The organism is Plantibacter sp. VKM Ac-2880 (assembly GCF_015351235.1).
Taxonomy (GTDB): domain Bacteria; phylum Actinomycetota; class Actinomycetes; order Actinomycetales; family Microbacteriaceae; genus Plantibacter.
Map to the genome: position 1 here is coordinate 510,561 of NZ_JADKSJ010000002.1, position 56,601 is coordinate 567,161.

General features: G+C 69.9%; 52 protein-coding genes (2 of these 52 running past the window's edge). 30 read left to right on the forward strand and 22 right to left on the reverse strand.

Annotated features, from left to right (window positions below; translation table 11 throughout):
* The 6 genes from ITJ57_RS14510 to ITJ57_RS14535 all read right to left on the reverse strand — a co-directional run.
* On the reverse strand, positions 1-283 hold the 5' portion of the coding sequence (locus ITJ57_RS14510; RefSeq protein WP_370582422.1) for a glycoside hydrolase family 36 protein. The gene continues 1,898 nt to the left of window position 1, outside the view; 283 of the gene's 2,181 nt are visible here — the first part of the coding sequence; its start codon is at positions 281-283; its stop codon lies beyond the left edge, outside the window.
* Complete coding sequence (locus ITJ57_RS14515) at positions 276-1,172, reverse strand: ABC transporter ATP-binding protein (RefSeq protein ID WP_194670788.1); 897 nt, start codon at positions 1,170-1,172, stop codon at positions 276-278. The genes ITJ57_RS14510 and ITJ57_RS14515 overlap by 8 nt, the downstream gene beginning before the upstream one ends.
* Complete coding sequence (locus tag ITJ57_RS14520) at positions 1,169-2,059, reverse strand: ABC transporter ATP-binding protein (RefSeq protein WP_194670789.1); 891 nt, start codon at positions 2,057-2,059, stop codon at positions 1,169-1,171. Before ITJ57_RS14520 ends, ITJ57_RS14515 begins: the two co-directional genes overlap by 4 nt.
* A complete protein-coding gene (locus ITJ57_RS14525; protein ID WP_194670790.1) occupies positions 2,056-3,048 on the reverse strand; it encodes an ABC transporter permease in 993 nt (330 codons plus the stop codon). The genes ITJ57_RS14520 and ITJ57_RS14525 overlap by 4 nt, the downstream gene beginning before the upstream one ends.
* Positions 3,049-3,112: 64 nt before the next feature.
* A complete protein-coding gene (locus ITJ57_RS14530) occupies positions 3,113-4,102 on the reverse strand; it encodes an ABC transporter permease (RefSeq protein ID WP_194670791.1) in 990 nt (329 codons plus the stop codon).
* Positions 4,103-4,154: 52 nt separating this feature from the next.
* Complete coding sequence (locus ITJ57_RS14535) at positions 4,155-5,861, reverse strand: ABC transporter substrate-binding protein (protein WP_194670792.1); 1,707 nt, start codon at positions 5,859-5,861, stop codon at positions 4,155-4,157.
* 165 nt (positions 5,862-6,026) lie between these two features.
* Between ITJ57_RS14535 and ITJ57_RS14540 the strand changes: the two genes are divergently transcribed.
* Complete coding sequence (locus ITJ57_RS14540; protein ID WP_194670793.1) at positions 6,027-8,261, forward strand: alpha-galactosidase; 2,235 nt, start codon at positions 6,027-6,029, stop codon at positions 8,259-8,261.
* Positions 8,262-8,324: 63 nt separating this feature from the next.
* Here the strand turns inward: ITJ57_RS14540 and ITJ57_RS14545 are convergent, their stop codons facing one another.
* Positions 8,325-10,838, reverse strand: a complete 2,514-nt coding sequence (locus ITJ57_RS14545; RefSeq protein WP_194670794.1) for a glycoside hydrolase family 2 protein — start codon at positions 10,836-10,838, stop codon at positions 8,325-8,327.
* 138 nt (positions 10,839-10,976) lie between these two features.
* Here ITJ57_RS14545 and ITJ57_RS14550 point away from each other — a divergent pair, with 138 nt between their 5' ends.
* Positions 10,977-12,134 carry an ROK family protein gene (locus ITJ57_RS14550; RefSeq protein WP_370582425.1) on the forward strand — a complete coding sequence of 386 codons (1,158 nt, stop codon included), beginning with the start codon at positions 10,977-10,979 and terminating at the stop codon, positions 12,132-12,134.
* On the opposite strand, the gene mmuM is transcribed toward ITJ57_RS14550, so the two are convergent.
* Positions 12,135-13,037, reverse strand: a complete 903-nt coding sequence (gene mmuM, locus ITJ57_RS14555; protein ID WP_194670795.1) for a homocysteine S-methyltransferase — start codon at positions 13,035-13,037, stop codon at positions 12,135-12,137. It lies immediately after the preceding gene.
* 236 nt (positions 13,038-13,273) lie between these two features.
* Between mmuM and ITJ57_RS14560 the strand changes: the two genes are divergently transcribed.
* Positions 13,274-14,857: an MFS transporter gene (locus tag ITJ57_RS14560; protein WP_194670796.1), complete on the forward strand. Its 1,584-nt coding sequence runs from the start codon at positions 13,274-13,276 to the stop codon at positions 14,855-14,857.
* Between the two features lie 92 nt (positions 14,858-14,949).
* Here the strand turns inward: ITJ57_RS14560 and ITJ57_RS14565 are convergent, their stop codons facing one another.
* The 3 genes from ITJ57_RS14565 to ITJ57_RS14575 all read right to left on the reverse strand — a co-directional run bounded on the left by ITJ57_RS14565 (position 14,950) and on the right by ITJ57_RS14575 (position 17,349).
* The gene (locus ITJ57_RS14565) at positions 14,950-15,909 is read right to left on the reverse strand and encodes an intradiol ring-cleavage dioxygenase (RefSeq protein ID WP_194670797.1); all 960 of its coding nucleotides are present in this window, start codon (positions 15,907-15,909) and stop codon (positions 14,950-14,952) included.
* A 78-nt stretch (positions 15,910-15,987) separates the two neighbouring features.
* Entirely contained in the window at positions 15,988-17,001 is a 1,014-nt protein-coding gene (locus tag ITJ57_RS14570; protein WP_194670798.1) for a squalene cyclase, read from the reverse strand.
* Positions 17,002-17,073: 72 nt separating this feature from the next.
* Positions 17,074-17,349, reverse strand: a complete 276-nt coding sequence (locus tag ITJ57_RS14575) for a hypothetical protein (RefSeq protein WP_056781457.1) — start codon at positions 17,347-17,349, stop codon at positions 17,074-17,076.
* 97 nt (positions 17,350-17,446) lie between these two features.
* Between ITJ57_RS14575 and ITJ57_RS14580 the strand changes: the two genes are divergently transcribed.
* From ITJ57_RS14580 to ITJ57_RS14620, 9 genes are all read left to right on the forward strand, one after another.
* Complete coding sequence (locus ITJ57_RS14580) at positions 17,447-18,142, forward strand: HAD family hydrolase (RefSeq protein ID WP_194670799.1); 696 nt, start codon at positions 17,447-17,449, stop codon at positions 18,140-18,142.
* 143 nt (positions 18,143-18,285) lie between these two features.
* Positions 18,286-19,779, forward strand: coding sequence for a glycoside hydrolase family 32 protein (locus tag ITJ57_RS14585; RefSeq protein WP_194670800.1), 1,494 nt, complete (start codon positions 18,286-18,288; stop codon positions 19,777-19,779).
* A gap of 127 nt (positions 19,780-19,906) precedes the next feature.
* Positions 19,907-21,241 carry an ABC transporter substrate-binding protein gene (locus tag ITJ57_RS14590; protein WP_194671471.1) on the forward strand — a complete coding sequence of 445 codons (1,335 nt, stop codon included), beginning with the start codon at positions 19,907-19,909 and terminating at the stop codon, positions 21,239-21,241.
* 70 nt (positions 21,242-21,311) lie between these two features.
* Positions 21,312-22,193 carry a carbohydrate ABC transporter permease gene (locus tag ITJ57_RS14595; RefSeq protein WP_194671472.1) on the forward strand — a complete coding sequence of 294 codons (882 nt, stop codon included), beginning with the start codon at positions 21,312-21,314 and terminating at the stop codon, positions 22,191-22,193.
* The gene (locus ITJ57_RS14600) at positions 22,190-23,104 is read left to right on the forward strand and encodes a carbohydrate ABC transporter permease (RefSeq protein ID WP_194670801.1); all 915 of its coding nucleotides are present in this window, start codon (positions 22,190-22,192) and stop codon (positions 23,102-23,104) included. The genes ITJ57_RS14595 and ITJ57_RS14600 overlap by 4 nt, the downstream gene beginning before the upstream one ends.
* Positions 23,101-24,141, forward strand: a complete 1,041-nt coding sequence (locus tag ITJ57_RS14605; RefSeq protein WP_194670802.1) for a LacI family DNA-binding transcriptional regulator — start codon at positions 23,101-23,103, stop codon at positions 24,139-24,141. Before ITJ57_RS14600 ends, ITJ57_RS14605 begins: the two co-directional genes overlap by 4 nt.
* Before the next feature lie 10 nt (positions 24,142-24,151).
* The gene (locus ITJ57_RS14610; RefSeq protein WP_194670803.1) at positions 24,152-25,612 is read left to right on the forward strand and encodes a glycoside hydrolase family 32 protein; all 1,461 of its coding nucleotides are present in this window, start codon (positions 24,152-24,154) and stop codon (positions 25,610-25,612) included.
* An 81-nt stretch (positions 25,613-25,693) separates the two neighbouring features.
* Positions 25,694-27,280 (forward strand): glycoside hydrolase family 32 protein, encoded by a 1,587-nt coding sequence (locus ITJ57_RS14615; RefSeq protein ID WP_194670804.1) that lies wholly within the window; start codon positions 25,694-25,696, stop codon positions 27,278-27,280.
* A 34-nt stretch (positions 27,281-27,314) separates the two neighbouring features.
* Entirely contained in the window at positions 27,315-27,902 is a 588-nt protein-coding gene (locus ITJ57_RS14620) for a DUF1349 domain-containing protein (RefSeq protein WP_194670805.1), read from the forward strand.
* 23 nt (positions 27,903-27,925) lie between these two features.
* On the opposite strand, the gene ITJ57_RS14625 is transcribed toward ITJ57_RS14620, so the two are convergent.
* Positions 27,926-28,906 carry a YafY family protein gene (locus tag ITJ57_RS14625; protein WP_194670806.1) on the reverse strand — a complete coding sequence of 327 codons (981 nt, stop codon included), beginning with the start codon at positions 28,904-28,906 and terminating at the stop codon, positions 27,926-27,928.
* A 98-nt stretch (positions 28,907-29,004) separates the two neighbouring features.
* Between ITJ57_RS14625 and ITJ57_RS14630 the strand changes: the two genes are divergently transcribed.
* Positions 29,005-29,463 (forward strand): VOC family protein, encoded by a 459-nt coding sequence (locus tag ITJ57_RS14630; RefSeq protein ID WP_194670807.1) that lies wholly within the window; start codon positions 29,005-29,007, stop codon positions 29,461-29,463.
* Positions 29,464-29,546: 83 nt separating this feature from the next.
* On the opposite strand, the gene ITJ57_RS14635 is transcribed toward ITJ57_RS14630, so the two are convergent.
* The gene (locus ITJ57_RS14635; RefSeq protein ID WP_194670808.1) at positions 29,547-30,149 is read right to left on the reverse strand and encodes a DUF805 domain-containing protein; all 603 of its coding nucleotides are present in this window, start codon (positions 30,147-30,149) and stop codon (positions 29,547-29,549) included.
* Positions 30,150-30,310: 161 nt separating this feature from the next.
* Between ITJ57_RS14635 and ITJ57_RS14640 the strand changes: the two genes are divergently transcribed.
* Both ITJ57_RS14640 and ITJ57_RS14645 read left to right on the forward strand, forming a co-directional pair.
* Entirely contained in the window at positions 30,311-31,582 is a 1,272-nt protein-coding gene (locus tag ITJ57_RS14640) for an HNH endonuclease signature motif containing protein (RefSeq protein ID WP_194670809.1), read from the forward strand.
* Positions 31,583-31,868: 286 nt separating this feature from the next.
* A complete protein-coding gene (locus tag ITJ57_RS14645; RefSeq protein WP_194670810.1) occupies positions 31,869-33,272 on the forward strand; it encodes a BNR-4 repeat-containing protein in 1,404 nt (467 codons plus the stop codon).
* Here the strand turns inward: ITJ57_RS14645 and ITJ57_RS14650 are convergent.
* Positions 33,244-33,555, reverse strand: coding sequence for a GNAT family N-acetyltransferase (locus ITJ57_RS14650; RefSeq protein ID WP_194670811.1), 312 nt, complete (start codon positions 33,553-33,555; stop codon positions 33,244-33,246). The two genes, ITJ57_RS14645 and ITJ57_RS14650, sit on opposite strands and share 29 nt — an antisense overlap.
* Before the next feature lie 180 nt (positions 33,556-33,735).
* Between ITJ57_RS14650 and ITJ57_RS14655 the strand changes: the two genes are divergently transcribed.
* Both ITJ57_RS14655 and ITJ57_RS14660 read left to right on the forward strand, forming a co-directional pair.
* The gene (locus tag ITJ57_RS14655; protein WP_194670812.1) at positions 33,736-35,004 is read left to right on the forward strand and encodes an ammonium transporter; all 1,269 of its coding nucleotides are present in this window, start codon (positions 33,736-33,738) and stop codon (positions 35,002-35,004) included.
* Positions 35,005-35,056: 52 nt separating this feature from the next.
* The gene (locus ITJ57_RS14660; protein WP_194670813.1) at positions 35,057-35,680 is read left to right on the forward strand and encodes a hypothetical protein; all 624 of its coding nucleotides are present in this window, start codon (positions 35,057-35,059) and stop codon (positions 35,678-35,680) included.
* On the opposite strand, the gene ITJ57_RS14665 is transcribed toward ITJ57_RS14660, so the two are convergent.
* Both ITJ57_RS14665 and ITJ57_RS14670 read right to left on the reverse strand, forming a co-directional pair.
* Positions 35,671-36,189, reverse strand: coding sequence for a DUF3592 domain-containing protein (locus tag ITJ57_RS14665; protein ID WP_194670814.1), 519 nt, complete (start codon positions 36,187-36,189; stop codon positions 35,671-35,673). The two genes, ITJ57_RS14660 and ITJ57_RS14665, sit on opposite strands and share 10 nt — an antisense overlap.
* Before the next feature lie 44 nt (positions 36,190-36,233).
* A complete protein-coding gene (locus ITJ57_RS14670; protein ID WP_194670815.1) occupies positions 36,234-36,743 on the reverse strand; it encodes a DUF4188 domain-containing protein in 510 nt (169 codons plus the stop codon).
* Positions 36,744-36,813: 70 nt separating this feature from the next.
* On the opposite strand from ITJ57_RS14670, the gene ITJ57_RS14675 reads away from it, so the two are divergent.
* Positions 36,814-37,452, forward strand: a complete 639-nt coding sequence (locus ITJ57_RS14675) for a MerR family transcriptional regulator (protein WP_194670816.1) — start codon at positions 36,814-36,816, stop codon at positions 37,450-37,452.
* 3 nt (positions 37,453-37,455) lie between these two features.
* Here the strand turns inward: ITJ57_RS14675 and ITJ57_RS19460 are convergent, their stop codons facing one another.
* Positions 37,456-39,480 carry a PfkB family carbohydrate kinase gene (locus ITJ57_RS19460; RefSeq protein WP_228507266.1) on the reverse strand — a complete coding sequence of 675 codons (2,025 nt, stop codon included), beginning with the start codon at positions 39,478-39,480 and terminating at the stop codon, positions 37,456-37,458.
* Between the two features lie 150 nt (positions 39,481-39,630).
* On the opposite strand from ITJ57_RS19460, the gene ITJ57_RS14690 reads away from it, so the two are divergent.
* The 5 genes from ITJ57_RS14690 (at position 39,631) to ITJ57_RS14710 (ending at position 44,898) form a co-directional block, all read left to right on the forward strand.
* Positions 39,631-41,013, forward strand: a complete 1,383-nt coding sequence (locus ITJ57_RS14690; RefSeq protein WP_194670817.1) for an extracellular solute-binding protein — start codon at positions 39,631-39,633, stop codon at positions 41,011-41,013.
* Complete coding sequence (locus tag ITJ57_RS14695; protein WP_194670818.1) at positions 41,013-41,963, forward strand: carbohydrate ABC transporter permease; 951 nt, start codon at positions 41,013-41,015, stop codon at positions 41,961-41,963. Before ITJ57_RS14690 ends, ITJ57_RS14695 begins: the two co-directional genes overlap by 1 nt.
* Before the next feature lie 8 nt (positions 41,964-41,971).
* On the forward strand, positions 41,972-42,805 hold the full coding sequence (locus tag ITJ57_RS14700; RefSeq protein ID WP_082456107.1) for a carbohydrate ABC transporter permease: 834 nt from the start codon (positions 41,972-41,974) through the stop codon (positions 42,803-42,805).
* A gap of 68 nt (positions 42,806-42,873) precedes the next feature.
* Entirely contained in the window at positions 42,874-44,196 is a 1,323-nt protein-coding gene (locus ITJ57_RS14705; protein WP_194670819.1) for a glycoside hydrolase family 32 protein, read from the forward strand.
* Positions 44,197-44,322: 126 nt separating this feature from the next.
* Positions 44,323-44,898 (forward strand): DUF2231 domain-containing protein, encoded by a 576-nt coding sequence (locus ITJ57_RS14710; RefSeq protein ID WP_194670820.1) that lies wholly within the window; start codon positions 44,323-44,325, stop codon positions 44,896-44,898.
* Here ITJ57_RS14710 and ITJ57_RS14715 read toward each other — a convergent pair.
* Positions 44,876-45,523 carry a hypothetical protein gene (locus ITJ57_RS14715; RefSeq protein WP_194670821.1) on the reverse strand — a complete coding sequence of 216 codons (648 nt, stop codon included), beginning with the start codon at positions 45,521-45,523 and terminating at the stop codon, positions 44,876-44,878. The two genes, ITJ57_RS14710 and ITJ57_RS14715, sit on opposite strands and share 23 nt — an antisense overlap.
* A 111-nt stretch (positions 45,524-45,634) precedes the next feature.
* Here ITJ57_RS14715 and ITJ57_RS14720 point away from each other — a divergent pair, with 111 nt between their 5' ends.
* On the forward strand, positions 45,635-46,312 hold the full coding sequence (locus ITJ57_RS14720; RefSeq protein ID WP_194670822.1) for a hypothetical protein: 678 nt from the start codon (positions 45,635-45,637) through the stop codon (positions 46,310-46,312).
* A 31-nt stretch (positions 46,313-46,343) separates the two neighbouring features.
* Here the strand turns inward: ITJ57_RS14720 and ITJ57_RS19845 are convergent, their stop codons facing one another.
* Positions 46,344-47,975 carry a LuxR C-terminal-related transcriptional regulator gene (locus ITJ57_RS19845; RefSeq protein ID WP_194670823.1) on the reverse strand — a complete coding sequence of 544 codons (1,632 nt, stop codon included), beginning with the start codon at positions 47,973-47,975 and terminating at the stop codon, positions 46,344-46,346.
* Positions 47,976-48,245: 270 nt separating this feature from the next.
* Here ITJ57_RS19845 and ITJ57_RS14730 point away from each other — a divergent pair, with 270 nt between their 5' ends.
* Positions 48,246-51,269 carry a DUF11 domain-containing protein gene (locus tag ITJ57_RS14730; RefSeq protein ID WP_194670824.1) on the forward strand — a complete coding sequence of 1,008 codons (3,024 nt, stop codon included), beginning with the start codon at positions 48,246-48,248 and terminating at the stop codon, positions 51,267-51,269.
* Positions 51,270-51,355: 86 nt separating this feature from the next.
* Here ITJ57_RS14730 and ITJ57_RS14735 read toward each other — a convergent pair whose 3' ends face one another.
* The 3 genes from ITJ57_RS14735 to ITJ57_RS14745 form a co-directional block, all read right to left on the reverse strand.
* Positions 51,356-51,604, reverse strand: coding sequence for a DUF2795 domain-containing protein (locus ITJ57_RS14735; RefSeq protein WP_194670825.1), 249 nt, complete (start codon positions 51,602-51,604; stop codon positions 51,356-51,358).
* 25 nt (positions 51,605-51,629) lie between these two features.
* Positions 51,630-51,884 (reverse strand): hypothetical protein, encoded by a 255-nt coding sequence (locus ITJ57_RS14740; protein WP_194670826.1) that lies wholly within the window; start codon positions 51,882-51,884, stop codon positions 51,630-51,632.
* A gap of 115 nt (positions 51,885-51,999) precedes the next feature.
* Positions 52,000-52,626 carry an amino acid deaminase gene (locus tag ITJ57_RS14745; RefSeq protein WP_194670827.1) on the reverse strand — a complete coding sequence of 209 codons (627 nt, stop codon included), beginning with the start codon at positions 52,624-52,626 and terminating at the stop codon, positions 52,000-52,002.
* Between the two features lie 144 nt (positions 52,627-52,770).
* Between ITJ57_RS14745 and ITJ57_RS14750 the strand changes: the two genes are divergently transcribed.
* The 5 genes in view from ITJ57_RS14750 to phnE (ITJ57_RS14770) are tightly spaced (at most 54 nt apart) and all read left to right on the forward strand, a layout consistent with a single transcriptional unit that may run on beyond the window.
* Positions 52,771-53,472, forward strand: a complete 702-nt coding sequence (locus tag ITJ57_RS14750; protein WP_228507270.1) for an HAD family hydrolase — start codon at positions 52,771-52,773, stop codon at positions 53,470-53,472.
* A 31-nt stretch (positions 53,473-53,503) separates the two neighbouring features.
* Positions 53,504-54,514: a phosphate/phosphite/phosphonate ABC transporter substrate-binding protein gene (gene phnD, locus ITJ57_RS14755; protein ID WP_194670828.1), complete on the forward strand. Its 1,011-nt coding sequence runs from the start codon at positions 53,504-53,506 to the stop codon at positions 54,512-54,514.
* Positions 54,515-54,568: 54 nt separating this feature from the next.
* Positions 54,569-55,393 carry a phosphonate ABC transporter ATP-binding protein gene (phnC, locus tag ITJ57_RS14760; protein WP_194670829.1) on the forward strand — a complete coding sequence of 275 codons (825 nt, stop codon included), beginning with the start codon at positions 54,569-54,571 and terminating at the stop codon, positions 55,391-55,393.
* Positions 55,390-56,199, forward strand: coding sequence for a phosphonate ABC transporter, permease protein PhnE (gene phnE / locus ITJ57_RS14765; RefSeq protein WP_370582431.1), 810 nt, complete (start codon positions 55,390-55,392; stop codon positions 56,197-56,199). The genes phnC and phnE (ITJ57_RS14765) overlap by 4 nt, the downstream gene beginning before the upstream one ends.
* A protein-coding gene (phnE, locus tag ITJ57_RS14770; RefSeq protein WP_194670830.1) for a phosphonate ABC transporter, permease protein PhnE crosses the window boundary here: on the forward strand, positions 56,196-56,601 show its start. Its footprint extends 485 nt past the window's final position; only the first 406 of its 891 coding nucleotides appear in the window; the start codon lies at positions 56,196-56,198; the stop codon falls past the right edge of the window. The genes phnE (ITJ57_RS14765) and phnE (ITJ57_RS14770) overlap by 4 nt, the downstream gene beginning before the upstream one ends.

The following is a 56,601-nucleotide window of genomic DNA, read 5'->3' on the forward strand; positions in this document are numbered from 1 at the left end:
CGGCGTGCCCCTGGTACCGCAGGCGTGCGCCGATGACCGTGTCGACGTGTCGGAAGCCGCCCGGGAACCGACCGTGTCCGAATGCCGAGACCTCGACGAGCGCCTGGCGGAGCGGCGGTTCCAGGACCGGCACGGGAGCGGACGACGACCCCGACGCTCCCATCCCGACGAGCGACACGGGTGCGTCCGCACCGATGGAGAACACCAGCTCGACCGCGTCGCTCGCCACGCGGAGGAGCCGGCCGTCGTCGAGCCCCTCGACCAGGATCCCCGGCTCAGACACGCGCCGGTTCGCGGTCCGCCGACTCCCACGCCTGGGTGTGGTGGTTGTAGCAGACCGTGTTGTCGAGCGACGCGCGGTCGGGCGCGGCCTCGTTCGAGACCACCTTGCCGATCTTCTCCGGGTCGGGCGCGGCGAGCGCGAGCAGCCGCGTGTAGTCGTGCTGCGGGTTGAGGATGACGTCGTCGGACGGCCCGCGCTCCACCACCCGGCCGTGGTACAGCACGAGGATCTCGTCCGAGAAGTGCCGCGCGGTCGCCAGGTCGTGCGTGATGTACAGCACCGCGAGGTCGTCCTCCCGCTGCAGGCGGCCCATGAGGTTGAGGACTCCGAGACGGATGGAGACGTCGAGCATCGAGACGGGCTCGTCGGCGATCAGCACCTGGGCACCCGGTGCGAGTGCCCGCGCGATCGCGACCCGCTGGCGTTGTCCGCCCGAGAGCTCGTGCGGTCGACGCGCGGCCATGTCCTCGGCCGGCGACAGGTTGACCCGCTCGAGCATGGTCAGCACCTCCTCATGCACCGCGGCCGCGCCGGACGCCCGCTTGTGGAGCCGGATCGGCCGGGCGATGTGGTGCTCGATGGTGTGGAACGGGTTGAGCGAGGCGAAGGGGTCCTGGAAGACCATCTGCACGTGCCTCCGGTACTGCGCCCGCGACACCCGGGTGCCGTCCTCGAGCAGGACCTCGATCCCACCGGACGAGGGCTTCTCGAGCCTGGCGAGCATGCGCGCGATGGTCGACTTGCCGGAACCCGATTCACCGACGAGGGCGACCGTCCGTCCCGGCACGAGGTCGAACGACACGCGGTCGACCGCCCGGAACGCCGTCCGGCGCAGTCCCTGCTTGACGGTGAAGTCCTTCGTCAGATCGGTGACACGGATCGTGGTCATGCCTCGTCCTCCTGGGTCTCGTCGACGCCGCTCCTGATGAACGCCCCGCGGGAGCCGCTGAGGCTCGGGAACGAGGCGAGCAGCCGCTGGGTGTACGGGTGCTCGGGTGCCCGGTAGATCTGGTCCGCCGTGCCGAGCTCGACGATCTCGCCCTCGAGCATGATCGCGATCCGGTCGCTGATCTCGAGCAGCAGCGGGAGGTCGTGGGTGATGAACACCACGGCGAAGTCCAGTTCGTCGCGGAGCCGGACGATCTCCCGGAGGATGTCCCGCTGGACGACCACGTCGAGCGCCGTCGTCGGCTCGTCCATGATCATCACCTGCGGTTCGAGCAGCATGGCCATGGCGATCATGACCCGCTGCCGCATGCCACCGGACAACTCGTGCGGATAGGCCGTGAGCCTGGCGCGGTCGACGCCCACCCGTTCGAGCACGTCACCGGCCCGCTGCACCCGTTCCCGGCGAGAGAGCTCAGGCCGGTGGGTGAGCAGGACGTCGCACAGCTGCGCCCGCACGTTCGTGACGGGATTCAAGGCGTTCATCGCGCCCTGGAACACCATCGAGAGCTTCGTCCATCGGAACGCCCGCAACTCCTCGTCCTCGAGCGCCAAGAGGTCTACGTCGGAGCCGTCGCGGTCATGGAAGGTGATGCTGCCGGACGAGATCCGGGCCGGCGGCTTGTGCAGCCGGTTGATCGCGTAGGCGAGCGTGGTCTTCCCACAACCGGACTCCCCGGCGAGTCCGAGGATCTCACCGGGTGCCAGTGACAGGCTCGCGTGCTTCACCGCCGTGACGGGGTGCTCGACCTCGTACACGACCGAGAGGTCGTCGATGGTGACCACTGCCGGACGGGTCGAGCGACGGCTGGATGATTCGAGGAGCGTCATGACACGGCCTTCTTCTCGAGCTTGGCAGCCGCGTTCGCCCGCTTGCGATGCAGGCGCACGTTCTTGAGCTTGGGGTTGATGATCTCGTCGATCGAGAAGTTGATGAGCGACAGGCCCATGCCGAACAGGGCGATGATGAGTCCGGGTGGACCGAACCACCACCAGGCTCCGAGCGGGAGCGCGAAGCCGTTCTGCGCGTAGAACAGCATGGTGCCGAGGGTCGAGGAGTTGGACGCCCCGAGTCCGAGGAACGACAGTCCGGCCTCGCCGAGGATCGCGGCGATGACCGCGAACACGAACTGCGACGCCAGCACGGGGAGCAGGTTCGGCAGGATCTCGACGGCGATCACCCGAGCCGGTCGCTCACCGGCCACCCGCGACGCCGCGACGTAGTCACGGTTGCGGATCGAGAGCGTCTGCGCCCGGAGCACCCGGCTCGACGCCGCCCACCCGGTGATCGCGAGGACTACGGCGATCGTCCACAGTCCGCGCTGTTCCTGGGGCACGAAACCCGAGATGACGATCACCAGCGGGAGGCCGGGGATCACCAGGAACACGTTCGAGAAGAGCGAGAAGGCCTCGTCCGCGAATCCGCCGATGTACGCACCGAGGATGCCGAAGAACGCCGACAGGATCGTCGCGAGGACTCCGACGATGAGGCCGATCTGAAGTGACCCGGCGGTCGCGTAGGCCAGCTGGGCGAAGACGTCCTGACCGGTCTGCGTCGTGCCGAGCAGGTGCTCGGCGCTCGGCGCGGTGAGGCCGATGTCGCGGATGCTCGTCGGATCCTGCACGACGAGCGGGCCGATCAGTCCGAAGAGGGCGATACCGCCGACGAGGACGAGACCGACCGCCAGCCACGGCGTCATGGTCGGCAGCATCATCCGCCAAGCCGACCGCGGCTTCCGCCCGCGCTCGGCTGCGGCGGTGGCGAGCGCCATCGTCGCGTCGGCGACGTTCGGCTCGGTTCGGGGAGCGAGGTTCGTCATCGGCCCGGTCCTTCCAGGATGGCGTGTTGCGTCGGTGGGACGGCGGGCGTCGGAGCCGCGCGCATCAGGCGTTCACCCGGGTGCGCGGATCGATGAGCCCGTAGAAGAGGTCCACGATGAGGTTCGCGCCGAGCACGGCGAGGGTGATGTAGAGGAAGATGCCCTGCATCAGCGCGTAGTCGTTGTTCGTCACCGCGGACAGCAGCTTCGAGCCGATCCCGGGGTAGGAGAACACCTGCTCGGTGACGATCGAGCCGGAGACGACGAACCCGAGCGCGATCGCGAAGCCGGCGACCGACGGCAGGACGGCGTTGCGGGCCGCGTAGTTCCGGAGGATCCGGCCCTGACTGAGGCCCTTGGCCTGCGCTGTGAGCACGTAGTCCTCGGACAGCGTCGACACCATCATGTTGCGCATCCCGAGCAGCCACCCACCGAGCGAGGCGATCACGATCGTCAGCGCCGGCAGGAACCCGTACTGGATGGCCGAGGCGATGAACTCCCAGGAGAACCCGGGGTCGAGGATCACGTCGTAGCCGCCCTGCGACGGGAAGAGCTTCAGCGTGGTCGCGAAGACGTACACGAGGATGAGCGCGAGCCAGAAGTAGGGCACGGCGGCCAGCAACGTGGTCGCTGGCACGAGGGAGTCGAGCCAGGTCCCCGGCTTCCACCCGACGATCGCGCCGAGGGTGACCCCGATCACGGTCGCGAGGATCGTGGCGACGCCGATCAGCACGATCGTCCACGGGAGCGAGGTGCTGATCACCTCGGTCACCGGTGTCGGGAAGTAGCTGACCGAGACGCCCAGATCACCGCGGAACACGTTGACGAGGTAGTTCCAGTACTGCAGGGGCAGCGGTTCGGACGAATCGCCACCGAGAAGGAGCTCGTAGGCCTTGCGGGTGTCGGGGGTGACGATGCCACCCCGTTGCTGCAGCTTGGCGAGCAGGATGTCGACCGGGTTGCCCGGCAACAGCCTCGGGATCAGGAAGTTGAGGGTCAGCGCCGCCCAGAGGGCCACGAGGTAGAACCCCAACTTGCGGACGAAGTAGTTCACGACGTCCCTCCCCCGCGCGGCACGGCGCGCTCCGTCTCGGTGACGATCATCGTCACTTCCCCGTCGGCTTCAGCGACTTGAAGATCTCCGCGTTGTCGGGAGACGCCCAGATCGCCGGGAACGCGTACAGGTCGTCGAGCGTCGGCCAGCCGGTGAACTTCTCGCTGTGGTACTCGCTCGTCGTGCCACCGGTCATGATCGGGATGTAGGGCATGTCGGCGACGATCTTCGCCTGGATGATGTCGAACTGCGCCTGACGGGCCGCGGTGTCCTCTGGGTTGGTGGACTTCAGCGTGGCGAGCGCCGCATCGACCTCCGGGTCGCTGAACCGCGCGACGTTCTGCGGGGCGACTTCGCCGACGGCCGCGGTGAACGCCGTGTTGAAGTACTTGTCGTACAGGTAGTACGGGTCGGACGCGGCGCCCTGGCCGAGCGAGTCGATCGCGAGCTGGTAGTTGCCCTTGCTCTTCTTGTCGGTCCACTCGTTCCACGACGACTGCGCGACCTTCAGCTCGATCCCGGCCGCCTTCAGCTGCTGCGCCATGGTGTCGATCGCGGTGATGTAGTCGGTCCAGCCGGTGACGACCTCAACCGTCATCGACAGCTTCTCGCCGCCCTGCTCGTAGACGCCGTCGGAGCCCTTCGTCCAGCCCGCGCCCTCGAGGAGTCCCGCAGCCTTGGCCGCGTCCGGCTTGCTGGGCGCGATCGGTTCGGCGATGGCCGGGGAGATGAGGTCCTGCTGGGTGCTCGTGAGGGCGAACGTCGGTGACATTTCGCTCGCCGTGTTCTGGAAGGCCAGCGAGTTCAGCTGGTCCCGGTTGAGGGCGTAGTAGACGGCCTGGCGGACGGCCGGGTCGGTCTGCGGGCCGGAGCACCCGAGTGCCTCGCTCGAGCAGGTGAGGAGGGCCATCTGGTTCTGCGGGATCGTGATGGCCTCGTACCCCGGGTAGGTGGTCGAGACGTTCTCCAGGTCGGGGACGGGGCCCGTCTGCCAGTCGATGCTGCCGGCGGCGAGTGCGTCGGCCCCCGCGGTGTTGCCCGAGAGTGAGAGGTAGCGCACGGCCTTCACCGCGGGCTCGCCGTCCCAGTAGTCCGGGTTCGCGACGAGGGTGAACGCCTGGGCCTTGAAGTTGCCGAGCGTGTACGGGCCGGTTCCGACGGGCTGCTCCATGACGTCCGTGGCCGGATCGACGTCCTTCCAGATGTGCTCGGGCACGATCGGCGAGCGTCCGAGGAGGGTCGGTGCGCTCACGAACGCCGGGTAGTCCCAGGTGAAGACGACGTGCGTGTCGTCGACCGCCTCGATGGCGCCGTCGAAGCCGGCGTTGTTGATCGAGGACGTCTCGAGCAGTTGGTTGAAGGTGAAGGCGACGTCCTTGGCACTGAACGGTTCGCCGTCCGACCAGGTGACGTCGTCGCGGAGGGTGACGGAGAGCTGCGTGCCGTCGGCGTTCCAGGAGTACTCGGTGCCGAGCAGCGGCTTGTAGGCCTCGGTGTTCACGTTGGTGACGAAGAACAGCGACTCGTAGATCGTGCCGATACCGCCGATGCTCGACGGGGAGTACGGGTTGAAGTTGATCTGGTAGTCGCCGGCCTGACCGGTGTAGGCGACGAGGGTGTCAGCGGCCGACGCGGAGGAGCCTGAGGAGCCGCTCGACGGCGAGCAGCCGGAGAGCAGCATGGCGGTGGCCGCTGCGGCGGCGGCGGCCGCGACCCAGGTGCGGCGACGGGGCCGGGAGCCCGTGGAGCTGAGGAACATCGTTGATCCTTTCCCAGGCGCGGACCGCGGAGGGCAGTCGACGCCGACTTCGTGAATGGGGGTGGATATTTCCACCCGACGCGACCATTGTTACTTAGGTAAATTATGTGCGTCAAGCACTTCGGCCGAACTCGTGCCGACCAGACCCCGTTTCGAAAGGGCCCCATGACAGACCTCGTGGACACGCAGCTCCGCGGCGACGACGCCGCCGCGCGACTCCCCTCAGCACCCCTCGTCCATCTCCGACGGGACGGCGTCTCCGTCGTCGTCGAGACCCGGTCCGTGCCCGCAGCGGCGGCCCGGTACGCGACGCTGCCGACGATCCTGCACTGGGGCGCGGACCTCGGCCCGGTGGACGCCGACGCACTCCGCGACGTCGCGGCGGCCCTCAGCCGCCAGACCCGCCCCGGCACGCTCGACGCGGCCTGGCAGGCCTCGATCCTCCCCGTCGAGGGCGACATGTGGGCGGGGCGACCAGGGATCCTCCTCCGCCGGGAGGGCGTCCCGGTCCACCTTCGGTGGTCGAGCGTGGCGTGCACCCCCTCCGCGGACGAGTCCGCCCTGACGGTCGTCGCCGAGGATGCGACGAACGCCCTGCGACTCACCTCGACGATCGCCATCGAGGCCGGCGGCGTGGTCACGGTCGACCACGGGATCGAACATACCGCGGACGATGCCAGCCTGCCCCTCGCCGACCTCGAGGTCGACTGGCTGGAGGCGACCCTGCCGACACCGAAGGCCGTCGACCATCTCACCACGTTCGCCGGTCGGTGGACGCGCGAGAAGGTGCCGACCACGAGCCTGATGCCGCGCGGATCCACGGTGCGGCAGACGCGACGCGGTCGCGGCGGACACGACGCACCGACGCTGTACCTCGCCTCGATCGACACCCCCCGCGACCGGTCGGGCGAGCTGTGGGCGGTGCATCTCGGCTGGAGTGCCGACTGCACCTACCGCAACGACCGGCTCCCCGACTCCGTTGACCTCATCGGCGCCGGTGAACTCCTGCGTGCCGGCGAGATCCGGCTTATGCCCGGTGAGGCATATGCCTCGCCCACCGCCTACTTCGCGTGGTCGGGCACGGGCCTCGACGGACTGTCGGAACGCTTCCACCGGTTCGAACGCGCCCGTCCCGACCACCCGAACACGCCGCGCCCCCTCGTCCTGAACACATGGGAGGCGGTCTACTTCCGGCACGACCCGGTCTTCCTGCACGACCTCGCCGGACTCGCCGCCGAGGTCGGTGTCGAGCGCTTCGTCCTCGACGACGGATGGTTCCTCGGGCGTCGGGACGACACGAGCGGCCTCGGTGACTGGTACGTCGATCCGTCGGTCTGGCCCGACGGCCTCGCGCCGCTCGCCGACCACGTCCACGCGCTCGGGATGGAGTTCGGGCTCTGGTTCGAACCGGAGATGATCAACCTCGACTCCGAGCTGGCCGTCCGGCACCCCGAGTGGCTCCTCCATGCGCCCGGGCACGTCCCGTCGCCGGAGCACCTCTCGTGGCGCAGCCAGCACGTCCTCGACATCGCCCGCGACGACGCCTACGCCTACATCCTCGACCGACTCGACAGCCTCGTCACGGAGATCGGGATCGACTTCATCAAATGGGACCACAACCGCGACCTCGTCGAAGCTGTGCACGACGGCCGACCGGGCGTCCACGCCCAGACGCTCGCGCTCTACCGGCTGATGGCCGAGGTGAAGGGACGGCACCCGGGCCTCGAGATCGAGTCCTGCTCCTCCGGAGGCGCGCGGAGCGACCTCGGCGTGCTTGGCGTGGCCGACCGGGTCTGGGCGAGCGACTCGAACGATCCGGTCGAGCGGCAGGACATCCAGCGCTGGACCCAGCTCCTGCTCGCGCCCGAACTCGTCGGCGGACACGTCGGGCCGACCACGGCGCACTCCTCCGGGCGGACGACCGCGCTCTCCTACCGGCTGGCGACGAGCCTCATGGGCTCGGCGGGGTTCGAGTGGAACATCGCCGAGTGCACGCCCGAGGAGCGGGTGGTCATCGCCCGGTGGGCGGCGCTCTACAAGGAGCTGCGTCACGTCATCCACACGGGGACCGCGGTCCACGCCGATGTCCGGGACCCCGCCCTCCGCGTCGTCGGTGCCGTCGGGCAGAACCGCTCCGAGGCCGTGTTCACGATCGCGAGCGTGGCGACCCTCGAGGACTCGCTCCCGGAACGGATCCGGCTGCACGGGCTCGACCCGCAGGCCTCGTACCGGGTGCGGCTGCGTAACGAGATCGGCGCCTCCAGGCACGGCTTCGCGACGCCGGGCTGGATGTCCGCCGACGAGGTCACCCTCCCCGGCAGCGTGCTCGGGTCGGTCGGGCTGCAGATCCCGCCGCTGTGGCCGGCGCAGGCGCTCGTCCTGCACCTCACGCGGGTGTGACGACCGACGGCCGCTCCGGCGTCTCGGAGCGGCCGTCGGGCCGTCGGGCCATTCAGCCCACCGTCACCGTCCGGCGAGCAGCCCGTTCGCATGGCGGAGGACGTCGTCGGCGAGGAAGGCCTGCGGGTCGAGTCCCTGGCGGGCGCGCACCCGGAAGGTGGCGCGTTCTCCGGCGAGCAGGGTCACGAGCCCTCGGTCGACGCTCGCGGCAGGATCGACCCGGTCCACGAGCAGCGTGACGTCCCGCGCGTAGCTCGTCGCGACGACCGTCACGAGGTACGTCGACGGATCGTCTTCGGCGGCGGAGGCCTCCGCCGTCAGCGGACGGGGGTCGAGCGCCTGGTCCACCACCTCGGCGGGGGCGTGCACGGCGGTCGCGAACCCGTCCAGTGTCGCCGTCAGGATCTCGCGAGCAGGATCGACGATCGCGGCGACGCCGACGGGCACCTCGATGCGGGCGACACCGCGTGCTTCGACGGACGAGGGCACGGCGGCCGTGGCGAGGACGGCGCCGTCGAGCGTCGTCCGCCGCAACAACACCTCACCGTCCCAGCCGTCGGCGTCGTCGTTCAGGAGCACGAGTGCGAGCCCGGTCCCGGTCCCGCTCGGCTGGAAGGTTGCGAGGCGTGGTTCGTAGACCGCCCGCAGCGCGTACCAGAGCGGTTTGCGATGCTCGGCGAAGTCGACCGCCGCCCACGACACGACCGGCCAGCTGTCGTTGAGCTGCCAGACGATCGCCCCGGTGTTCCGCAGGGCCAGCGACCGGAAGTGCTCGATCCCGAACCGGATCGCCGCGGCCTGGTTGAGCTGCGTCGCCCAATGCCACTCCCCGATCGAACGCGGCTCCGGCAGGTGTCCACGGAGACCGCGCTCGAGCTTCAGGTTGCCGTCCTCGGCCTTCTGGTGGACGAGCATCTCGGCGCCGCAGGGCTCGAGGGGCTCGTCGTGCACCACCCCGGTGAGCGTCGACCAGGCGGGCGGGCCCTGGAAGCCGAACTCGGAGGCGAACCGCGGTTCATGACGCCGGTACTCGCGGTAGTCGAGCAAGTTCCACACGTCCCAGATGTGCATCGTGCCGTTGGACGCGTCGTTGGGGTGCAGGTAGTCGCTGAAGGAGAAGGGGCTCGCCGGCGAGTACGGACGAGTCGGGTCGAGTTCCGCGAGGAGTGCCGGGAACAGCTCCCGGTAGTACCCCTCACCCCAGGTGCGCCCGGCGAGCAGTGGCCGCCACCCCCACTCGACGTAGCCCCAGATGTTCTCGTTGTTCCCGTTCCACACGACGAGCGAGGGGTGCGGGCTGAGCCGGGTGATGGCCTCCCTCGCCTCAACCTCGACCTCGGCGGCGAGCCAGTCCTCCTCGGCGTAGGCGGCGCAGGCGAAGAGGAAGTCCTGCCAGACGAGCACACCGGCCTCGTCACAGGCGTCGTAGAAGTCGTCCGACTCGTAGATCCCGCCACCCCAGACGCGGAGCAGGTTCATGTTCGCGTCCACCGCGTCGGCGACCCGTCGGCGGTAGCGCGCCCGGTCGACCTCGGTCACGAAGGTGTGGTCGGGGATCCAGTTCGCCCCACGGATCTGGATGAGCTCGCCGTTCACGACGAGGTCGAACGGGCTGCCGTGCTCGTCGGGCGTGGTGTCGACGGACACGGTCCGGAAGCCGACGCGGGACCGCCACGGCTGCGTCGTCGACCCCGGGCCGCCGTCCGCGGTCGGCTCCAGCACCACCTCGACGTCGTACAGCGACTGCGTCCCGTGACCGATCGGCCACCACGGCTCGACGCGCGGGACCGTGAGCGCGAGGGCGACCTCGGTGGCCCCGGCATCGACCTCGACACGCTCGACCACGTCGCCGACCGAGACCCCGACATAGACGGGACCGCTCGCACCGGCAGCCCACTCGAGAGCGATGTGCGCGTCGAGCAGGCCGACCCGGCCCGCCTGGTCGCCGGCAGCCTCGGCCGGCACTGGACCGAGATCGACGAGCGGGCGCACCGAGGCGATGCGGACCCCCGACCAGCTCTCGATCCCGATCGGCCTCCAGACCCCGCTCGTCGCCGCGTCGACGCCCCAGTCCCAACCGAAGTTGAACGCCGCCTTGCGGAGCGCGTTGTAGGGGTGGTGGTTGACGTGCGGGCGCGGCCCATGCGCGGCAGAGCGGGCCTCGGCCTCGGGCACGGGAGCGGCGAACATGATCGTCAACCGGTTCGCACCGGCCACGAGCAACGCTCCAACGTCGAACCGGTGGCTCCGGTGCTGGTTCTCCGTGTGCCCGACCACGGTGCCGTTCACCTCGATGGTGGCGACCGTGTCGAGGCCCTCCGCGACGAGGTCGTGCCGGTCGGAGCCGTCGTCCTGCCAGTCGAAGGTGGTCTCGTACCGCCACACGGTGTCGCCGATCCACTGCTGGGCCGCCTCGTTGTCGGCGTCGAAGGGGTCGGCGATGAGTCCAGCGGCCAGGAGGTCGAGATGGGCGCATCCAGGGACGGTCGCGGGGATCCGACGGTCTCGGACATCGTCCGGCACCGGTCCGGAGACGGCGGTGACGGTCCATGCGCTGTGGAGTGGGAAGTGGGCCATGAGCATCCTTGCGTCGTCGGCGTGTGGGGGACGGTCGGTCTCCCATCTGCTACTTTATTACCTAAGTTTAGAAAGTCCGTCAAGCGCGGCCAGAACGATAGGCTCCCGATGTCGGCATCGATGAGGAAGCGAGGACCCGTGACGGACCCCCACGTCACCGCACCGGACACGCCCTCCTGGCCGTACCTCCCGGACGCCGAACGCGGCGCCCTGCGCGAACTCCTCATTCACGGTCCGCTCCCCCGCGCCGAGATCGCCCGGCGGCTCGGTGTCTCCCGGGCGAGCCTCACCCGCGCCACCAGGGTCCTCATGGAGCACTCGATGATCTCCGAGGGCGAGGTCGCCCTGCGCGGCGCCATGGGCCGACCGAGCGAGCTGCTCGTCGTCCGCCACGACGCCCACCACTTCCTCGGGATCAAGCTCACCGGCGACGCGGTCTTCGCGGTCGTCACCGACCTCGGTGCGCAGATCGTCGCCTCGGTCGAGGAGCCGCTGATCTCGACCTCCGTCGAGGACACGATCGACCAACTGGTGGCGATCCACGCCCGGTTCGCCGAGGAGTTCGACGACATCCACGCGGCCGGCGTCTGTCTCGCCGGCGACTTCGCCCGCGTCGACGGGCGGCAGATCGTCGTGGTCTCCTTCTTCCTGCAGTGGCAGGACGTCGCGCTCGCCGAACTCCTCAGCGCACGCCTCGGCATCCCGGTCACCGCCGACAACGACGTGCGTGCCCTCACCGCCGCCGAACACTGGTTCGGGGCCGGGGCCGGCTGCGACTCCCTCGCCGTCGTGACGGTGGGTGCCGGCATCGGTTCGGGGCTCGTGGTCGACGGCGTCGTCGTGACCGGCCACCATGGCCGCGCCGGACGGCTCGACCACCTCATCGTCGACTCCACCGGCCCCAGCTGCGGCCAGGGGCATCGGGGCTGCGCGAGCGCCTACCTCCCGAGCGAGGCGATCGTGGAGGCCGTCGGCGTCGACGGCCTCGACTACGCGGGCGCCGTCGAACTCGCGCGGGGCGGAGACCCGGCCGCACAACGGGCGTTCGACGACGCCGGCCGCGCGCTCGGCGTGCTCATCGGCACCATCCTCAACGGGCTCGACCCGGAGAAGATCGTCCTCACCGGCGAAGGACTCGCCGTGGTCGAACTGGCGGGCGCGAGCATCGACCGTTCGATCGAGGACGTGCGACTGCCGAGCGAGCACCCGGTCCCGCTCGACATCCAGCCGTTCGAGTTCACCGAGTGGGCGCGGGCCGGGGCCGTGCTCGCCATCCGCTCCGTGCTGCACTTCTAGTCAGCGTGGTGCACCCGGCGCGTCGACGCTGGCACGGATCTCGGCGATCCGCTGCGGCATGACCCGACAGCACCCGCCGACGATGGTCGCGCCGGCAGCGGTCCAGGCCTCCACCTGCGCGGTACCCGACTCGCCCCGCCACACCCTGGCACGACCGTCCCACCGCTCGCCGGAGTTGGGATAGACCACGACCGCCTTGTCCGTGACCGAACGCGCCGCCACGATCGCCGGGAGGACCTCGTCAGGGTGCGTGCAGTTGACCCCGACGGCCTGGAACTCGTCGATGTCGTCGACCACCCGGAAGCCCTCCTCCATCGGCTCACCGGACCGCAGGCGGCCGCCCTCGACCGTGAACGACAACCACGCCGGCACCCCGGAGCCGCGCACGAGCTCGGCGAGCGCCGTCGCCTCATCGAGGGACGGGATGGTCTCGAGGGCCAGCAGATCCGGTCCGGCGTCGGCGAGGACCGTCACTCTCCGTTCGTGCCACCGGCGCAGTTCCACTCGCGTGAGGCCGCTGTCGCCCCGGTATTCGGAGCCGTCACCGAGGGTCGCACCGTACGGGCCGACGGAGGCCGCGACGAGGAGGCGGTCCGAGCCGTCCGACGGTGTCCGCGTGTCGCGTGCCCGACACGCGAGATCCACGCTCGACCGCAGGAGCCGTTCCGTGTCCGAGGCGGTGAAGCCGATGCGCTCGAACGCCTCGAAACCGACCTGGTACGAGGCGGTGATCGCGATCTGCGCACCGGCGGTGAAGAACTCCTGGTGAGCGCCTTGAATCGCGGCTGGCTCGTCGACGAGCAACCGCGCACTCCAGAGCGCGTCGGAGAGGTCGTGACCGCGCGCCTCGAGGAGCGTCCCGAGACCGCCGTCGATCGTCCACGAGCGCTGCCTCAGGTCCATGCAGCCCATTGTGCCCCCACCGCCGCCGGGAGGGGTGGCACTGAACACCTGGTATTGTCTATACCCGTCCAGAGCCGAGAGGACGCGTTCGCACCCGAACGAACCGCCACCCGACGTGCAGCTCCCCCGAGCTCCGTGCCAGTGCAGCATGGCGATCCTCCGGCATTTCTCGGGCACTGAGCGATTCCGCGAGTGCCGAATGATTCAACACGACTGTCAGGAAACGAGTACTGCTTGTGAACTCCACCGACAACACTGCATCATCGTCCCCCGCAACCCCCGCACCGAAACCCGGCCGGAAGCCGGCCCGCAAGACCAGGCGCCTCCGCGTCGACGACGTCCTCGTCGTGAAGCGGTCGCGCATCCGCACCGCCATCTCGGGCACCGTGGTCGGCAACTTCATGGAGTGGTTCGACTTCGGCATCTACGGCTACCTCGCCGTCACCATGACCGTCGTCTTCACCGAGGGTCTGCCGCCTGAAGCCGGCATCCTCGTCACCCTGTTCGGCTTCGCCGTGTCGTTCCTCGTCCGTCCGCTCGGTGGCCTGGTGCTCGGGCCGCTCGGCGACAAGATCGGCCGGAAGAAGATCCTCTTCCTCACGATGTCGATGATGGCTGCGGCCACCGCGCTCATCGGTGTGCTGCCGACGGCCGCGCAGATCGGTCTGTGGGCCATCGCGCCGCTCTACCTGCTCAAGATGATCCAGGGCTTCTCGACCGGTGGTGAGTACGCCGGCGCCTCCACCTACGTCGCCGAGTTCTCCCCTGACCGCCGCCGTGGCTTCTGGGCGTCCTGGCTCGACGTCGGCTCGTACGTCGGCTTCGCGGCCGGTGCCGGAACCGTCGCCCTCACCACCCTGATCGCGGAGGGCCTCGCCGGGCCGGACGCCATGACCGAGTTCGGTTGGCGCGTCCCGTTCCTCATCGCCCTGCCGCTCGGTGCCGTCGCGGTGTGGTTCCGCCTCAAGATCCCCGAGACCCCGGCCTACGAGGTCGCCGAGACCGCCGGTGGGATCGAGGCGGAGCACGCCGACCCGATGGCCCGTCAGGGGATCTTCGGGATCTTCCGTCACTTCTGGCGGCAGATCCTCATCGCGATGGCGATCGTCGCCGCGACGAACACCGCCGGGTACGCCCTCACGAGCTACATGCCGACCTACCTCGAGAAGGACGTCGGCGTCTCCAACCTGACGGCCGCGGTGGCCACCATCCCGGTGCTGCTCATCATGTCCGCCTGCCTGCCGCTCGTCGGCCGCCTGTCCGACAAGGTCGGCCGCAAGCCGGTGTACCTCATGGCCGTCGGTGCGACCCTCGTGCTCATGGTGCCGGCGTTCGCGGTCATGCAGATCGGCGAGATCTGGGCGATCTTCATCGCGCTGTTCATGGTCGCCGCCCCCGTCGCCCTGTGGGCCGGACCGTCCGCAGCCTCGCTGCCGGCGTTCTTCCCGACGGCGTCCCGCTTCGGTGCCATGGCGATCGCGTACAACCTGTCGGTCTCCTTGTTCGGCGGGACGACGCCGCTGTTCAGCGAGTTCCTCATCCAGCTGACGGGCAACACCTTCATGCCGGCGTTCTACATCATGTTCTTCGCCGCGGTCGCCGGCGTCGGTGTGCTCACCATGCGGGAGACGGCTCGTCGTCCGCTGATCGGCTCGGTGCCGACCGTCGAGACGAAGGCCGAGGCGGTGGAACTCGTGAAGGGGCAGGACGACAACCCGCTCATCGACACCCACACGATGCCGCTCGACATCCTGCCGCCCGCCGGTTCGTCCCCTGCGGCGGACGGCCAGGACGGGCGCGTCACGACGCCCGCCGGCTAGCGGGTTCGGCGACGACGAGCGGGGCGGGTGCGCAGTGCGCATCCGCCCCGCTTCGTCATGTCGTGCGCTATGGGAACCTGTGGTGCCCCGGGTCATCGCGAGCTCGGCGGCGTCCCTCCACGACCACCCGCACCGGCGGTCGGGGTCGTCGTGGTGTCCACCCGGACGGTGAGCGCCACCTGGTACCCGGAGGTCGCGTCGCCCGTCACCGTCGCGAGCTGCAGGGCACCGCCGTCGTCGCCGAAGACGTTGTCGGCGTCGAGGCTCACCTGGGCGAGGTTCGCGCTCGACCCGTCGTAGCCGGACGACGCGTAGACGGTGTCGCACGCCGCCTGCGGGAGGGCGACCTGGGAGGTCGCGATGGCGTTCGCCGAGTCGGAGATGTCGTTCACCGTGGGATACACCTCGAAATGGATGTGCGGCCACCGGCCCGAGTAGCAGGCCGGGAAGATCGAGGTGTACGAGACGGTCCCCGAGCTGTCGGCGACCTGGACGCCGCGGAGGTAGGTCTCGTCCTCGATCCCGTCGGAGTACATCGAGTAGCCGCCCGACGCGTCGCAGTGCCAGACGTACACGGCGACGTCGGCGAACGGGGCGTCACCGTTCGCCATGTCGAGGATGGTGAGCGAGAGGGCCATGGGGACCCCGCTCGCGGTGGTGCCGGACCCGATACTCGACCGGATGTCGCTGCGGACGATGCCGGACTCCTCCAGCACGTCGGCGCCGTTCGAGCCGTCGCCCGGGTAGGGGCCCGCGGTCTCGTCGGGGACCTCGCCGGCGGGGAGGTCGCCGGTCGCGCTCGCGGTGCTCGTGCCCGAACTCGCGGCACCGGTGCTCGTGCTGCTGCTGCCGGACGCCCCGGTGGAGCAGGCGGCGAGCGCGACGGCCCCGACCCCGGCGCCCACGAGGCTCAGGATCGTGCGCCGGCTGACGAGGGTTCCGAGGTCGAACGCGACACCCTGGTCGACGACCTCCTCGTCGGCGCGGTCCAGCAGGCGGCCCTCGTAAGCCGGGCCGTCCGGGGTGGTCTCGGGTTCCGGGATCCCGCTCATGGTGCGCCTCGCCGTCGTCTGCGATCGGTGGTCTCGATCGGTCGTGGGACGAGCCTCGGCGCGGAGGCTATGGGCTTCCTATGAGCCGTCCATCCCTCGTCCATGGGTCTGCTGGGCGGTTGCCGAGCCGGCTTCATCCCACCAGGCGAGCACCCGGGAACCGATGAGGGTCAGCCAGCGTGACGGCTCCCCCTCGGGCACGTCGACGTCGAACCAGACCCGACCGGGCAGACGCGCCCCCTGCAGCCAGGTGCCGTCGGCTTGCCGTGCACGGTGGACGAGTTCGACGGCGTCCGCGAGTCGAGGGTCCGACGGGGTCCCCTCGGCGATGGACACGGCACGGAAGTGGTCGAGGGCGACGAGGGCGCTGTAGCGATAGCGGTTCGGGTAGACGAAGTGCTCGACGAAACCGCCGACCCGCTCGCCGGTGGTCGCCCGATTGAGCAGCTGCCGTGACAGGAGGTACTCCTCGCCGCCGTGGCGGGTTTCGCGCACGCTCGTGTCACCGGTGATCGTCTCGTACGCGAGGAGTCCGTGGACGGCGTTGAGGGTGGAGTGGAAGGAGGAACGGACGGAGTCACCCTCCTCCGCCTCGCAGTTCCAGCCGCCGTCGTCGAGGCGGTGGGTGGTGAACCAGGCGGCCAGCTGGGTCACGTCCACGCCGAGCCAGGCGCCGCTCGCGAGGGTGAACGCGTTGATGCAGACGTCGACCTCGCCGCTCCAGTAGGGCAGGTCGTCGTAATCCCAGCGACTGTTGGCCGCCAGGCGTGATGCTGTGTCGGTGAGGGCTGCGGCGTCGACACCCCACTCTCGGAGGTCGTGCAGCGCCCAGGTGGTCGCGACCCAGGGCTGGCCGGGTTGTTCGACCTCGGGGCTGTCGAAGAAGCCGGCCGGGAAGAACGCGCCGCCCGCCCACTGCCCGTCCGGGTCCTGATGAGCGAGGAGTGCCGCGCCGAACCCGGTGGAGGGGATGCTCGCCCGAGTCGCCTCCCACACCTCGGGCGGCGCCCCCGCGAGGTCTCGTTCGACCTGCCAGCGGAGGGCCGGGTCGGAGTCGAGCATCCAGTCGAGCAGCTTCGCGTCGATCGCCATGCGGGAACGCTACTCCTCGCGCGGCGCGGCCGACAGGGTGGTGTCGGCCGCGCCGGGCGTCGGATCGGACCGTCAACGCGGGGTGGCTTTGAGGCCGTTCGGTGGGCCGTCGCGATCGGACGAGGTGCGGAGGACGTCGTAGCGGACGAGCGCGTCGGCCTGTTCGAGGCTGGGTTGCACGCTCATGAGCACGCGTTTCGTCGGATCGATGTCCCACGCGATGACGAAGTAGGCGTCGGACCCCGACCGGTCGCGCCGTCGTTCGATGACCGCCTTCGGGATGACCGGGTCGTTCCGCATGACGAGCCACGTGTTGTGGTCGAGTCGGATCGGACGAGGGCGGGTCATGTATCGAACATACGTTCGAATCTCCCACGAGGCAAGCTGAGATGCGCGCGGCGCGTCGGCACTTGGCGGCCGGGACGGATGTCGTTACCGTTGGCAGGTGCGCACGCTTCGGGCAGTCGGCTTCGACCTCGACGGCACCCTGTTCGACCACCGCGGCTCCGCCCGCGACGGGGTGCACCACTTCCTCCGATCGCTGGGCGTCGAGCCGTCGCCAGGAGCCCTCGAGTCCTGGTTCACTGCCGAGGACATCCAGTTCGAACGGTGGCGCTCCGGGGAGATCGGGTTCGAGGAACAGCGGCGACAGCGACTGCGGGCGGCACTGCCAGCACTGGGCATCACGCTGCCGACGGACGATGCCGGGCTGGACGCGCTGTTCGACCGTTATCTCCAGGCCTACCGACAGTCATGGCGCGCATTTCCGGACAGCCGAGCGCTGATCGACCGCCTGCGTGCCAGCGGCTACCGTGTCGGCCTCCTCACGAACGGAGCACGGGCACAGCAACTCGACAAGCTGCACCGGACCGATCTGTTCGACGGGCTCGACACGGTGTGCATCTCCGAACACCTCGGCGTGCAGAAACCGGATCCCCAGGCGTTCGCCATCCTCGCTACACGGTTGGGTGTTGCGCCAGAGGAGTGTCTGTTCGTCGGCGACCATCAGGCGCACGACGTCGACGGCGCCCGGTCGGCCGGCATGCGCGGGCTACTCGTCGACCGCTACGCGACACACGTGACAGGGATTGCGGACGTCGTCCTGGGCGAACTTCGCGCCGGCGTCGAGCCCGCCAGATAAGCCGACGTCGAACGACTTCGCGACCTCCGGAGCAGGGCTCGTCGAGGGCGAGTTGCTTAACTTTGCTTAACCGCTTGACCACCCTCTTGAGGTCCCGCTACGGTAACTGCGTAACCGATTAACCACTCACCGCAGAGGACGTCATGAACCAACGAGGGTTCCACCAGCCGAACGGCGCATGGGTCGGAGACGTCATCCCGTGGCAAGAGGACGGTGTCTTCCACCTGCTCTACCTGCACGAGTCGCGTCGCGTGCCGAAGATCGGGATGCCCTGGCACCTCGCCACGACCGAGAACCTGGTCGACTTCCACGACGAGGGGGTGGCCCTGCCCTCCGGCGGCCCGACGGCATCCGACTTCAACGTCTACACCGGCAGCGTCGTCCTCGCCGAGGACGGCACCCATCACGTCTTCTACACCGGCCACAACCCTGACCACCTCGGGGCGGACGGCCAGGCACTCCAGCTCGTCATGCACGCCATCAGCACCGACGGCATGCGCACCTGGGACCGCCTCGAGGCCGATACCTTCGGCGCCACCGCCGGGTACGAGACCGCCGACTGGCGCGACCCGTTCGTGTTCTGGGACGAGGACGCCGCGCTCTGGCGGATGCTCATCACCGCCCGCCACGCCGACGGGCCCGAGCGCCGCCGAGGCGTGATCGCCCAGTGCACCTCCACCGACCTCTCCACCTGGGAACCCGTCGAGCCGTTCTGGAACCCCCGCCGCTACATCGCCCACGAGTGCCCCGAAGTCTTCCAGTGGGGCGACTGGTGGTACCTCGTGTACTCCGAGTTCAGCGAATCGTTCACGACGCGGTACCGGATGTCCCGCACGCTGCACGGCCCCTGGCTCGTCCCCGAGCACGACACGCTCGACGGTCGCGCCTACTACGCGGCGAAATCCGCCGCCCGCGACGGACGCCGGTTCTTCTTCGGCTGGATCGCCTCCCGCGACGGAGCCCGGGATGCGGGTGCCTGGCAGTGGGCCGGCACCATGTCGGTCCTGGAAGCCGAGCAGCGTACCGACGGCACCCTCGCCTTCCATCCGCCGACCGAATTGCGTGACACCTTCGCACCCACCGGGGAGCCGAACGACACCGTCGTCCCCTCGGGCACGGTGCTCAGCGCTCCTGACGGCTATGCCGACACCCTGTCGGCGGCCGACGCACCGGATTCCTTCCGACTCGTCACCCGGTTCGACATCGCCCCCGGCACGACCGAGTGCGGCGTCCTCCTCCGTGCGAGCGCCGACGGCGACGAGGGCTACGTCCTCCGCCTGGAGCCGAAGCGCGACCGCCTCGTCTTCGACCGCTGGCCGCGCTCCAGCACCGGCACGGAGCAGTGGCAGATCTCGGGGGACGTCCCGTTCGCCGTCGAACTCGAACGCCCCTGCCACCTCGCCCCCGGACGGCACGAGCTCGAGGTGATCGTCGACGGCGACCTCTGCGTCGCCACCGTCGACGACACGGTCGTCCTCAGCACGCGCCTCTACGACCGGCCGACCGGGCGCATCGGCGTCTTCGTCGGCGAAGGGACCGTCACCGTCGAGGAGTGCACCCTCTTGGAACGTCGTGACGCCGACCTCGACGACGACCGCGCGACATCGCGCCGACTCGCCACCAGCACCGCGTCCTGATCCCGACACCACGCTCCGCCCTCCTGCACCGCCCAGCTGCACCGCCCCGCACACCCGCACACCCGCACCCACCTGTGATCGATCAACGGAGATTCCGACCATGCCAACCACCGCACGCACACGCACCATGCGCCGCACCCGCAGCACCGCCTTCGTGTCCCTCGTCGCCGCGTCAGCGCTCGCCCTCTCCGGCTGCGCCGGCGGATCGAGCGCCACGGACCCGACCGACGTCGACCCGAAAGGCGACATCGTCCCCCGCGAGATCTCCTGGCTGCTCTCCCGCCCGGCCGACGGCGGCGTGATCACCGCGATGGAGCAGATCGCCGACGAGTACGCGAAGGACCACCCCGGCTTCTCGCTCAACCTCATCACCACGCCCGACCGCCCGTCCTACATCCAGAAGTACGAGACCCTCGCGGCCGCGAACAAACTCCCCGAGCTCTTCGACACCGACGCGACTCCGTTCGCCCAGAAGCTCGCGAAGCAGGGCCGGATGGTCGACGTCGACCTGCTCCTCGAGGACCTCGGTCTCGCCGACTCCTACCGCGAGGCGGCGCTCAACTACCAGCGGTTCGACGACGGCTCGCTGTACATGGTGCCGTTCGAGTTCCAGCTGGAGTTCTTCTGGTACAACCGTTCCCTCCTCGCGGACGCCGGTGTCACCGTCCCGGCCACGCTCGACGACTTCCCCGCCATGTGCAAGGCGCTCCGCGCCAAGGGCGTCACCCCGATCGCGCTCGACGGTCAAGACCAGTGGCCGCTCGAACGCTACATGGCCTACTACCCGTTCCGGATGGCGGGTCCCGAGTACATCCAGGATCTGAAGGCCGGCAAGGCCTCCTTCTCCGACCCCGCCGGGAAGGCCGCGGCCGAGTGGCTGTACGACCTCGGGCAGGCCGGCTGCTTCCAGGAGGGCTTCTCCTCGACCGGCTACGCGGACGCCCAAGCGCTCTTCACCTCGGGCAAGGCAGCGGTCTACAACATCGGCACGTGGGAGCTCTCGAACCTCGCGACGGATGCGCTCGACCCCGGCGTCCGTGACGCGGTCGGCACCTTCACCCTGCCGACCATCGACAACGCCGTCACCGCCGACAACGAGTACGTGACCCCCTCCGGCATCGGCATGGCGGTGAACGCGAAGACGTACGACCCGCTCGTCCGCGACTTCCTCGCCTTCGCCCTCGAGCGGTACCCGGACCTCTACGCCGCGACGGGCGCACTGTCGCCGACGACCTCCGCGCAGACGACCGTCCCCGCGAGCGCGACCGAACTGTACGCGAGCTCCGTGGCGCAGGCCGACGGCGTCGGACCGGCGATCGCCATGCCTTGGGACACCCAGCTCGACCCGGCCACGAACACCCGACTCCAGCAGGAACTGACCCTGCTCGTGCAGGGCGACATCACGCCGGACGAGTTCATCGCGACCATGGACGCCGCCCTGACGGAGAACGTCGATGACTGAGCTCACCCAGACCGCGGTGGGCGCGGCACCGGCCCGCCCACCGCGGCGGCGGAAGCCGATGTCCACGTCCATGCTGCCCCGCCGGTCGACGCTGTCGGTGCTCGTGTTCCTGGTGCCGCCGCTCGTCCTCTACGGCATCGCCGTGCTCCTGCCGATCGTGCAGTCGCTGTTCCTCAGCCTCTTCTCGTGGGACGGCATCACCGACATGGCGTTCGTCGGACTCGACAACTACGTCAAGATGCTCACCCGTGACGACGTCTTCTGGACCTCGTTCGGCAACGCGCTCGGCTACCTCGCCATCTGCCTGGTGCTCCAGCTCGGAGGGGCGCTCCTCGTCGCCGGACTACTCACCGCCCTCCCCCGGGCTCGCGAGCTCGTCAAGACGCTCTACCTCCTGCCGGCGGTCATCTCGACGGTCGCGATCGCCATCCTGTTCCAGCGGCTGTACGCGCTGGAACCGGTCGGGCTGATCAACCAGCTGCTCGCGTGGATCGGTCTCGGTGACCTCCAGACGGCCTGGCTGTCCAACGTGCAGACCGTCCTCGCGGCCGTGTCGATCCCGGAGGGCTGGCGCTTCACCGGGCTGTACATGCTCATCATCTACGCCGCCCTCATGGCCGTGCCGCGCGACCTCGAGGAGGCCGCGCGGCTGGACGGCGCGTCCTGGTGGCAGATCTTCTGGCGGATCCGCTTCCCCTACATCCGGCCGGTGTGGATCACGACGACGGTCATGGCGACGACCTTCGCCCTCCGCGGCTTCGACATCCCGTACCTGCTGACGAACGGCGGGCCCGGTCAGTCGTCCGAGCTGCTGACCACGTACATGTACAAGACGGCGTTCGTCCACACCGACTACGGCTACGCCAGCGCGATCTCCATGTTCATCGTCGTCGAATGCCTCGTCGCCGTGGGCCTCATCTTCCTGCTGCTCCGACGGAAGGACAAGTCATGACCGCCACCCTCCCCGCCCGGCCGACCGAACGCGTCGCGCCCGCGGCGGCACCGGCACCGAAGCGGAAACCGCGGCACACCCCACGCGTGCGGGCGCAGCGGACGATCCTCACCGTGACCGTCGTCGCGATCGTGCTCGTCCAGGTCTACCCACTCGTCTGGTTGCTGCTCACGAGTTTCCGGACGGCGGCGGACTTCGCCGGCGGCAACCCCTTCGCGCTGCCGTCCGAGTGGACCCTCGACAACTATGCGCGGGCGTTCTCGACCGGCAACCTCGGGCTGAACATCGTCAACAGCCTGATCGTCACGCTCGGGTCGAGTGCCCTGATCGTCATCGCCGGCATGATGGCGGCGTACGCGCTCCAGGTCCTCGGCTTCCGGTTCAGCGGGCTCGTCCGCGGCCTGTTCCTGCTCGGCATCATCGTGCCCGTGCAGATCGCGCTCGTCCCCCTGTTCATCGACTACTCGCAGGTCGGCCTACTCGACACCCACCTGTCGATGATCATCCCGCTGGCGGCGTTCGCCCTGCCGATGGCGGTCTACCTGTTCTCCTCCTTCTACGAGTACATCCCGAGGGAGATGTACGAGGCAGCGTCGCTCGACGGGGCGGGCCCGTACCGGATCTTCGGCCAGATCACGTTCCCGCTCTCGGTCAACACGATCATCACGGTCGTGCTCGTCAACAGCATCTTCATCTGGAACGACTTCATCTTCGCGAACACCTTCGTGCTCTCGGACGGATTGAAGACCATCCCGCTCGGCCTGCAGAACTACATCGGGGCGATGGGGAACACTGATTGGACGGCGACGTTCGCCGCCGTCTGCGTCACGGTCACACCGTTGCTGCTGGTGTTCCTCGTGTTGAACAAAGCGATGATCAGCGGCCTCGAGAGCGGAGCGACCAAGGGATGAGCAGCACCGACCAGCCGAAGCCCGGCGCAGACCACCCGAAGAACACCTCGGGCATCACGATGCGCGACGTCGCGAAGGCTGCCGGTGTCTCCGTCGCGACGGTCTCGCACGTCGTCAACGACAAGCCGGGGTCGCGGATCGGCGAGGACGCCAAGCGCCGGGTGCACGAGGCGGTGGCCGAGCTCGGCTACCGGCCGAACGCCCTCGCGAAGACGCTGTCCCAGGGGCACTCCCGCTTCATCGGCCTCGTCGCCGACGCGATCGCGACGACCCCGTTCGCCGGCCAGATCATCCACGGCGCCCAGGACGAGGCGTGGCGTCACGGCTACGTCCTCCTCGTGGCCAACACCGACGGCAACACGGCCGCCGAGGACGAGGCGATCGCGATGATGCTGGAGCACCAGGTCCGCGGGATCCTGTACTCGACCTGGTTCCACCACGAGATCACCGTGCCGGAGGCGCTCCTCCAGACCGACACCGTGCTCGTCGACTGCTTCGCCCAGGGCAGCGGGCTCCCGGCCGTCGTCCCCGACGAGGAGCAGGGCGGACGGACCGCGACCGAGGCGCTGCTCGCGGCCGGCCACCGGCGGATCGCGTTCGTCAACACCACGACGCCCTCACCGGCACAGACCGGACGGCTCGCCGGATACCGCGCGGCGCTGCAGGCCGCGGGGGTCGCGTTCGACGACGCCCTCGTCTTCCCGGCCTCACCGGAGCAGGAGGGCGGGTACGCGGCGACCGCCGAGGTCGTCGACTCGGGCGCCACCGCGGTGTTCTGCCACAACGACCGCGTGGCCATGGGGCTCTACGACGGGCTGCGGGAACGCGGACTGCGGATCCCCGACGACATGGCGGTCATGGGGTTCGACAACCAGGACGTGATCGCCGCCCATCTCCGGCCGCCGCTGTCGACGGTCGCCCTCCCCCACTACGAGCTCGGAGCGGCCGGTGTCCGTCGGCTGCTCGGCCTCGACGCCACGCCGTCCACCGGGCCGCAGCTCATCGCCTGCCCGGCCGTCCCGCGGCACTCCGTCTGAGGGCGCGGCCATGCACGACGAACCGAACATCCTCCCGAGGCCCGGCTTCCACCTGACACCGGAGCGCAACTGGATGAACGACCCGAACGGGTTGGTCTTCCACCGTGGGCGCTGGCACGCGTTCTTCCAGTACAACCCGGAGGGCAGCGACTGGGGCAACATGAGCTGGGGTCATGCGACGAGCGTCGACCTGCAGCACTGGGACGAGCTCCCCGTCGCCCTGCGGTTCACCGCCGAGGAACAGGTGTACTCGGGATCCGCGGTCGCCGCGGGGCCCGACGGACCGCTCACGGCGTATTACACGAGCGTGTCCGCGGACGGCCGGCAGGCGCAGTCCCGCGCGACCAGCGACGATGACGGATTGACCTGGCAGCGCGACCCGGCCAACCCGATCATCGACCGCGGTTCGCACGCGTTCCGCGACCCGAAGATCATCCGATACGAGGACGCCGACGGCTTCCGATGGATCATGCTCACCGTGGAAGCCGTGGAGCGGCAGGTCCTCGTGTACTCCTCCGCCGACCTCCGCGCCTGGGAGCACGTCAGCACCTTCGGTCCGGTCGGTCCCACCGGCGTCGTGTGGGAGTGCCCCGACCTCATCCCGCTCGCCGTCGACGGTCGCCCGGAGGAGACCCGGTGGGTGCTGCTCCTCAGCACCAATCCGGTCGGTGACGCGCAGGACCCGGACGGATCGTCGATGAGCTACCTCGTCGGCGACTTCGACGGCACGGCGTTCACCCCTGAGCGGTCCGAGTTGCGGCGGCTCGACCACGGCCGGGACTTCTACGCGGCGGTCGGCTTCGACAGCGCTCCAGGCGGCGAAGCGGTCATCCTCGGCTGGATGGGCAACTGGCGCTACGCCGCCGACCTCCCCGCCTCGCCGTGGCGGGGTGCGATGTCGCTCCCCAGACGGCTCTCGCTGACCACCGTCGACGGCGAGCCGCGACTCGTGCAGGAGCCGCCGGCCTTCGTGACGGAACGGCTGGCCGCGATCGACCCGACGACCGTCGCCCTGTCCGCCGTCGCCGTCGACCTGGCGCTCGACGGCTTTGGCGTGGTCGAGCTGGGCTGGGATCCGTCGGTGACGGGCGAGCTGCGGCTCCGGCTGACGGCTGACACCGACGGTGAGGTCGCCATCGTCCACGATCCGGCGGCGGCGACACTCTCCGTCACCCGGTCGGGCGGCGCCATGGACACGGTGCACCCCGACTTCGCCTCCACGAGCATCGTCCCGCTCGCCGGCGACCGGCCGGGCCGGCTCCTCCTCAGCCTCGACGGCCCACTGCTCGAGCTGTTCGTCGACGGTGGTCTCGCCACCGTCTCCGACCTCGTCCTCCTCGGGAGCGGACGACCCCGGCTCACCCTCGCGAGCGAACGCGCCAGCCCCGTCTCGGTGACCGTCGCCGTCCTCCACCGGGCATCCGTGCTCGACCGGGCGTCCGTCGTCGATCAGGCGCACGCGTTTGCCTGACCCCCCTCCACCCGCACGATCCAGCTCCATCCCGCCACGGGTGCCTTCGGCGCGCCCGCAGCACCGACGAAAGGAACCGCAATGACGCACGACCTCTCCAGACGGACGATCCTCCAGGGCGCAGGCCTCGGGGCACTCGCGCTGTTCGCGAGCACCGGGGCTCCGCTCACGGCCCAGGCCGCTCAAGCGACGACCAACGCGCAGGCGCAGGCCTCGCTCCGCTCGGTGTTCCACATGACGCCGCCGTCGGGGTGGCTCTGCGACCCGCAACGACCGGTGTTCACGAACGGCGCGTACCAGCTGTACTACCTGCACTCCGGTCAGAACAACGGCCCGGGTGGTTGGGATCACGCGACGACGACCGACGGCGTCGCCTTCACCCACCACGGGACGGTCATGCCGCTGCAGCCGGACTTCCCGGTGTGGTCGGGATCCGCCGTCGTGGACACTGCGAACACGGCGGGCTACGGTGCCGGGGCGGTCATCGCCCTCGCCACGCAGCCCACGGACGGGGTCCGGAAGTACCAGGAGCAGTACCTCTACTGGTCGACGGACGGCGGGTTCACGTTCACGATGCGGCCCGATCCGGTGATCGTGAACACCGACGGACGCACGGCCCAGACCGCGGCGGAGATCGACAACGCCGAGTGGTTCCGGGACCCGAAGGTGCACTGGGACGCGGCCAGGAGCGAGTGGGTCTGCGTCATCGGCCGTGCACGGTATGCGGCCTTCTACACCTCGACGAACCTGGTCGACTGGCAGTTGCAGCACAACTTCGACTACCCGAACCACGACCTCGGCGGCATCGAATGCCCCGACCTGTTCCAGATGCGAGCGGGCGACGGCAGCTGGCACTGGGTGTTGGGCGCCAGCATGGACGCCTACTCGATCGGCCTGCCGATGACCTACGCCTACTGGACGGGCACCTGGGACGGGACGCGGTTCACGGCTGACGACCTCACCCCGCAGTGGCTCGACTGGGGTTGGGACTGGTATGCCGCGGTCACCTGGCCGAAGGCGGAGTCACCCGATGACCGCCGGCTGGCGATCGCCTGGATGAACAACTGGAAGTACGCGAACCGCGACGTCCCCACCGACGCCTCGGACGGCTACAACGGTCAGAACTCGATCGTCCGGGAGCTGCGACTCGAGGCCCAGTCAGGTGGTCGGTACAGCCTGCTCAGCTCGCCCGTCGAGGCCCTCTCGGGGTATGCGACCGCAACCCTCCCCCTCCCCGACCAGACGGTCACCGGGAGCGCCGTCCTGCCCTGGAGTGGCCGGGCGTACGAGATCGAGCTCGACCTCACGTGGGACACCGCGACCAATGTCGGTCTCTCCGTCGGGCGTTCGGCGGACGGCTCCCGGCACACCAACGTCGGGAAGGCCGGGGCCGAGCTCTACGTCGATCGTGCCCCGTCCGACCAGGCCGGCTTCTCACTGCAGCCGTACACGCGAGCCGCAGCGCCGATCGACGCGGCTGCTCGTTCGGTCCACCTGCGGGTCTTCGTCGACACGCAGAGCGTCGAGGTCTTCGTCAACGCCGGCCACACGGTCCTGTCGCAGCAGGTGCACTTCGCCGAGGGCGACACGGGGATCTCGTTCTACGCCGACGGCGGACCACTGACCGTCTCAGGGATCACGATCCGCGAGTTCGGTACGGCGATCTAGGCGAGCGCGCTGGTTCGTCCGTCAGGATGGACGGATGGATCTCCAACACCTGAACGAGCACGGACGATGGACGACGGCCCCCGCGGCGGTGACGACGGAGCCCGACGGTTCCCTGCTCGTCACCGCCGTCGAGGGCAGTGACGCCTGGCGGCACACCTCCTACGGCTTCGTCCACGACACGGAGCACGCCCTGGTCGCCCCGATGCCACACCGCGGGGCCGTCGAGGTGACGTTCGTCCTCGACGGCTCCGAGCAGTTCGATCAGGCCGGGGTGTTCCTGCGGGTGTCCGAGACGAACTGGATCAAGGCGGGCGTCGAGGTGTCGGACGGGGTCGCGCAGCTCGGCGCGGTCGTCACGCACGGCACCTCCGACTGGTCGGTCGCACCCGTCCCCGACTGGCTCGGACGCCCGGTGACCGTCCGCGCGAGCCGGGACGGCGATGCGGTGACCGTGCGCGCGCGGGTGGACGACGACGACTGGCGATTGGTCCGGGTGGCGCACCTCGACCCGGCCGCCGACGTCGAGGCCGGGCTGTTCTGCGCGGCGCCGACCCGCGCAGGACTCACGGTCCGGTTCACCGCCGTCCGCCTCGGCCCGCCGGACGACGCCCTGCACGCCTGACCGCAGTCATCACGGCGGCACGATCACCGCTGCGCCGACGCCCCGCGGGTCGCCGTCGCCGCGTTGCGCTCGGCGAGCACCGCGAACGCCGCGGCCAGTTCCGGGGGCCCGACCACCTCGACCTCCGTGTCGAACCGGTTGAGCGAGGCGGCGAGCGCGACCCACGACCAGGCGCCGGCGGTGTATCGGGTGCGGTCGTCGCCCGCCGCCTCGGCCGTTCCATCACCGACGAAGGGCTGCACGGCGGTCAGCGGGAGGTGCAGGAGGACGGTTCCGACGCACGGCCATCGGTCGGTGTGCTCCGAGCCCTTGAATCGCGCCGCGACGAACGCCCGCACGTCTCCCCCGGGCACCGTGCGGGGGTGGAAGCGCGGACCCGTCGGCGTCCGAGGCGCGATGCGGTCGGCGCGGAAGATCCGCCAGGCGTCGCGGTCGAGGTCCCAGGCCACCAGGTACCACCGCTCGTCGGACAGCACGAGGTGATGCGGTTCCACCCGACGCGGTGGTGCCGGGTCATCGACCGCCCGGCCGAAGCGGAGCACGTGCCGGTCCCGGATGGCGGCTGACACCGAGAGCAGCACCTCGGAGGAGACCGTGGGCGTCGGCGCGGCACCGGCGCGGGCCACGTTCGCGACCTCCAGAGCATCCAGCCGGTGGCGGACCCGCGACGGCAACACCTGTCGGACGGTGGTGAGGGCTCGCAGTGCCGCCTCGCCGATCCCTGCACCCGCCACGGTGGCGGTCTCGAGCGCCACCGTCAGCGCGACCACCTGGTCGTCGTCGAACAGGAGCGGGGGCAGCTCACTCCCCGCGTCGAGCCGGTACCCGCCGTCCGGCCCCATGGTCGCCTCGATCCGATATCCCATCTCGCGCAGGCGGTCGACGTCGCGCCTGATGGTGCGGTGGCTGACGCGCAGTCGATCGGCGAGGAGCGCGCCCGGCCAGTCCCGACGGGCCTGGAGCAGGGAGAGCAGCTGCAGCAGTCGCGAGGCGGGAGAGGACATGATGCGAGCGTAGGCCGAGTAGCGGACACGATCTGTCCTAGACACCCGCGAGCATGATGCTCGACCGGGACGAGCCCGGTCCGAATCGAGGAGCACGCATGAGCATCACGACCACCACCCACCTGAACTTCGGCGGCGACGCCCGCACGGCCCTGGCGTTCTACGAGTCCGTCTTCGGCGGGCAGACGACGATCGCCAGCTATGCGGACTTCGGCATGCCGAAGGACGCTCCGGGGGCGGAGCTGGTCGTCTTCGGACAGCTCGAGTCCGCCGACGGGTTCCGGATCATGGCCTACGACAGCCTGGGCGCCACGGGCGGCTCGCTCATCGGTGCAGGTGCCACGCGTCGGGAAGACGGCACGACCGTCACGGAGCAGTCGTGCTTCGTCTCGGTGCGCGGCGAGACACTCACGGAGGTCGAGGCCTTCTGGGCCAAGCTCACCCAGGGCGGCACCGTCGTCGAGGAGTTCGCGGCGTCCGCGTGGAGCCCGGGCTTCGGCATGGTCACCGACCGGTTCGGGGTCACCTGGATCCTCGACGTCGCGACGGCCGACTGAGACCACCGCCCGCGGAAGCGGACACCGAACGTGCCGGTGCGGAGGTCATCCGCATCGGCCCGTCGGGGTCATCACGTTGCGACTCAGCGCAGCTTGTCGAACCGCTGGCCTTCCGCCTTCGAGGGCAGGAGGAGGAGGACGAGCAGGATGATGCCGCCGATCGACGGGATGAGCGAGAAGAAGGTGAAGGGGCCGGGGAAGTTGGCGTCGTGCAGTCGTCCCCAGGTGAGGGCCAGGCTCGGCACGATGGTCGCCAAGCCGATGAGCATCAGCAGGACGAAGCCGACGATGATGAGCGGTGCCGCCCCCGGGATCTCGAAGATGCCGGGCTGCGTGTGGTAGGTCTGCGAGCCGGCACTGTTGTCGAACACGACCGCCTCGCGCTGCGCGGCAGCCGACGACGCACCGATCGCGACACCCGTGATCAGGAGGATGTTCGGGATGAGCGTGACCAGGAACAGGAACAGCGTGACCCACCAGTACTCGCTCCGCGAGGCACGGCCGGAGAAGGTCGCGTACTTGCGGAGGTACCGCTTGGACGCCTGCGGCAACGTCGCGCCGGAGAGCGGCAGCGAGAGGTCGTCGGGCGAGGCGGCTCCGCGTGGGGCCTGGGGAGCGTCGTTCGGAGCCGCGTACGTCGGGGTTGCGGGGTAGTCGGGTGTCGCGCTGGCAGCGGCGGAGATCACCCCCGGACGGGTTGCGTCCGTCGGGCTGACAAGCTCAGCGACCCGAACATGTCCACCGACCAGCCCCGGTCACTGAGCTTGTCGAAGTGCTCACGGAGACGCCTCCACACCCGCCCGAACTCGGCATCTGGAATGTCAGTGGTCCATGGTGGACTGGTGTCATGACCGAGAGCACCGCCACCGCGATCCGCGCCAGCGACGAATACGCCGCGCAGCTCGCTGAGTTCTCGGACGAGTACGCGAGCATCTGCCGCCGACGCGCGGCCTTGGACGCTGAGGAAGCCCGCCTCCTCGCCCGCTCCGCCGCGTATGCGGATGCGCTCGCGGACACGGTCGTGCCCGCCATCTACCCGCCAGCCGAACGGCGTGCGCTGTCGCGCCGTTCGACGTGCGCCATGCTCGCGATGGCGACCCGTTCGGCCGAGCGGACCGTCCTGCACGCGACGGACGACGCCGAGCGGCTCGTGAACGAGGCACCGTCCGTGTTGGCGGCGCTCGAGGCCGGCCGGATCTCTGGCCGGCATGCGCGCACGATCACCGACCAGCTCCGTGACGTTCCCACCACAGGACGCGCGTCGTTCATCGCCGAGGTGCTCCCGATGGCTGAGCGATTGACCGCTGCGCGGCTCAAGAAGCGCGCAAAGGACCTCCGCGAGCGACTCCACCCGGAGTCCCTCACGGCGCGCGCGATCCGTTCCGAGGCTGACCGCCGGGTGGAGTTCGAACCCGCCGCAGACGGCATGGCATGGGTGCACCTCTTCACCACGGCACCCATCGCGCAGGGCATCGTCGAGCGCCTCGAAGCCGCGGCTGCGGAGTCACGCAAGGCCGGCGATGCTCGCACCTGCGGACAGCTCCAGGCCGACGCCCTCGCGGCCCTCGCCCTCACCGGCGTCACCCCGGACGATGCCGCGTCGAACCCGGTGCTCCTGCACCCGATCGAAGTGCAGGAGCACATCAAGCCGACCGTGCAGATCACCGTCCCGGCGCTCAGCCTGGCCGGCGTGTCCGACGCCCCTGCCACGCTCGACGGCTATGGGCCGATCGACCCGGAGACCGCGGCACGCATCGCGGTCAACGCCCCCTCCTTCACCCGCATCCTCGTCCAGCCAGAAACCGGGGCTGTCCTCTCCGTCGGGCGCGGCCAATACCGGGTGCCGGCCGATCTGCAACGGGCGGTGCGGCTTCGGGACGGCACCTGTCGTGCACCAGGGTGCGGACGCCGAGCCCGAGCATGCGACCTCGATCACTCGGTCGCCTGGCAAGAGGGCGGAACGACAGATGTCGGGAATCTCGCCTGCCTCTGCCGACACCACCACCGAATGAAGCACCTGCCGGGCTGGAACCTCGAGCACCGGCCGGGCGGCGTGCTCGACTGGACGACACCCGACGGGAAACACCACCGCACCGCGCCGGACCCCGCGCCGTTCTGAACCCCGGCCGGCGCCTGAGCCTGTCGAAGGGTTCCACGTGAGCACTTCGACAAGCTCAGTGACCGGTAGGCACGTCGACAAACTCAGTGACCGGTAGGCACGTCGACAAGCTCAGCGACCGGTAGGCACTTCGACAAGCTCAGTGACCGGACAAGACGCACCGGGAACACCCCGGTCCCTGAGCCTGTCGAAGGGCACTCGGGAGAGGCACCACCCCTCGGAAAGCGCTTGCCGAGCGCGCGGTCACACCGGTAGCCTCGTCCGGAACCCCACCCGGAAGGTCGCAATGCCGCGCCGACACGACAGTCCATCCACCAGCGACCGTCCCACACCGATCGTCGTCAACGACAACGCCGCCTGGTGCTGGTTCCAAGACGAGCGAGCACTCGTCGACCCGGTCGCGGGCCTCCTCCTCGTGGGGTCGATCGCCTCGACCGCGGGCGTCGACGGCGAGTGCCGCGGCGGCAACGTCGAGGTCACCGTCGTCGACCTCACCACCGGCACCGCGGACGTCGTCGTCCTCCACGAGCGACTCGAATCCGACGACCACGACGTGCCCGCCCTCTGGCACCGCCCCGACGGCCGCTGGCTGGCGATGTACACCCGCCACAAGACCGACGACCTCACCCGCTGGCGCATCAGCGAACCCGGCGACCCACGCCGCTGGGGACCCGAGCAGACCTTCGACTGGAGCCCACACACCGGCGGGTCCGGCGTGACCTACTCGAACCTCCACGAACTCGACGGCCGCCTGTACTGCTTCGCTCGGGCCGTCAATGACGACCAATGCGCCCTCGTCTCGGACGACCACGGCGACACCTGGCGGTACGCCGGCAAACTCTTCACGCGCCCCAAGGTGGGCTACGTGAACGGCTACACCCGCTACACCTCCACACCCACCCGCATCGACCTCATCACCACCGACCACCACCCACGCGACTACGACAACAGCGTCTACCACGGGTTCCTCGACGCCGACGGACTCCACCGCACCGACGGCAGCATCGTCGACCCGCGCCCGCTGACTGGCGACGCACCCTCGCAGGTGGACCTCACGACCCTCGTCGCCGCTGGTTCCACGCTCCCCGAGGGCGGCCGATGGCCGGGCGTGCGTCTCGGCCACGGTTGGACGGTCGACCTCCGGCGAGCCACCGACGGCACCCTCGCCGCCATCGTCTCCGCCCGCGCCGACGACGGCCCGGCCCACCCGGACGAGGCCACCGAACGCTTCCGGCCCGTCCTCGACCACCGGTTCCTCTCCGCCCGTCTGCCACCGGGAGGCGACTGGTCGGTGCACCCGCTCGCCCTGGCCGGTGCCGGGCTCCTCCCCCACGAGCAGGACTACACGGGCCTCGTCGCGATCGATCCCGACGATCTCGACTCCGTCTACCTCTCGAGCGCGATCGACCCGCGCGACGACAGGGCCCTGCCGCACCATGAGATCTTCCACGGCCGGACCACGGACGCCGGAGCGAGCTGGTCGTGGACGCCGGTGACGGAGGATTCGGCGCACGACAACCTCAGACCGATCGTCGCCCCGGGCGATCCGTCGACCGTCTCACTGCTCTGGTTCCGCGGCAGCATGGCGAGCTCACAGGACTACCGATGCGAAGCCGTCCTCCTACGCCTGCCACGCATCCCGCACCTCCCGCGCGAAGCGGTCACTCCGGCCAGGACACCTCGCCGCTGAAGTCCGGGTGCTTCCGCAGGTACGCCTGGATGAAGGGGCAGTAGGGCACGATCGTCAGGCCGCGCTCGGCGGCGTCGTCGAGGGCTGCGGACGCGAGGATGCTGCCGAGCCCCTGCCCACCGAAGTCGGGATCGATCTCCGTGTGGGTGAAGAGGATCCGGCCGGGTTCGTCGCGGTACCCGGCGATCCCCGCGACGCGGTCGCCCACGCGGATCTCGTACTCGTGGCGCTCATCGTTGCGGACGACCTCGGGGGTGTCCGCGTCGATGCTGGGTGTCGTCATCGGGGCTCCGTTCCACTCGGTCCTCACTGTACGTCCGATGCGTCCCGTCACGAGCTGTTTACACGGGGTCCGGATCCGCAACCTGCCGGAAACACGGGCACACGCCGACGGAAACACGGTGGTGTCACGCTGGGCGCACCCGACGCGCTCCAGCCGCGTCCCTGCGGAGAGGCACCTCGAATGGATCAAGGAAACACAGCGTTCATCCTGATAGCTGCGGCACTCGTGCTGCTCATGACTCCAGGGCTCGCATTCTTCTACGGCGGCCTGGTGAAGGCGAAGAGCGTCATCAGCATGATGATGATGAGCTTCGGCGCACTCGGCCTCATCGGCGTCCTCTGGGTGCTGTACGGCTACGCGATCGCGTTCCCCGGCTCAGAAGGCACCGTCGCGCCGTGGGCGATCGACACCGCGAACATCGGCCTGACCGGCGCTCTCGAGACGCCGGAGGGTGCCGCGTACCCGCCGCTCGCCTTCGTCGCGTTCCAGGCGACCTTCGCGATCATCACCGTCGCACTCGTCTCCGGTGCCATCGCGGACCGCGCGAAGTTCGGCTCCTGGATGATCTTCGCCGGCATCTGGGCGACCGTCGTCTACTTCCCCGTCGCCAGCTGGGTCTTCAACTTCGGCCTCGCCGATGACGGCAGCTTCGCCTACGGCGGCTGGATCACGCACGGCCTCCAGGACGTCTTCGGCGTCGGCGTCATCGACTTCGCCGGTGGTACCGCGGTGCACATCAACGCCGGTGCGGCAGCGCTCGCCCTCGCGCTCGTCCTCGGTCGTCGCGTCGGATTCAAGAAGGGCGCCTACGTCCCCCACAACCCGCCGTTCGTCCTCCTCGGCGCCGGCCTCCTCTGGTTCGGCTGGTTCGGCTTCAACGCCGGCTCCGAGCTGGCCGCCGACGGCACCGCCGCACTCGCCTTCGTCAACACGATCGCCGCTCCGGCCGCCGCGCTGCTCGCCTGGCTCGTAGTCGAGCGCGTCAAGGACGGTAAGCCGACCTCCGTCGGCGCCGCATCCGGTGCAGTCGCCGGTCTCGTCGCGATCACCCCGGCGTGCGCCTCGCTGAACCCGATCTGGGCGATCGTGCTGGGTATCGTCGCCGGCGCGGTCTGCGCCCTCGCGATCGACCTGAAGTTCAAGCTCGGCTTCGACGACTCGCTCGACGTCGTCGGCATCCACCTCGTCGGTGGCCTCATCGGCACGCTGTACCTCGGCTTCTTCGCCAACGGCACCGGCCTTTTCATGGGTGGTGACGGTTCGCAGCTGCTCGTCCAGGCGATCGCCGCGTTCTCCGTCCTCATCTACTCCTTCGTGCTCGCCTTCGTCATCGGCTTCGCGATCGAGAAGACGATCGGCTTCCGCGTGAAGAACGAGGACGAGATCGCCGGCATCGACACCGTGGTCCACGGTGAAGAGGGCTACATCCTCGTCGACGCCAAGGCCTGACCGACCGCACCACCGACCGACCTGCACCACCTCCCGACCCGACGAGGACGAGATGCGCGCAGCAGCTGGACCCGAACCGGCTGCCACTCCCGCTCATCTCGTCCTCGTCGACGTCGTCTCACGACCACCCGCGACACCAGGGCCATCCCGGATCATCCGGTTCGACGACCTCGTCCGGCAACCGCTCGACCGGGGCCGCGGCAGTGTGCGGGACGTCTGGATCAGCACCGACGTCGACCATCGCATCCGGTGGCGACTGCAGCTCGTCGAGCTCCGCGATGCGAGCGGCCTCATCTCCGCCCCCGACGAGCTGAACCACGCCATCGTGGGGTTCGCCGGTCCGCAGGTCATGGTGAGCGCCGGTGGCAGCGACGCGACCGGCGCCGGTCGGATCCTCCACAGGGAGCAGGTCCTCACCGTGCACGAGTCGTCGGTGCGGTTCTCCAGACCGCGCCTCCGCGCCTCCGGGTCGAGCTCGATGATCGTGCTCAGTTACAGCGTCTCCGAGGACCCGCCGACCCTGACGTTCCGGCACGCGGACGCCGCGACCGAACCCGTCGACGGCCTACAGATCGTGCTCGCCCTCGGGACACCGGTACCGCACGACTCGGGCGAGATCCCTCGCGGGGCCGCGCTCGTCTCCGCGCCGCTCGCCGTTCCGCCGCGCTACCGCTGACCGGCGGGTGGCTGCATCGCTGCGCGGCGCGCTTGGGTGCGCTCCGACCGGCCCCGAGCAGCCATCACCAGCATCATGACCCCCGTCCCACCGAGGATGACGGTGAAGACGACTCCGAGTCCGGTCATCCACTCGCCCTCGCCGCCGTAGCCTTCCACGACAGCCGCCCCCGGGTCCGAGGCCCGGTAGACGATCGTGACCTCATCGCCGACGGACGGCCGGTCACTGATGTCCCACGACTCCCAGACGGTGTGCACGCTGTCGTCGGTGGCACGGTACTCGACGCGGAAGTCGAGGTCCGAGGCCTCCACGCCGTCCTGCACCTCGGTGATCATGCCGGTGGTGCGGGTCCCCGTCTGGAGCAGCTCGTCGTCGGCCATCCGGAGGCCGACCCCGATCGCGATCATGACCGGGCCGACGAGCAACATGCCGAGGATGAGGGCGACCGCGCCGAAACTCTTGCGGGTCGGGTGCGTTGCGGCGGGCGCCGGCTGCTTCTGGAGGTCCACCCGCCTATCTCAACATACGTTGGACGCGGCTCGACACAGCTTCCTCAAGCCGACGCCTCCGGCGCCTCCGTCGCTCCGGTCCGGCCGTCGGCGAAGCGCTGGCGCGCGTGCTGGTTGCGGGAGCCGATCGGCACCGCCTCGGTCGCCGCCGGCAGCCCCATCGCGGGCGTCGACACGTAGATGCTCTCGGCCCGCTCGACCAGGAACGTCTCGTGCCAGACTCCGACCGCCTTCGGTGCCGACCTGGCACGCCGGTTGAACCGCGACCAGGCCGGTCGATGCTCCGAGGCGGGCGCGGACGCGTAGGCGTAGAGCTTCTCGATCGACGACCAGTACTGGACGAGGTACGGTCCGGACGCACCGAGCAGGATGTGCGAGCCGAGCAGGCCGGAGTCCGGGTCGGTCATCAGCTCGCGCAACATGCGCGGCATCTCTCCGAAGATCGGCATCCACTGGTCGGGACGCCACCACTGGTTGACGGTCATGCCGATGTGGAAGACGACGAGCTCCCCCTCGTGACGGTGGGTGATTCGGCCGGCGACGACGCGTGACATACACTGCTCCTTGTTCGATAGGGACGCTATCCAAGTTGGATAGTAGCACTATCCATGCGAGAAGGACACGATGAGGATCTCCGAACTCGCCGCGGCATCCGAGGTGCCGGTGGCGACCATCAAGTACTACCTGCGCGAACGACTCCTCCCGGAGGGCGAGCGCACCTCGGCGACCCAGGCGCGGTACGGCGACGCCCACCTGTCCAGGCTCCGGGTCATCCGAGCCCTCCTGACCGCCGGCGTCAGCATCGCCGAGACCCGGAACGTCGTGGCCGCCCTCGACGCACCGCCGCCGGGCCCGTACGACCTCCTCGGCGTGGCACACGCCGCCGTCACCCCGCGCCCCGCAGGACCCCTCGACACCACGCGCGCGCTCGAGCTCTACGAGCGGCTCGGCGGCGCCGCGGACCAGTGCGACCCCGGACTCCTCGCCGGCCTCGCCCAGGCGCTCGACACCCTGGAGCGCGCCGGCTTCACGGTGCCGCCCGAGGTGCTCGACCGCTACGTGGAGGCCGCTCGTCGCATCGCCGAAGCGGAGATCGACGGCATCCCCGCCGATTCCCCCGAGCTCGCCGTGCAGTACATCGTGCTCGGAACGGTCCTCTCCGAACCGCTCATCCTGGCCCTCCGCCGGGCGGCACAGCAGGTGGTGTCCTCGGCGCGGTTCGGCGGGCCGGACGCGGCGATGCCGACGGCACCGACGGTCTGAGCGTCAGGCGTCGAGTTCCGCCAGCGTGGGCGGGTTCGCGCCCGGGCGCGACACCGTGACACTCGCCGCCCGCGCAGCACGCTCGAGGAGTCGCCGGAGGTCGTCGTCGGCGATCGCCCCGAGCCGCTCCTCGGCCCCGGGCCCGGACACCCCGGCGGTCAGCAGGCCGTCGATGAGCGCCCCCATGAACGTGTCGCCGGCACCGACGGTGTCAGCCACCGTCACCCGTGGCGTCGCGATCTCGAACACCGAGCCGGCGCGCACCACGAGGGCTCCGTCGCCACCCCTCGTCACGACGACGAGCCCGGGGCCTGACGACACCCACTGCTTCGCCGCGTCGACGAGCGCGAGGTCGGGGTGCAGGAAGGCGACGTCCTCGTCACTCGCCTTCACGACGTGGGCGCGTGCGATGCACTCGAGGGCCGTCCGCCGAACACGCTCGGCGTCGTCGACGAGCGTGGGACGGATGTTGGGGTCGTAGGTGATGAGCGCCGCATCCCGACGCGACTCCACCAACGCACGCAGTCGGCTGGCGCTCGGCTCGAGCACCGTGGCGATCGAGCCGGTGTGGACGACGGACGCGTCCGGCGCATCCGTGGCGTCGAGGTCGAGGGAGAGGTCGAACTCGTAGGTGGCCGCACCGTCCGCGTCGAGCGTCGCCTGCGCCGTCGACGTCCGACCGGTCGGGGCCGACACCAGCGAAACGCCGGACGCGTCGAGCCAGGACCGGATCGCCGCGCCGCGCTCGTCGTCGCCGACGTGGGTCACGAGCGCCGGGACCCGGCCGAGTCGGCCGAGGGTGATGCCGACGTTCGCCGGGCTGCCACCGGGACTCTCGGCCTGCGTCCGGTCGAGGCGACGGACGATGTCGATGAGCGTCTCGCCGGCGATGAGCACGTCGGTCGTCGGGGTCGTGTGCATGGCTGTTCTCTCTGCTGGGTCCGGGTCAGACGGCGTCGGGTGATGGGGTGTCGAGTGACGGAGCGGCTGGTGACGGAGCGGCTGGGGCAGGGCGGCGAGCGAGTCCCGCTCGATGATCGGCATGGTGACGAGCTCGTGCCCGAGGGCGTGCCGACCGAGGAGCATCGATGCTCCGAGCGCGCCGATCTCCTGGTAGGGCAGCCGGGCGGTGGTGAGCCCGGGCCGGAGGTAGCCAGCCAGGATCTCGTCGTCGAAGGAGACGACGGAGACGTCCTGCGGGATCCGGCGTCCCCGTTCGAGCAGCACCTGGTACGCCCCGAAGGCGACGCCGTCGTTCGCGGCGAGGATGGCCGTGACGTCGGGGTGCCGGTCGAGCAGCGCGACCGTCGCCTCATAGCCCGGCTCCGGTTGCCACTCCGGGATGTCGACGCGCGCCGGTTCGATGCCCGCCTCGGCGAACGCTGCGGCGATGCCCTCGAAGCGGAGCGCCACCGTCGCGGTCTGGCGGAGGTCACTGACGACGTCACGCGGGAGGTCGCCGACCACGCCGATGCGACGGTGTCCGGCGTCGACGAGTCGCTTGGCGACCGCGTAGCCGGCGGCGCGTTCGTCGGGCAGGACGTTCGCATGACCCGAGGACGACGCTCCGTTCAGGACGACGACCGGGACGCCGGTCGAGGTACTCGGGAGGTCGATGAGGCGGGCGCCGAGCAGGCCGATGAGGATGCCGTCGACGCGGTGGTCGATCATCGTCTCGAACGCCCGGGCGAGGCCGCCCTCGATCCCCTGGGTCTCAGCGATGAGCATGGTGTGGTCGTTCACCTTCGAGACCTCGAGGGCTCCGCCAATGAGTCCGGAGGCGTGGCGGGTCAGCGTGACCTCGTCGGAGATGAAGCCGATCGTCCGGGTCTTGCCACGCCGGAGCACCTGGGCTGCGGGGTTGGGGCGGTAGTCGAGTTCTGCAGCGGCCGCGCGCACCCGCTCCACGGCGTCCGCCGACAGCCGCGACCCCGGGCGGTCGTTCATGATCATGCTGACGGCGGCCTTCGACATGCCCGAGCGCTCGGCGACGTCCGCGAGGGTCGTGCGGCGGCGCTGGGTGGACATGACACTCCTTCGTGCGGGCTGCTGAATCAGTTCAGCATATCGCGCGGAGCTGTGTTATGTTTCGTTTGCTGAATCCGTTCAGCACTCCCATTCATGGCTCATCGTCCGCGCCCTGCGAACGGTCGGCCCCGATTTCGCAGGAGCAACAACGTGGTTGATCTGAGTCGCAGGGCGGCACTCGCCCTGCTCGGTCTCGGTCTGGCGGGCACGGCCATCTCCTGGCCGCGCCTCACCGGCGGAGACATCCCAGGCCGTGGCGACGACGCCCTCACCGTCGCCCTCTTCGGCACCGCCCAGGACGCCGCCGCCCGGCAGTCGCTCGTGGACGGCTTCCAGAAGCTGCACCCCGACATCCCGGTCCGGATCATCGCGATCCAGGGCCAGGACTGGGGCAACTTCTTCGCGAAGATCCTCACGATGGTCGCAGCGGGCACGCCGCCGGACATCGTGTCGGTGGCGACCGAGGGCACCCAGCTGTTCGCCGAGCGTCTCGCCCACCCGATCGACGAGTACGTGCAGCGCGACGCCGCCGAACTGCAGGAGTACTTCGACGATGTGAACCCCTCGCTCATCGAGTCGTTCATGTACAAGGGCAACCTCTTCCAGCTGCCCGACAACTTCAACGCCGCGAACATGTACTACAACACCTCGGCATTCGAGCGCGCTGGGCTCGAGCGTCCACGAGACGACTGGTCGGTCGACGACTTCTTCACCGTCGGCCGCACCATGCAGGCCAGCGCCCCCGGCTCGTTCCTGCCGTACTTCTGGAACAACCGGCTCTGGGGCGGCGTCGTGCCGTGGCTGTACATCAACGACACGAGCTTCCTCACCGAGGAGAAGGCACCCGGCGGCGACTGGATGTGGTCGCGGTTCTATCCGAATGAGACGCCGCGAGGTGGCGGGTACCTCTGGGAGCACGCCGACGCCCTGAGCGACCGGACGGTGGAGAGCTTCGAGGTCCTCGAGCGCATGGTCTCCGAAGGGATCGCCGCGAACCCCGCGCAGGGTGGCGGCAACGAGCTCGTCTCCCTCTTCTCCCGCGGATCGGTCGGCATGACGCCCGCCGGTGGGTTCTGGGTGAAGAGGCTCAACGACGCCGGCCTCGGGAACGACGAGTACGACGTGACCTACTTCCCGAAGATGCGTGGCCAGCGGCACCAGTTCGGTGCCGGCGGCTACGCGATGATGCGGACCTCCGAACGCAAGGACGAGGCGTGGGAGTGGATGAAGTACTGCATCTCCGTCGAGGGGATGTCGATCGCACATCAGCAGCCCGACTCCTCGCTCCCCCGCCGCTCCCTCAACACCGAGCTGTACGGCGGCGACATCGGACCGAAGCACTGGGAGGTCTTCTACGACACCCTCGACCGCTTCCCGACGACGGGCCCGATGCCCGCGCCACCCCAACAGGCCGCCGTCGAGTCGGCCCTCATCAAGAACGTGGTCGGCACGATCACCAATGGCCAGACCGGTGTCCGCCGGGGCCTCGAGACGATGCAGCGGGACCTCGAACTCGCACTGAAGGGACGATGATGGCACTGCAGTCACCGACGGCGACCCGCGCGCTGGTCGTCCCACCCGAAGCGAAGTCCGGCCGCCGACGTCCCGCCCCGCGCGGCAGCCGGTCGCTCGTCTGGGTGTTCCTCGCCCCGACGCTCATCGGACTCGGGCTCTTCAGCTTCGTCCCGATCATCGGCTCGTTCCTGCTGGCGTTCTTCCGCTGGGACATCATCTCGGCGCCCGAGTTCGTCGGCGTCGGCAACTTCGTCGACCTCGCCGCGAACCCCACCGTCCGCGTGTCGTTCCTCAACACGGTCGGCTTCGTCGTGGTCGCCGTGACGGTGCAACTCGCCGTCGCGCTCCTCCTCGCGATCCTCGTGCAGTCCCGCATGCCGGAGTGGGTCAGGACGTTCTTCCGCTCGGCGCTGTTCTTCCCGCTCGTCCTGTCGGCGGCGTCGGTGTCGCTCGTGATGTCGTACCTGTTCAACCAGGAGTTCGGTCTCGTGAACGAGTTCCTCGGCCTCTTCGGCGTCGGGGACATCGGCTGGTTGACGACCGGGTTCGGGGCGAAGATCGTCGTGCTGCTCGTCTATGTGTGGCAGAACTTCGGCTTCACCTTCCTGCTGTTCATCGGCGGGCTCGCGGCGATCCCCCGCGAGGTCTACGAGGCGTCGTCGCTCGACGGCGCGCACGGCTGGAGCCAGTTCCGGCACGTGACGCTGCCGCTCGTGAGCCCGACGATGCTCGTCGCGTCCGTGATGGCCATCATCAGCGCGCTGCAGATCTTCGACCAGCCGTACGTCCTCACCCGCGGCGGGCCGGGAGACGACACACGCACCGCCGTCATGGTGATCTACGAATCCGCGTTCCAACAGCTCGACTTCGGTCTCGCTGCAGCGATCGGCATCGTGCTGACGCTCCTGATCATGCTGGTCACCGCCGCGCAGTTCCGGCTCAGCAAGCGTTTCGTCTTCTACGGATGAGGTCCACGATGTCCACCGCAGTTATCGCCCCGAACCAGACGCGCCGCCGACTGGCCACGGCGGGGAAGTTCCTCGTCCTCATCATCGCCGCCTTCCTCACGCTCGCACCGGTCGTGTGGACGCTCGTCACGGCGCTCACCCCGGCGAACGTCGACACCGGGCAGACCGAGTTCGGCCCCGGCGCGTTCATCGACGTGTTCCAGAAGATCCCGATCCTGCTCTACACCTGGAACAGCGCGCTCGTGACCCTCCTCATCGCCGCCGGGCAGATGCTCAGTGCCGCCATGGCCGGCTACGTGTTCGCGCGCTTCGACTTCGGCGGGAAGCGCATCCTGTTCGGGCTCATCCTCGCCACGATGATGGTGCCGATGCAGGTGACGATCGTCCCGGTCTTCATGCTCATCCGCGGCATGGGACTGTCGGACACCCTGCTCGCGCTCATCATCCCGATGATCCCGACGGCGTTCGGCACCTTCCTCATGCGCCAGTACTTCATGGGACTGCCGCCGGAACTCGCCGAGGCGGCACAGATCGACGGTGCCGGACCGTGGAAGATCTTCTTCCGCATCTACCTGCCGTTGGCCGCACCCGGCCTCGCGATCGTCGGCATCCTCGCGTTCAACTACCACTGGAACGAGTTCTTCCGACCACTCATCCTCACGATCAGCGAGCAGAACTTCACCCTCCCGCTCGGGCTCGTGACCCTGCAGGGCAACCTCGGCACCGGGTCCGTCGCGACCGTGCTCGCCGGCGTCGTCCTGTCGATGATCCCCGCCGCCCTCGTCTTCGTCTTCGGACAGAAGCCGTTGCGCGAGGGACTCACCGCCGGCGTCAGCAAGTGACCGACGTCGACACCCGCACCGCGATCCGAACCACCTCGACCAGACCGATCTCCAACCGAAAGGGAGCCATGACCGGCCTCCAGTCCCAGCAGCACGCCGACCGCAGCTTCCCGCGGTTGCACCCGAGGCCCGCGGCCGGCTGGGTGAACGACCCCAACGGCATCATGTTCGTCGACGGACGCTGGCACGTCTTCTTCCAGTACAACCCGGGGTCCGCCCGGCACGAGGACATCCACTGGGGTCACACGAGCTCCGCGGACCTGCTGGCGTGGGAGGAACACCCGGTCGCCCTGCATCCCCGTCCCGGCACCACGGACGGCTTCGGGTGCTGGAGCGGCGTCGGCGTCATCGACGGCGGCCTGCCGGCGGTCGTCTACTCCGCCGCCCGCGACCGACACGGGCGCTCCGAGGTGGTCGTCGTGCACGGCTCGGCCGACGCCCGCGACTGGAGCGGTGAGCGGATCGTCGCCGCCGCCCTCCCCTCGGACGAGCGGGTGACGATGGTGCGGGACCCGTTCCTCTTCGAGCTGGGCGGACATCGCTGGGCGATCCAGGGCGCCGGCCGCTCCGACGTCGGCGGTGCGCTGCTGCTCTACGGCGCGGACGACCTCGACGCCTGGACGGAAGAGGGGTACCTGCTCGACGCCGAGGCGCCGGTGGTCTCGGACCTCGCGCCGTGCGAGGGCTGGGAGTGCCCGCAGCTGGTCCAGGTGGGCGAGGACTGGGTGCTGATCATGTCGCTGTGGTTGGACGGGCAGCCCCACCGCGGGGTCGCGTGGGCGCTCGGCTCGCTGACCATCGACGAGGGCACCAGCCGCCCGGTCTTCACCGCACGCCGCACCGGTCTCATCGACGAGGGGTCGAGTTTCTACGCGCCGCAGGCCGTGCAGTCCGACGGCTCCGACGGGCAGCCGGCGCGCGTGCTCCTCTGGGGGTGGGCGCAGGAGCTCGCACCGGCCGGCGTACCTGGCCGGTCCCAGGCGGACGCCGACGAGCACGGATGGTCCGGCATGCTGACCTTCCCCCGCGAACTCATCGTCCGCGACGACCAGGTCGAGCTCGTCCCGGCCAGGGAACTGACGGCGCTCCGGGCCGAGCCGGTCGAGGTGGCCGCGCTCCCCGACCAGTCCGAGGTCGTGCTGACGGGGACAGGGACCGCGGAACTCGTCCTCGGCGGCTCGGGCGAGCAGACCGTCTGGCAGGGCGAGCTCGCCACCGGCGAGGAGGTGCGGGTCCTCATCGACGCGTCGATCGTGGAGATCCACCGGATGGGCCACCCGGCCCTGACCTTCCGCGCCTACCCCTCGGACGGAGAGCACTATGCCCTGCGGCACGACGCGAGCGTGACGGCGGAGGCGTGGTCGTTGCGGGTCCCGACGCCGACCGCCTGATCCGCTGACGAGCTGATCGCCCGAGGGCCTGATCCACCGACGACCTGGCGCCGGGGCCGCGAACCATGCGCGGGCCCTCGGCGTCAAGGTCTCCCCCGGGTTCGCGCGGCAGCGTAGCGTCCCCGTATGACGACCGACACGCCACGACGCCTCACCCCGGACCTCGTCGAGCTGAGCCTCCGCCGGGCGAAGCGACCGAGATCCATCCTCGCCGGACCGTACGGACACCCGCTGCACGCCGTGGTGGTGACCGTGCCGATCGGGGCGTGGACGGCGAGCCTCGTCTTCGACCTGGCCACCCGCTTCGTCGCCAAGCCGGCCTCGTTCGCCCGCGGTGCGAGCTGGCTCGTGGGCATCGGCCTCGTCGGTGCCGCCGGTGCCGGGTCGCTCGGCCTCCTCGACCTCCGCACCATCGATCGCGGCACGCCCGCCCGGCGCATCGCCCTCACGCACCTCACCGCGAACGTCGCGGCGTCGTCCCTGTTCGCCGGGAGTCTCCTCGTGCGGTCGCGGTCGCGGCACCACCGGGCCGGGGTCGCGGGGGTGCTCCTGAGTCTCGTCGGCTACGGCCTCGTCGGCCTGTCCGGTGTGCTCGGCGGTGAGCTCACCTACCGCTATGGCGTCCGGGTGGCCGACGAGGACACTCAGCGCAGCGGCTTCGCGCAGACCGGGGAGGCGATCACGCCAACGGACGGCCGGTGATCAGGAAGCCCACCAGGACCGCACCGATCACGGTGATCGGATTGCAGACCGCTGACACGAGGGCGGCCGCCAGGTACTGCCAGCGGTGCTTTCGAAGCACTACCGGACGCCGGAGCAACACCACCACCGCGAGGCCGACCTGCACCAGACCGACCAGGAGCACGACCGGTGTCGGTGCGACGACGAACAGGGCACCGGCCGCCACGATGAGCGTCGGCGTGAGGACCCCGATCACGATGCGCTCGCGCCGGTAGGACCGCATCGGTCCGACGGTTGCCGTGATTGGAGTGTCGGCGGCGCCGACCCCGGGATCGGTGTCGAGGGCGGTGGGTGTCGCAGCGGCCGGTTGAGCACGCATGCGGGAGAGCACCGGCCGCAGCATCGAGACCCCTCCACCGGCGATCATGACGCACACGACGACGATCCCGAGCACCACCGGGCCGGTTCCGTCCCCCGTGCTGCCGACCTCCGCCGTGAGGTCGATCCCGCCGAAGAGCAACGTCCCGAGGCAGATCACCGCAGCGGCCGCTCCGCCGACGGCCAACACGGCGCCGGCGGCGAGCGTCAGGACCTCTCGCCACAGCGGGACGGACACGGTCGATCCGGTGATACCGCGTCTGCCCATGCGGCCACCCTACCGAGGCGGGTGACGCCTGATCACCACCGCAGTCGGCATGCAGCTTGCTCGGGTGAGCGAACGTCGGACCGGGGGTCGGGCCGACGTTCTGGGGGAACGATGCGCGGACGCACGACCATGCTCACGATCGGGGTGCTGGCGCTCGCGCTCACCGGATGCACCGCCCCGCTGCCGCCCGCACCCGACGCCACCCAGGCCGTCGACGAGACGGTGACCACCAGCGACAGCGTGTGCGGTATGAAGACGGTGGAGACCACGGACACCCTCACCGCCGCGCCGACGAACCAGTGGGAGCTCGTCGGAGCCATCGCCGTGACCGCCGAGAACAGCAACGGCGGCCCGTTCGTCGTCCGAGCCGGCGAACGGTACTGCTTTGCGCGCACGGCGTACGGAGCCCTGGCCGCCGCGGTCAACTACACCGCGTTCGCCTCCGAGACCGACCCGGAGGTGCTCGCCGGACTCGTCCCGATGCTCGTCGCCCCAGGGCCCGGGCGTGACGCTGCGCTCGCGACGCCCACCGCCCTCCCCAACGGTGCGCTCGGGTCACCCCAGGTCGCCGGCTTCGCGATCGACGCGTACGACGCCGACACGGCCATCGTCGACCTCGTCTGGGTCGACGCCGACCAGGGCGACGCGTTCGTCAGCTCCCCCGTCGCACTGCAGTGGGTCGAGGGTGACTGGAAGGTCGTCCTCGACGATCGGGCGCAGTCCCCACTCCCGGCGGCGGTCATCGACTCCCTCGACGGCTACCTACCCTGGTCGGACGACTCGCGCTGACCGCGCCGGCGGCCCGGGGTCTGCGCACGAGTCAGCGTGCCGGGGGCAGCAGACCCAGTCGTCGAGCGGTGGCCAGGGCGTCCTCGCGGGAGTCGACGTCGAGCTTCCGGTAGACGTTCCGGAAGTGGAACTTCACCGTGTTCGCGGACACGTACAGCTCCAGCGCAATGTCCTGGCGGCTGCTCCCCGCGGCCGACAGCAGGAGGATCCGGCGCTCGGTCGCGGTGAGCTCCACGAGGTGGGCGCGCTCGGGCGTCGGCTCGGGGCTCGACGCCAGCATGCGGTCGATCCGGGTGTGCGTCTCGTTGGGGGTCATCGTGCCGAGCAGCTGGCGGAGGGGCGTCCGGGGTGCGACCACGAACGGCGTGAGCATCCCCGTCCGTGCCGTGGTCGCGATCGCCTGCGTGAGGTGCCGCCGACCGTCCTCGTCGGACGCGTCGGCGAGCGCCGAGGCGATGAGCAGGTCGGTCTGCGCACCCGCGTCGATGTTCACCTCCGCGAGCCCGGCCGTGGCGAGTTCGCGGGCGAGCGGTTTGCGATCGGTGAGGAGCGCGAGCCTCGACGCGACGGCGGCCGTGTAGGCGTTCCGGTCGCGGTCGTCGAGGAGGGCGTTCGCCTCGGTCGGGCGCTCGAGGGCAAGCAGGAGGGAGGCCTCCACCGCGTCGAGGAGCCGTTCCGCGCCGGCCTGACGCAGGCTGCGACCGGCGAACACACGGGTGCGTTCGATGATCTGCAGCGCCGCCCGTCTGTCGCCCCAGAGGAGCGCGTACTGCGCCTGGGCGTAGGTGATGAACGGCGCCCAGGACCGCTCCCGGTTCACCTGCAGTTCGAGGGTCGCGAGGGCGGCCTGGGCGGCGGGTTGGTCCATGCGGGCGACCGCGATGAGCGCCCGGGCGATCGCCCCGGAGAGTCGGACGAGCGGCACCATCCACCCGTGGGCACCGTCACCCTCGTCGTGCCGCTCGAGCCACCGCTCCGCCTCGACGATCTCGCCACGCACGGCGTTGAGCAGGGCGAGCTTGCCGGAGGCGTCCGGCCCGTTCCGGCCGTCCCAGGACTCGTGACGGAGTTCATAGGCTTCACGCAGCACCAGGCTCGCCTCGTGGTGGTCACCGACGAGCAGCTTCGTGATCCCCACCTGCAGGAGCGCGGTGGGCACCCTGGGGACGAACTCGTTCGGCTGGTGCACGCGGGCCCGTCGGGCGAGCTCCTCCGTGATCCTGGCGTAGTGCAGCGCCTGCTGATGTCGGCCGTGCACCCGGTAGGCGATCATGAACGCCGTCGCCGCGCTCAGGCTGGTCCGTGCACGCTCGGAGCGGGCACGGTCGCGGAGGTCGTCCGGATGGGTCGGGAGGTCGACCCGGCCTGCCGAGTGGTCGAGTCCGTCCGTCTCGCCGCGGATGTTGAGTCGGATCTCGCGAACGGCGAACACGACCGGGTGGGCGGAGAGCATCCGCGCAGGGAGGGCGCGCAGCGCCCGGTCGAGCGCGGGCAGGTCGAGGGCGATGAGGATCCCCCACTCGTGCTCGATCACCGAGACGACGGTCTCCCAATCTTCGTCCTCGATGGCCGTCGCGAGGAGTCGGGTGACGGGGGCGACGTCTGCGGGGTGCAGGAACCCGGTCCCGAGGGAGGGAAAGTACCTATTCCGACCGATGTGCACGCGTCCACCCTAGGTGACCCTCACCTGTCGTGGAAGATCCGGGGCTGGATAGGGGGTGGTCTTTCCCCGATCCACCCCGAGAGCGGGCCGTCCACCGGTCTACTGATCGTCGGCCCCTCCTCTGGGGCCAGGTTTTCGGCGGGCGAACCGCCGCTTCACGGGGAGGCAACACACATGCAGCAGCACACGGCTCGAAGGCGCCATCGCGCGAGATGGCGGAACCGGTGGCAAGCACCGTCCGCCGGTCGCACCACCATGGGGATCATCGGGGTGACCCTCCTGTCGGCGCTCTCGCTCGTCGGGGTGGGGTCGAGCGCACAGGCGCTCCCCGGCACCCCCGGAACCGCACAGACCGGTTCGGTCGTCTACTCGGAGGACTTCGAGAGCGGCACCGTCTCCCCCACCTCCCTCCAGGACTACGTCGGTGCGGACGGCGCCCGGTACACCTCCGACCCCTCCTGGCGCGACCAGACGCAGTGCAACGGCACCATCACGAGCTTCGCCTCCTCCGCCGAGCCCCTCTGCCTCGCCGCGACCGCCTCGGGTGAGGGCCGCACGCGGCAGCTCGCCTGGGCCCTTGGTGGCGGCGACACCACCAACCACGCCGTCAGCGCATGGACGTCCACGCAGACGCTGACGATGAACCCGCCGAACGCGGTCGAGTTCGCGACGGTCGACCCGATCGCCCTCGTCAGCGCGAACCGCTACCTCACGACCTCGGTCGACCTCGCCGCCGTCTCCTGCAACGCCTCGCAGCAGCCGATCCTGGAGTTCTTCCTCGCCGACGACCAGGGCACCGATCACTCGGTCGGCGCGATCAACGGCTGCACCGCTCCCGGCTCCCGGTCGGTCACCGCTCCCGCGACCGGTGCAGCCGGGGCCGAGACCGTCCGCGTCGGCACCTACGTGTCGCCCGGGGCCGTCCTGCTCCCGGGAGCGACCGTCGGCATCGTCGCTCGGAACCTCACCGGTGGTGGCACCGCCGGCAATGACCACGCGTTCGACAACATCCAGGTGCTCGACGTCTCGCCGCAGCTCGACAAGTCCTTCAGCCCGGCCAGCGTCGTCGCCGGGGAGACTTCGACGCTGACGCTCACGGTCACGAACACCGACGAACTCGCTGCGAAGAACGGCTGGTCCTTCACGGACGCGCTGCCCGCCGGCCTGACCATCGCCGACGGAGACGCCTCGACCACCTGCCCCTCCGGCGTGGTCACCGCCCCCGAGGGCGGCACCTCGGTCGCCGTCACCGGGAACCTCAGCCAGGGCATGACGTCCTGTGCGATCACCGTCGAGGTCACCTCGCCGGTGGCAGGAACGTTCACGAACGGGCCCGACAACATCACGAGCGTGGGCCTCAACCCGCCAGCGGACGCCACGGTGGAGTTCGTGCCGCAGGCTCCCGCGATCACCGTCGTGAAGTCGGCGTCGCCGGTCGCGGCCGAGTACGCCGTCGGTGACGAGATCACCTACTCGTTCCTCGTCACGAACACGGGCAACGTCCCGCTCACCGACGTGCAGGTCGACGAGGGGGCGTTCACCGGAACCGGTGACCTCTCCGACGTCGTGTGCCCGGCCGGTGCTGCGACCCTCGCGCCGGCTGCCGCCATCACCTGTGAGGCGACGTACACGATGACGCAGGCCGACGTGGACGCCGGCACCGTCACCAACTCGGCCACCGCGACGGGCACGCCGCCGCAGGGTCAGCCGCCGGTGTCGCCGCCGTCCGAGGTCACCATCCCGGGCGTGGCGCAGGCCCCGGCGCTCACCGTCGTGAAGTCCGCGACGCCGACCACGGTCTCGACCGCCGGTGAGGACGTCACGTACTCGTTCCTCGTCACCAACACCGGCAACGTCACGCTCTCGAACGTGTCCGTCGTCGAGGGCGACTTCTCCGGCACCGGCGAGCTGTCCGACGTCGTCTGCCCGGCAGCGGCCGGGTCTCTCGCCCCGGCTGCGACGGTCACCTGTGAGGCCACCTACACGGTCACCCAGGCCGACGTCGATGCAGGCTCCGTGACGAACTCCGCCACCGCGACGGGCACCCCGCCCGGTGGTGGCACGCCCCCGGTCTCACCACCGTCGGAGACCACCGTCGAGTTCCCGGCAGCACCCGCCATCACGGTCGTGAAGTCGGCGACGCCGACCACGGTCTCGACCGCCGGCGAGGACGTCACGTACTCGTTCCTCGTCACCAACACCGGCAACGTCACGCTCTCGAACGTCGGCGTCGTCGAGGGTGCGTTCACCGGCACCGGCGCGCTGTCCGACGTCGTCTGCCCGGCAGGGGCCGCGTCCCTGGCTCCGGCTGCGACGGTCACCTGTGAGGCCACCTACACGGTCACCCAGGCCGACGTCGATGCAGGCTCCGTGACGAACTCCGCCACCGCCACCGGCACCCCGCCGGGCGGCGGCACGCCCCCGGTCTCACCACCGTCGGAGACCACCGTCGAGCTCCCGGCAGCACCCGCCATCACGGTCGTGAAGTCGGCCGACACCGCCGCCCAGGACCGCCTCACGGTGGGCCAGGTCGTCACGTACTCGTTCCTCGTCACCAACACCGGCAACGTCACGCTGACGAACCCGCGCGTGGTCGAGGGCGACTTCTCGGGCGCCGGCGAGCTGTCCGAGGTCGTCTGCCCGACGGACGCCGGCCCGCTGGTGCCCGGAGCGACCGTGACCTGTGAGGCGACGTACACCGTCGTGCAGGCCGACGTCGACGCCGGACAGGTCACGAACTCCGCGACCGCGACCGCGACGCCGCCGAGCAGCGTGACGGGCGTCCCGCCGGTCTCGCCGCCGTCCGAGGTGACGATCCCGTCCCCGCCCGTGCCCGGCCTCTCCGTCGTCAAGACGGCGGACGTCGAGCGCGCGACAGCGGTCGGTCAGGTCATCACCTACTCGTTCCAGGTGACGAACACCGGCAACGTCACGCTTCGTGACGTCGCCGTCTCCGAGAGCGACTTCACCGGGACCGGCACCCTGTCGGCGATCACCTGCCCCACGGGCACGGCGCTCCTCGCCCCCGGTCTCCAGATCGTGTGCACCGCCACGTACACGGTCACCCAGGCGGACCTGAACGCGGGATCCATCCGCAACACCGCGTTCGGCACCGGGACGACCCCGGGCGGCGAGCTGTTCACCTCGGACCCGTCGACGGTCACGGTGAGCACGCCGGGCCCCGTCCTCGCCTCGACGGGCGCGAACGTGGCACCGCTGGCGATCGGCGCGGCGGTGCTGCTGCTGCTCGGTGCCGGGCTGGTCGTCCGACGCCGCCTGCTCACCGGGCGCTGATCCGGAACTGATCAGGAGCTGATCGACACAGACGGGTCGGGCCTTCGGGCCCGGCCCGTCCGTGCGTGTGCGTGAGGGTCTCTCGCTCAGGCGCCGACGAGCTCGCGCTGCGCGGAGGCGATCCGCCCGTTCCGCGCGAGCTGACGCCGCACGTACCAACCGCCCTCGTAGCTCTGGTCGGGGAGCGCGGCGAGCGCCGCGAGTTCCTCACTGCCGAGACCGTCGCGCGCGGCTTCGCGGACGAGGTCGTAGCGGGTGGCCGGGTACTCCATCGTCGAGAGGAAGACGTCGAGGGCCGGGTTGGTGCTGATGTCGTCGGTGATCACGGTGGTCATGTCATGCCTTTCTGCGGTGAAGGGGTCAGGGTGCGGTCGCGCTGAGGACGATCGCGAGGGCGGGGACGGCGAGCAGGGCGGCCCAGCCGACGATGCAGGCGGCCGCGATGCCCACGAGCAGGATGTAGCCGCCGACCGCGGTGCCGAGGTCCCGGAGGATGCCGCGTCGCGGTGGCGGGGTGACGCGACGCATGGTGCGCGGCAGTGCGGTGAGGGCGGCCAGTGCCTGACGTGGGGCGTCTCGTCGGCCGTCGGTCATCACGGCGGGATCGGTGGTCATCTCCTGCTCCAAAGAATCTGTGTTGATCGCGACAGATTTTTTATACGACAGACATTCAGTGATCGCAAGTCGTCCCTGCAGGGGTTGACGGCGACGCGCTCGTCCGCTCTGGTGATCAGCCGACGGTGTCGTCGACGGCGTTCCAGCGGAGGCGCTCGGGATCGGCGTCCCACTCCTCGAGCACGCCGGCAACGGAGGCGACCGGGAACGTGGTGATGAGGCGACCCGCGACCCCGTAGACCACTGCGGACGACGACCCCGCCGCTCCCACGACCGCGAGGCGGCGTGGTCCGCCCAGGCCGGCCGCCGTCCGCACCGGCCGGCCCAGCGCCGGAAGCGCCACTGTCGTCACCCTCGCCAGCAGCGTCGCCTCGCGAGCCCACGGGACGAACGCGTCCGCCGGCAGCTCGAACGCGTCGGCGAGCGCGCCGTCGAGCCAGCGCTCGCGCTTCAGGCCGTACGGGGTCGGCACCGTCGACAGCAGGTAGCCGTAGGTGTGGAGGAGTCCGGCGTTGCCGATCGGCCAGGCGGCACGGAGCCCGGCCCGCTCGTGCAGCGCCTCGAACAAGCGACGCGCGACGACGGGCGTACCGGTGTGCTCGTCGACCACCGTCGACGCACCCCAGACAGCGAAGCGGCGGGCTTCGGCATCCTCGTCGATCGCCGGACCGAGCCAGGAGCACTCGTCGAGCACGCTGCCCGGTTCCGCTGCGGCGCGCCGCGCCAGCTCCTCGATCGTCACAGCACCACAGCCTACGGGGGCCTGTCGTCGACGAATTCACCCGGCGTTCACGTGGTGTGGTGATTGCGTCCACACTCATTGTTCATCATGGACGCAGCGTCCGCAGGTGCGGTCGCACGAACGACACGCTCAGAAGGAGCGCCTGTGCCCCCCACCATCCTCTTCGACTTCGACGGGACCCTCGCCCTCGGCGACGGACCGATCACGGCCTTCGCCCGCGCCATCGCCGAGCGCACCGCGGACGCTTCGTTCGCCGCCCGCGCCGAAGCGGCCATCGCGGCCTTCGCAGCCGGCACGGCCGACGCGCGGGACGGCTACGACGCCGTCACCCGGATCGCCCGCGACCAGGGCGTCGACGCCGTCGTCATCGGGGCCGCCTACGACGACTCCCGCGCGCTCCTCGGCACCGACGAGGCAGCGGTGGTCTCGCCGGACGGCCTGGCGGACTTCCTCGACACGCTCAGCGGTCACGCCCGCCTCGTCCTGGCCACCAACGCCCCCGGCGACGGCATCACCGAACTCCTCGACACCTGGGGGGTCACCGAGCGGTTCGACGCCGTGCACTTCGCCGTCGGGAAGCCGGCCGGACTCGTGCCGCTCATCCGTGAGGCGCTCGCCACGGGCCCGCTCCTCGCCGTCGGCGACATCGTCGAGAACGACCTGGCACCGGCCGCCGAACTCGGTGCCGACACCGCGCTCGTCGGTGCGACGTCCGAACGTTCCTCGGCCGACGCGACGATGCGCGGCCACTCGCTCGCCGACCTCTACGACCGGATCCTCGACTGGGCACGAACCGCCTCGTCCGCCCCCGCGTCCTCCGCTTCCTCCTCCACCCTGCAGTCCTGATCACCCTCCATCTCCGAAAGGCACCCTGAACATGCGCAAGATCCTGCTCGTCTCCGGCGTCGCGGCCATCACCGCCCTCGCCCTCGCCGGCTGCAGCCCCGCCGCCTCCACCCCCTCCGCCACGGGGACCGCCGCCTGGCCGGACTCGATCACCATCTCCCTCGTCCCCTCGGTCGAGGGCGAGGACCTCGCCGAGGCGCTCGACCCGCTCACCTCCTACCTGTCGGACAACCTCGGCATCGAGGTGAACGGGGTCGTCGCGACCGACTACGCCGCCACCGTCGAGGCGCTCGGCAGCGACCAGGCGCAGGTCATCATCACCGACGCGGGCTCCCTCTACAACGCGACCGAGCGGTACGACGCGAACCTCGTCCTGCGCGACGTCCGGTTCGGGGCGACCTCCTACGCCTCCGTCGCATACACGAACAACCCCGACAAGTACTGCGACGACGCACCCGTCATGGTCACCTACGCGGCGAGCGACACCCCGCTCTCCTACTGCAACGGGATCGAACCCGGCGCCGAGGCCGCGACCGGCTCCGGACCGGCGGCATTGACGTCCCTCGACAAGATCTCGAAGGGCACCAAGGTCGCCCTGCAGGCCGCGACCTCCCCCGCCGGCTACCAGTACCCCGTCGTCGCCATGCGCGACGCCGGCATCGACACGGACGCCGACATCACCCAGGTGCCGGTCGAGGGCAACAACAACGCGGTCCTCTCCGTGTACAACGGTGACGCCGAGGTCTCCTTCGGCTACTGGGACGCCCGCACGACCGTCCTCAAGGAGGCGCCCGACGTCGCCGACAAGGTGGTCGCCTTCGCCTACACCGAGATGATCCCGAACGGCGGCGTCGCGGTCTCCAAGTCGCTCCCGAAGGACCTCACCGAGCAGCTCACCGAGCTCATGGCGGGCTACGCGGACTCCTCCGACGAGGCGAAGAAGGTCATGTTCGACCTCGTCGGCCTCTCCGGCTGGACCGACAAGACCGCACCGGACGAGATCACCCGCTACGGCGAGATCCTCGACCAGTTCTCGAACTGACCAGGCTCTGTCCGGTCCCCCACCCCACCCTTCACCCCTCCAGGAATCCGGTGCATGAACACTGATCAGCATCGCGCGGAGGCCCGAGCCCAGCTCGCGGCCTCCGCGTCGTGGTCCATCCGTCTCGACGACGTCTCGGTCACCTATCCGAACGGCACGAGGGCGCTCCGCAACGTCTCCCTCGACATCGCCGCCGGCGAGATGGTCTCCGTCGTCGGGTTGTCCGGCTCCGGCAAGTCGACGCTCATCCGCACGATCAACGGCCTCGTGCCAGCGACGAGCGGGACCGTGACCGTCGGCCCGCACCTCGTCACCGGCCTGCGCGGCCGCCGGCTCCGCAGCCTCCGTGGGCACATCGGCATGATCTTCCAGGGCTTCAACCTGGCCGACCGCGCCAGCGTGTACCGCAACGTGCTCGTCGGACGGTTCGCCAGCACCCCCACCTACCGGACGCTCCTCGGGCTCACGACGGCCACCGACCGGGAGCTCGCCCTGCGCTCGCTCCAGTCGGTCGGCATGCTCGACAAGGTCTGGACGCGTGCGTCACAACTCTCCGGCGGCCAGCAGCAGCGCGTCGCGATCGCCCGTGCCCTCACCCAGCAACCGAGCGTCATGCTCGCCGACGAACCGGTCGCGAGCCTCGACCCGCCGACCGCGCACACGGTCATGAACGACCTCCGTCGCGTGAACACGGAGACGGGCCTCACGGTGCTCGTCAACATCCACCTCATGGACCTGGCCCGGACCTACACGACCCGCATGATCGGACTGCGTGACGGCGAACTCGTCTACGACGGGTCCGCGGCGGACGCGACCGAGGCGGACTTCGAACGCATCTACGGCCGTCCCATCCAGCCCGACGATCGGCTCGACCGGTGACCGCCGCCGGCACCGATTGGAAGCTGCCGCCGAAACCGACGGCGAGACTCCGCACCGCCCTGATCCTCGGCGCGGTCGCCGCGTTCACGATCGCGACGTGTCTGCCCGCGATCGGTGGGGTGCAGCTCGACTTCGGCGCGCTCATCAGCCACTGGGACAACGGCTCCGGCCTGCTCCTCCAGCTCTTCCAACCCGATGTCGCGTTCCTGCCGCGGACGATCCAGCCGATGCTGGAGACCCTCCAGATGGCGCTGGTGGGAGCGGTGGCGGCCGCACTCCTGTCGGTGCCGCTGACCCTCTGGGCGGCGGCTCCCACGAACCCGAACGCGGTCTCCAGGCGGATCCTGCGCGCCGTCGTCAACGTCGTCCGCGCCGTGCCCGACCTCGTCTACGCCACGATCCTCGTGGCGATGGTCGGCGTCGGAGCACTCCCGGGCCTCCTGACCCTGTTCCTGTTCGACATCGGCATCATCGTCAAACTCGTCTCCGAGGCGATCGACTCCGCCGACCACCCCTACGTCGAGGCCGGTCGGGCGGCGGGCGGAACGCAGACGCAGATCAACCGCGCCACCGTCCTGCCGCAGGTGTGGCCGCTGTTCGCGAACCAGTGGCTGTACACGCTCGAACTCAACGTCCGCATCTCGGCCATCCTCGGCATCGTCGGCGGGGGCGGCATCGGGCGCCTCCTCGACGAGCGCCGGGCGTTCTACGCCTACGACGACGTCTCGATCATCGTGCTCGAGATCCTCGTGGTCGTCGTCCTCATCGAGATCGCGTCGAACCTGCTGCGCAGGCGCCTCGTATGAGCGCCATCGACCTGCGGCCCGAGCTGCCGCGTCACCCCTCGCGCCTCCTGCCGACCCTCGCCGCCGTCGCGGTCGCGATCGTCGTGGTCGCGGCCACCGCCGGCCTCCCCATCGACTGGAGCGACCTCGGCGCGGTCCCGGCGCAGCTGGTGCACTTCGGCGGGCTCATGTTCGAGAGCCCGAACTGGGAGAAACTGCCTCGCGCCCTCACCGAGATGTGGCGGTCGATCTCGATGGCCTGGATCGGCGCGATCCTCTGCGTCCTCATCTCGATCCCGCTCGGGATGCTGGCCGCCCGGTCCGTCGGTCCGGTCTGGCTGCGGCTCCCGCTGCGCGGGGTGTTCGCCGTCATCCGGGCCGTGCCCGAGGTCATCATCGCGCTCATCCTGCTCACCATCACGG

What these genes read in the sequence shown, in the direction of transcription:
- ITJ57_RS14740 (WP_194670826.1), bottom strand. Translation starts at nt 51,884, where the DNA reads ATGACCACCGATCCCGCCGTGATGACCGACGGCCGACGAGACGCCCCA.
- ITJ57_RS14545 (WP_194670794.1), bottom strand. Translation starts at nt 10,838, where the DNA reads ATGGCCCACTTCCCACTCCACAGCGCATGGACCGTCACCGCCGTCTCC.
- ITJ57_RS14695 (WP_194670818.1), top strand. Translation starts at nt 41,013, where the DNA reads ATGGCACTGCAGTCACCGACGGCGACCCGCGCGCTGGTCGTCCCACCC.
- ITJ57_RS14600 (WP_194670801.1), top strand. Translation starts at nt 22,190, where the DNA reads ATGACCGCCACCCTCCCCGCCCGGCCGACCGAACGCGTCGCGCCCGCG.
- ITJ57_RS14525 (WP_194670790.1), bottom strand. Translation starts at nt 3,048, where the DNA reads ATGACGAACCTCGCTCCCCGAACCGAGCCGAACGTCGCCGACGCGACG.
- ITJ57_RS14710 (WP_194670820.1), top strand. Translation starts at nt 44,323, where the DNA reads ATGACGACCGACACGCCACGACGCCTCACCCCGGACCTCGTCGAGCTG.
- ITJ57_RS14640 (WP_194670809.1), top strand. Translation starts at nt 30,311, where the DNA reads ATGACCGAGAGCACCGCCACCGCGATCCGCGCCAGCGACGAATACGCC.
- ITJ57_RS14655 (WP_194670812.1), top strand. Translation starts at nt 33,736, where the DNA reads ATGGATCAAGGAAACACAGCGTTCATCCTGATAGCTGCGGCACTCGTG.
- ITJ57_RS14720 (WP_194670822.1), top strand. Translation starts at nt 45,635, where the DNA reads ATGCGCGGACGCACGACCATGCTCACGATCGGGGTGCTGGCGCTCGCG.
- ITJ57_RS14650 (WP_194670811.1), bottom strand. Translation starts at nt 33,555, where the DNA reads ATGACGACACCCAGCATCGACGCGGACACCCCCGAGGTCGTCCGCAAC.
- ITJ57_RS14715 (WP_194670821.1), bottom strand. Translation starts at nt 45,523, where the DNA reads ATGGGCAGACGCGGTATCACCGGATCGACCGTGTCCGTCCCGCTGTGG.
- ITJ57_RS14660 (WP_194670813.1), top strand. Translation starts at nt 35,057, where the DNA reads ATGCGCGCAGCAGCTGGACCCGAACCGGCTGCCACTCCCGCTCATCTC.
- ITJ57_RS14645 (WP_194670810.1), top strand. Translation starts at nt 31,869, where the DNA reads ATGCCGCGCCGACACGACAGTCCATCCACCAGCGACCGTCCCACACCG.
- ITJ57_RS14585 (WP_194670800.1), top strand. Translation starts at nt 18,286, where the DNA reads ATGAACCAACGAGGGTTCCACCAGCCGAACGGCGCATGGGTCGGAGAC.
- ITJ57_RS14615 (WP_194670804.1), top strand. Translation starts at nt 25,694, where the DNA reads ATGACGCACGACCTCTCCAGACGGACGATCCTCCAGGGCGCAGGCCTC.
- ITJ57_RS14540 (WP_194670793.1), top strand. Translation starts at nt 6,027, where the DNA reads ATGACAGACCTCGTGGACACGCAGCTCCGCGGCGACGACGCCGCCGCG.
- ITJ57_RS14570 (WP_194670798.1), bottom strand. Translation starts at nt 17,001, where the DNA reads ATGGCGATCGACGCGAAGCTGCTCGACTGGATGCTCGACTCCGACCCG.
- ITJ57_RS14670 (WP_194670815.1), bottom strand. Translation starts at nt 36,743, where the DNA reads ATGTCACGCGTCGTCGCCGGCCGAATCACCCACCGTCACGAGGGGGAG.
- ITJ57_RS14675 (WP_194670816.1), top strand. Translation starts at nt 36,814, where the DNA reads ATGAGGATCTCCGAACTCGCCGCGGCATCCGAGGTGCCGGTGGCGACC.
- ITJ57_RS14625 (WP_194670806.1), bottom strand. Translation starts at nt 28,906, where the DNA reads ATGTCCTCTCCCGCCTCGCGACTGCTGCAGCTGCTCTCCCTGCTCCAG.
- ITJ57_RS14575 (WP_056781457.1), bottom strand. Translation starts at nt 17,349, where the DNA reads ATGACCCGCCCTCGTCCGATCCGACTCGACCACAACACGTGGCTCGTC.
- mmuM (WP_194670795.1), bottom strand. Translation starts at nt 13,037, where the DNA reads ATGGACCTGAGGCAGCGCTCGTGGACGATCGACGGCGGTCTCGGGACG.
- ITJ57_RS14535 (WP_194670792.1), bottom strand. Translation starts at nt 5,861, where the DNA reads ATGTTCCTCAGCTCCACGGGCTCCCGGCCCCGTCGCCGCACCTGGGTC.
- ITJ57_RS14590 (WP_194671471.1), top strand. Translation starts at nt 19,907, where the DNA reads ATGCGCCGCACCCGCAGCACCGCCTTCGTGTCCCTCGTCGCCGCGTCA.
- phnC (WP_194670829.1), top strand. Translation starts at nt 54,569, where the DNA reads ATGAACACTGATCAGCATCGCGCGGAGGCCCGAGCCCAGCTCGCGGCC.
- ITJ57_RS14605 (WP_194670802.1), top strand. Translation starts at nt 23,101, where the DNA reads ATGAGCAGCACCGACCAGCCGAAGCCCGGCGCAGACCACCCGAAGAAC.
- phnD (WP_194670828.1), top strand. Translation starts at nt 53,504, where the DNA reads ATGCGCAAGATCCTGCTCGTCTCCGGCGTCGCGGCCATCACCGCCCTC.
- ITJ57_RS14610 (WP_194670803.1), top strand. Translation starts at nt 24,152, where the DNA reads ATGCACGACGAACCGAACATCCTCCCGAGGCCCGGCTTCCACCTGACA.
- ITJ57_RS19460 (WP_228507266.1), bottom strand. Translation starts at nt 39,480, where the DNA reads ATGTCCACCCAGCGCCGCCGCACGACCCTCGCGGACGTCGCCGAGCGC.
- ITJ57_RS14630 (WP_194670807.1), top strand. Translation starts at nt 29,005, where the DNA reads ATGAGCATCACGACCACCACCCACCTGAACTTCGGCGGCGACGCCCGC.
- ITJ57_RS14520 (WP_194670789.1), bottom strand. Translation starts at nt 2,059, where the DNA reads ATGACGCTCCTCGAATCATCCAGCCGTCGCTCGACCCGTCCGGCAGTG.
- ITJ57_RS14700 (WP_082456107.1), top strand. Translation starts at nt 41,972, where the DNA reads ATGTCCACCGCAGTTATCGCCCCGAACCAGACGCGCCGCCGACTGGCC.
- ITJ57_RS14565 (WP_194670797.1), bottom strand. Translation starts at nt 15,909, where the DNA reads ATGAGCGGGATCCCGGAACCCGAGACCACCCCGGACGGCCCGGCTTAC.
- ITJ57_RS14620 (WP_194670805.1), top strand. Translation starts at nt 27,315, where the DNA reads ATGGATCTCCAACACCTGAACGAGCACGGACGATGGACGACGGCCCCC.
- ITJ57_RS14735 (WP_194670825.1), bottom strand. Translation starts at nt 51,604, where the DNA reads ATGACCACCGTGATCACCGACGACATCAGCACCAACCCGGCCCTCGAC.
- ITJ57_RS14705 (WP_194670819.1), top strand. Translation starts at nt 42,874, where the DNA reads ATGACCGGCCTCCAGTCCCAGCAGCACGCCGACCGCAGCTTCCCGCGG.
- ITJ57_RS14595 (WP_194671472.1), top strand. Translation starts at nt 21,312, where the DNA reads ATGCTGCCCCGCCGGTCGACGCTGTCGGTGCTCGTGTTCCTGGTGCCG.
- ITJ57_RS14515 (WP_194670788.1), bottom strand. Translation starts at nt 1,172, where the DNA reads ATGACCACGATCCGTGTCACCGATCTGACGAAGGACTTCACCGTCAAG.